Here is a 56,338-nt window from a genome sequence, read left to right as displayed (position 1 = left end):
CGCCGGGGATCGGGGAGGTGGAGGGGCATTACCAGCCGGTCGCGGCGCATGTGGGGACGTTGCGGAATCCCATCGAGCACCAGGACCTGGACCCGGTCACCGCCTGGTTCGAGCGGCACAACCGGTACTCGGACTGGGAGGCGTGGCTGGAGCACCACCCCCGGGTGAAGGAGCAGGTGCGCCAGGTCAAGTCACGTCAGGGGCAGTTGTTCCACAAGGCACCGTTCAAGCCGGTGGTGTCGTTCGCGTACATGTACCTCTACCGGCGGGGCTTCCTGGACGGCCGCGCCGGGTTCGACTTCGCGCTGGCGATGAGTTTCTACCGCTGGCAGATCGCGCTCAAGTCACGGGAGAAGCCCATACGTTGATCCGTCGAAGGCTCACCCTCGCCTCCGGCGGACCACGTCCTCGTAGGTCCGCCGGAGGGTGGCGGTGACGGCGTCGATGGTGAACTGGTCGTTGACCAGCTCCCAGGCGGCCTTGCCCGCCTGCTCGGCGGCCTCCGGTTCCAGCAGCTCCAGGATCGCCTCGGCGACCTTGCGGGCGTTGGCCGCGTCCTCGCCGACCCGGCTGTCGATGACCCGGCCCGCGCCGGCCGCCGCCACATCGGGGCCCTGCCCGCAGGTGCGGGTGATGACCACGGGGGTGCCCACCGACATCGCCTCCAGGACCGAGACCGGGAACGGCTCCTCGATCGCCGGCAGCACATACACATCGGCCTCGCGCCCGGCGGCGAGGACCTCCTCGTGCTCCAACGGGCCCACCTGGTCCAGGGAGTCCGTGACGCCCAGCTCCCGGGCGAGCGCGAGGGTGCCGGACAACGCACCGGTGTCCGGTCCGGCCAGGACGAAGCGGGCGTCCGGGTGGTGGGCGAGGACGTGCGGCATCGCGGCGACGAAGTCCTCGGGCCGCTTGCGCGCCTGGACCCGGGCGAGGTAGAGCACGGTGGGCGGCCGGCCGGGCTCACGGGCGGGCTTGCGCTCCTGCGGGCGCACCCCGTTGACCAGCCGTACGGTACGGGTGAGGGGGACGGGGGCGGCGACCGCGTTCACGTCGAGCCGCTCCATCTCGGTCAGGTGCAGGACGGCGTCCGCCTCGCGCAGAACCTTGCGCACCCCGAGGAGGTCGGTGAGCTGGGCGACCTTCTTCTCCGTGGGGTCGATCATGCCGTGGGTCTGGACGACCAGGGGCGTACGGGTGGCGAGTGCGAGCAGCGCCGCGGGCAGGGTCACCAGGTCCCGCATCAGATGGACGTGTACGAGGTCGGCGCCGCGCATCATGCGGTGTACGGTGCGCAGCAGTGCGGCGGAGGTGATTCCGCTGACCTCGAACATCGGCAGGACATGCCGGGCCTGGAAGAGGTGGACCGGAACACCCTCGACCTGGCTGGGCAGTTCGCCGTCCGGGAAGCCGTCGCCGAGGGCCATGATGCGGGCGTCGTCCCCGGCGGCCCGCTGGACCCTGGACAGGTTGAGCGCCACCCGGGTCGGGCCGCCGAAGGCATGGTCCGGGGTGTGCAACGTGACGACGTGCAGGATTTTCACCAGAGTTCCCCTCGACTGCGGCCAATAATTCACAGGGTAGTCATCGCGCCCTCTCAAGTGGGCTGATTCGTTAGAGTGTTCAGCGGTTCACTGATCGGGGGGCGCATGACGTCGGTGCACACGTCGGCGGAAGGGCGCACCGCCCGCGCGGCCGGGCCTCCGGAGCCGTCCGGGGCTCCGGGCGGCCCCCTGGAGCCATCCGAGCGCCCGATCGTCTGGTCGATGCTGTCGCGGGCCCTGTCCGTGCCGCTCATCCTGGGGCTGGTCTGCTTCCTGCCCGCGGTGATCGCCGCCCAGCCCGGCAGCGGGGTCCGGGACACGGCGTACTGGCTCCAGCTGGTCCTGACCTGTTACGCGGGGGCCCGGCTGGCGACGATGATCCTCTCCACCCGGCGGCGGCTGCTCCAGGGCGTCTTCTGGATGTTCGTGTACATCGCGATGGGCGTGGCCCCGTTCGCCCAGGTGGTGATCGGGCAGACGCCGACGCCGATGGTGGGGCCGCGCCAGGACCTGGTCACGGCCATCGCGATGGTCCTGGTGGGGTGTGCCGCCTACGACCTGGGGGCGCTGCTGGCCTCGCGGCGTCCACTGCGGCGCCGTACGGCCTCGCCGCGGAGCTGGGGACCGGCCCTGGCGCATCCCGTGCGGCTGCGGCTGCTGGTGGCGGTGGCGTTCGCGGCGAGCGCGTTCTACGGGCTGAAGCTGGGCGGGCCCGCGGTCTTCTTCTCCAGCCGTCAGGAGATCAGCGAGACCGTCGCGGCGAGCGGGGTAGCGGCGGAGGGGTCCAACGTCGGGTCGGCGTTCCTCAAGGGCTTCGGCCAGGTTCCGGCACTGCTGGCGCTGCTCCTCTACACCCGCCGCCTGGCGACCTCCTACCGGGCCCGGCGCACCCCGGCCACGGTGCTGGTGTGGGTGGCGCTGGCGGCGCTGAACCTGGTGGTGAACAACCCCATCTCCAACGCGCGTTACTGGTTCCTGACCGTGCTGATGGCGTTCGTCTTCACCGCGCTCCCGAGCAGTGCGGCGGTCTACCGCACGGTGCTGGCGACGGGGGTGGTGGGGGCCCTGGTGGTGTTCCCGTACGCGGACAAGTTCCGGTACGACGACGAGGGACAGCGGCCCGCGCAGTCGGCCTCGGTCTTCGAGCCGCTGGTGACCAAGGACTACGACCAGATGGTGATGTTCGCCAACGGCATCTCGTGGGTGGACACCCGGGGCCACACCTACGGCCGCCAACTGACGGGCTCCGCCCTGTTCTTCGTGCCGCGTGCGGTGTGGAGCGGGAAGCCGGAGGACACCGGGGTGCGGGTCGGGCAGTGGATGGGGCTGCGGATGACCAATCTCTCGGCCCCGCTGTGGACCGAGTTCTGGGTCGACGCGGGCGCGGTCGGCATGATCGGCGGCATGGCCCTGATCGGCTACGCGGCGGCCCGCACCGACCGCCGGTACGCGCTGGCCGTCACCCGGGCGGGGCCCGGCCCCGGGAGTGTGCTGGCCATCGCGGCGCCGCTGATCGCCGGTTACACCTTCATCCTGCTGCGCGGCCCGCTGCTCCAGGCGGCGGGGAAGCTGGCCATCGCGGCGCTCTGTCTGCTGCTGATCAGCACGTTCAGGGGGCAGCGGGCGAAGAGGCGTCGGCGGTGACGGTCTTGGCCGGAGCGGGGGTGCGGCGGCGCAGCCGGGCGACCCTGATCCAGGTGGCGGCGGCCTTGCAGAGCGAGCCGAGGAAGAGGCCCCAGGCGGCGCCGAGGACGCCCGCGACGACGTAACCGCCCGCGAGGAACGCCACGGTGGTGAGCGAGGAGACCACCTGGACGGCGAGCGTGGTGCGCGGGTCGAGCATCCGCAGGGCGAGCAGCCCGCAGGTGCCGACGGCCATCGCCGCGTACTGGCTGCCCGTCGCGGGCAGCAGGCCGGCGGCCACCGTCCAGGTGTCACCCAGGAGTTGGCGGCCCGCACTGTCGGGCAGCAGGGCGAGGAGGGTGGCCCAGAGTCCCGCGGTGGTGGCGAGGACGGCGGCCAGGGCGGCGGTGGCCCGGACCCGGCGGCGCTCGTCGGGGATGCGGCCGAGCAGCGGGGGGCCGAAGGAGGTGGCGGAGGTGAACAGCACGTTCAGCGGCCCGAACAGGGTGGTAGCCCCGCGCAACGCGCCGACCAGGAGCGGGTCGCCTACGGCACCGAGGCCGAGGACGGAGAGCTGGCTGGTCGCGTTGCCCACGCCGAACTCGACGGTGAAGCGCTGCCCGAGGTGGCCGCGCCGGAGCATCGCCCGCAGCACGAGCGGGGTCCCTGCCGTAGCGCGCTGGAGCAGAGCCGCGGAGAGCAGCAGCGCGGGCAGAGCGGAGAGGCCCCAGAGCGCGATCAGACGGGCCGGAGACACCCCGTACACCTGTGTCCCGAGCGCGCCGAGGACGCAGGCCAGCCGCACCAGGTCCGAGAGCAGGGCGAGATGGGGCCGCTGGAGGGTGGAGAAGGCGTACCGTACGGCGTCCTGGCCCAGCACCACCGGCAGGACCAGGCCGAGCATCGTCAGCGCCCGCGCGGTGTCCCCGGGGACGGGGAAGCAGACGGCGGCCAGGAGCGCGCCGAGCGTGGCGGCGGCGAGCACGGTGAAGGCGACGGCGGAGCGGCAGGCGCTCCGGGTCTCCTCCCCTCCCCCGCGCCGGAGGACCAGCGGCTGCCCGGTGTACGCGCCCGAGACGCCGAGCAGCACCGTGAAGACCAGGTAGACCGCGGAGAAGCGGGCGAAGTCGGCGACGGTGGAGAGCCGGGCGGCGGCGAGCAGCACCAGGATGTTGGTGAGCGCCGCCACGCCCTGGTCCGCGACCGAGCACAGGACGGCGTGGCGGGCTCTCACCGCCGCGACGCCGGGAGCGTCAGGGAGCGCAGGCCGAGGGTCTCGGTGGGATCTCCGGTGATCTCGGGCGCGTCCGGCTCGGCGGTGGGGGCGGGCCCGTCGCCGCCGCCGTTGCGGCGCCGGGCGGACTTCGTCCGGCGTTCCGGCCGGCCCAGCCGCCGCCGGCTCGGGTGGAGCAGGGCGCCGAGGACGGAGCCGCCGGAGGCGCCGATGATCTCGCGGATGCGTTCCAGGTCGCTGCGGTGCACCTCCCGGGGGTCGCAGACGACCATGACGCCCTCGACCCGGTCCACCAGGGCGACCGCGTCCGCGTAGGACAGGACGGGCGGGGCGAGGACGATGACGACGCTGCCGGGCCGGTCGGCCTCGGCGACGATCCGGCCGACCGGGGTGGAGGTCAGGGCACGGGGGACGTTGTCGACGGTGGTCCCGGGGATCAGGGCGAAGGCGCCGGAGCCGGGGACGTCCACGTTCGCGCGGCCTCCGGTGGGCCAGCTGCCGTCGCCCTCCTCGGCGGCCCAGCGCGGCGGGCGGACCTCGTGCGCGGCGGGGCCCAGGGCGCGGGCGAGGGAGGGGGTGCGCAGGTCGGCCTCGACGAGCAGGACGTCCCGGCCCATCTCGGCGAAGGCGGCGGCCAGGTTGGCGGCGGCCGCCGCCGCTTCGGCGTTGTCGCCGCGCGGGGCGGTGACCAGCAGGCGGCGGCTCCCGGCGAACGAGGGGTCGTAGGCGAGCCGGAAGGCGACGGCCCGGTACTCCTCGGCGAGCCGGGAGCCGCTGCGGCCGATGGCGAGCACGCTCCCGGCGGCTCCGCGCTCGCGGGGCAGGGTGCCGAGCAGGGGGGCGCCGAGCGAGCGGACCAGCTCGCGGGTGGAGCGTACGGCGGGGTCGAAGACGAGCCGCACCCAGGAGAACAGCAGGCCGAGGGCGAGGCCGACGACGCCGCCGAGGCCGAGCAGCAGGGGCAGGCCCGCGCCGGTGGGCTCGGTGGGGGCGACGGGCTTCTTGTTGAGGTAGCCGGGGGTGGTGTCCAGGGCCTTGAGCTCGGAGATCTTCCGGCTGAGCTCGGATATGGAGACGATGATGTTGGCCCGGGCGCTGGTGACGTCGTCCTCCGCTCCCAGGCCGATCTGCCGCTCCAGCAGGTCGCGCTTCTCCTCCAGCGGTTTCAGCTGGGCCCGGTAGCCGTCGGACATGTTCTTGATGCTCTCCTCGGTGCGCGCCTTGCGGTGGGCGAGATACGCCTCCGCGAGGGCTTCGGCGCGGTCCCGGGACCGCTGGGGGGTGGCGCCGGTGTAGGAGAAGCGCAGGGTGAGGGTGTTGGGCGGGTTGGTGACCTGGAGCCCGGCGAGCAGCTCACGGGCGGCGACGTCGTCGCCCGCCTTGCGGAGCGTGCCGGCGGCCAGGGTGCCGACGGTGTCGCTGACGGCGGTCTGGCGCTCGGAGCCGATGTTGATGCCCTTGTCGGCGGTGGCCCCGCCGGCGAACGGATCGGAGATGGCGGAGCGGACGAGCACCTCGCCGGTGGCGGTGTAGGTGTCGTCGCCGCTGAGCGCGAGGTAGCCGGCGCCGAGCAGCCCGATGACGACGCCGGCCGCCAGCAGCGCCCGGTAGCGCAGGAGCTGGCGGAACTGGTCGCGCAGGAGCGCCGGTTCGTCCTGGTCGTCCAGGACACGGTTCACAGGTGTCATCGGCGGGGGCTCCCTTGTCCGTCCTGCAGGGCCTCGGTGAGCAGGTCGTCGAAGCGGGCGAGGCCCGCCTCCCGGCTCAGGTGCTGGGCGACGTACCTCGGCCCGTTCGCCCCGAGGGCGTCGGCCGCGGCGGGGTCGGCGGCCAGCTTCCGTACGGTCTCCAGCAGGGCGGCCGGGTCCTCGGGGGCGACGAGCACCCCGGCCCCGGAGCGGCGCACCTCGTCGGCGGTGCCGCCCGTCTCGGCGACGGAGCCGAGGACCGGGCGGCCGGAGACGAAGTACGAGGTCAGCTTGGAGGGGACGCTCATGTCGAGGACGGAGGCCCGCTGGGTCACCGCGAGGACGTCGGCGGCGGCGAGGACGTCGGTGAACTCCCCGGCCTCCGCGGGCTCCAGGAATTCCACGTTGGGCAGCCCTTCGGCGCGGGAGCGCAGGGCGTCGCGCTGGTTGCCGTCGCCCATCAGGACGACCCGGACGTCCGGGGCGAGGCGCGCGGTGTCCACCAGGACGTCGAGGCCCTGCTTGAGGCCCATGTTGCCGGAGTGCAGCAGGACGGGTGTGGCCGCGTCCCAGCCGAGCCGGGCCCGGGTGGCGGCCCGGTCGGCGGTGGGGCCCTGCACATGGGTCCAGTTGGGGACGAGCCGGATGCGGCCGGGGTCGACGCCGAGGGCCCTGACGCCGGGGACGAAGCTCTCGTGGATGACGCCGACGAGGGCCGCGCCGCTCAGCGCGTACCGCTCGGCCGCCGCGGCGACGGCGGCCGCCCGGCCGCCGCCCCGGATGCCGCTCTGTGCGGCGGCCGCGCCCATCAGGTCCTGGACGACGGGAACGTACGGGACGCGGTGGCGGCGCGCGATGCGGGCGCCGATGACCCCGCCGGCGAGGCTGGGCATCTGCGAGATCACGGCGTCCGGCCGCCCCGGCGGCGGTGCGATCAGCCCGGTGGCGAGGATGGACGCCTCGAACGCGGCCCGGCGAAGGGCCGTCTGACGGGACGGTATGTAGTGCCTGCGCCGGTGCACGCCGACGCCGCCGCGTATCTCCACGGTCCGCCACCCGCTCCGGTAGCCCTCGTCCAGCTGCCAGGACGGGTAGTGCGGCATACCGGTGAGCGCCCGCACCCGGGCACCGGACGCGGCCCAGTGCTCGGCGAGTTGGGTGGCGTACGGGCCGATGCCCGTGACCTCCGGTGCGTAGTTCGTCGAGACCACCAGAAGGCGGCGGTTCAGAAACGGCTCGTGCCGTTCGGCATCGGACATCGGACGATCGCCTTCCCCCCACAACAGCCGCCGCTCCCTGCGGGAACAGCCCCTCGTCGAGCTTATCCGTTCACGGCTTGCACAAGTGTTCTTCACAGTAAGGTCGTTGGGACATCACCGGATCACGTCGACCGTGGGGGGAGAGATACGGATGATGCAGCACAGAGTGGGGTACGCGCCCGGGGTGTACGACCTGTTCCACGTGGGTCACCTCAACATCCTGCGGCATGCCCGCAGTCAGTGCGACTACCTGGTCGCGGGGGTCGTCTCGGACGAGATGGCAGCCCTCGCCAAGGGCCACACGCCGGTGATCCCGTTGCGCGAACGGCTGGAGATCGTCCGCAGTGTGCGGTTCGTCGACGCCGCGTTCGTGGAGACCGTGCCGGACAAGGTGGAGACCTGGCAGCAGGTCAGGTTCGACGTGATCTTCAAGGGCGACGACTGGCGGGGCACGGAGAAGGGGAAGAAGCTGGAGCGCGACTTCGCCGAGGTCGGCGTGGAGGTCGTCTACTTCCCGTACACCGTGCACACGTCCAGCACCCAGCTGCGCCGGGCGCTGGACGTGCTCGTCAGCCGGGACGGAGCGCTCTCAGCTCCCTGAACCACTTGGCGAGGAAGGCCGCCAGGAAGAGCGCGTGGACCGCCGCGAGCACGGCGTACCCGGCCCGGAAGGCTCCGGGTGCGCCGAGCAGCAGGAACACCAGGCAGAACACCCCGTAGTCGGCGGGCAGCAGGGCGATCGCCCGCACCCGGGAGACGGGCGCCGCCGGTGCGGCCGGCGCGGTCACCGCCCGCGCCGCGGCCGCCGCCTTGCCGAGATGTTCGCGCAGCAGTCCCGCACAGAAGGTCAGCACGGCGGCCAGCTGGAACCCCAGCGGCAGCAACAGCCAGCCTGCCGAAGGCAGTTCGCCGAAGCGGTGGAACGAGATCAGTACGGCGGTGTGGACGAGCAGCAGTTTGCCGCAGTCCACGACGTGGTCCAGCCACTCCCCGTCCGGACCGCCCCGGCCGGTGAGCCGGGCGAGCTGACCGTCGGCGGAGTCGAAGGCGAAGCCGACGGCGAGGGCCGCGTAGACCCCGAGGGCCAGCGTCCACGACGGTTCGACGAGCGCGACCGCCGCAACCGCGCAGTACGTGAACAGCGCGCTGATCAAGGTGACCTGATTGGGCGTCAGTCCGGCCCGGTACGCGCCCGCCGCGAGCACCCGCCCGGCCGGGCGGTTCACGTACCGCGAGTAGAGCGAGACGCCCTTGGCGCTCTTCTGTGCGCCGCGCAGTTCGCGCAGCACTGTGCCCGTGCTTCCCATACGCCCCCCAGCGTCCGGCATTGCCCGCATCATGGCATGCGGGCACCGGGGCCGTGGCGTGATTGGCGGGGACGGAACGCTTCCGTGGTCATGCCGCCGGGCGAGCCGGCTACTTCTCGTCGGTGAGCTGCTCGTCCAGTTCGTCGAAGAGCAGCTCACCGTGTTCGATCTGCCCGGTGCGGTAGGCGGAGCGGGCGACCAGGTGCGAGGCGACCGGCCCGGTGAGCATCTGGAAGAAGACGATGAGCGCCAGGGTGGCGATCTCCATGCCGCCGCGCAGCCTGAGGGCGACCCCGACCAGCACCAGGATGATGCCGAGTGTCTGGGGCTTGGTCGCGGCGTGGCTGCGGGAGAGGACATCGGGCAGCCGCAGCATGCCGATCACCCCGAGCAGGCATGTCGCGGCGCCGAGGAGGACCAGCACGGCGCCGGCCGTGTCGAGGATCTGGAGCCAGGCGTTCACCGCGGGCCCTCCTCGGTCTCGCCGGCGGCCGGGGCCGGGGAGGTGATGGTGCGGGGCCGGTCGCGTACGGCGATGAAGCGGGCGATGCCCACCGAGCCGGTGAAGCCGAGGAACGCGAGCACCAGCATGATCGGGAAGTAGAACGGATCCCGTGCGAAGGCGGACTTGGCGCCGAGGCCGACGATGATCAGTGCGGCGATCACATCCAGCGAGATGGCCCGGTCCAGCATGGAGGGGCCGCGCCAGATCCGTACCAGCAGCAGGAGCCCGGCCAGCAGGATCAGGGTGACGGCGGCGGTCAGCAGAAGGCGGTCGGCCTGGTCGAACGTGCTCACGGTGCGGGCCTCCCGGCGGCGAGTTGCGGCGGTGGGGGCGGTTCGGCGACGCGGGCGATCTCGTCGGGGGTACCGAAGGCCCGTACGGTCAGCTCCTCCAGTCGCCACACCTGACGCCGGGCGGCGTCCAGCTCCTCGGGCAGGTCGGCGTCCAGGACGTGCAGGAAGACGGTGGCGGTGGCCCGGCGCACCTCGATGATGGAGCCGCCGGGCACGTTGGAGAGGGCGACGGCGGTGGCGGCGAGCATGAGGTCGCTGCGGCAGCGCAGGGGTACGCCGATGACGGCGGCCCGGTGCGGCAGGCGGGCGAAGGTCTGCCGGGTGACCTTCACCGCGGAGATGTACATGTCGGAGAACAGGTATCCGGCCAGGCACACGATCCGCCAGGGGTGGAGCCGGAGCCCGAGGTCGACCCGGGGCAGCGGGAAGGCCAGGCAGACGGCGACGGCGACGACCACGCCGGTGATGACGTTGGCCAGGGTCAGGGTCGACCAGAGCAGCACCCAGATGAGGGTGAGCCAGGCGATCAGCGGCAGGTCCAGCACCCGCCCCCGGCGGCCGAACTCGAAGCTCAGCGGCGGCAGATCGGAGTCGCGGAACGACGACCGCGGGATGGGGCTCACCGGCCGAGCACCTCCTGGACGTAGGGCGTGCGCCGGATGAGTTCGGCGGCCGAGCGGTCGGTGTAGGCGGTGAGCGGGCCGGCGAACACCGTGAAGGAGAGGCCTAGCGCGATGGTCGCCGCGGTGGCCGCGGTCATGGGCCGGGGCAGCGTGCTGGTGGTGATGACGGCGCGTCCGTGCAGGGTCGCGGCGACGGCCTGGCCGGCCGGGCGGGGCGCGGGCTCGATGCCTTCGTCGCCGGTGCCGGGGATGCGGTCGGGGCCCGCGTCGGTGTCGTCGTCGCTGTCGTCCCCGGACTCCAGGACCGTGCCCGCGGCGGCCAGCCCCGGCGGGGCGGCCCGCCAGAACGCCAGGTTCCAGACCTTGGCGGTCACGTACAGCGTCAGGAGGCTGGTGACCGCCGATCCCGCGACCAGGACCCAGGCCCAGGCGCCGCCGTCGGCGACCCCGGCGCGCATCAGCCCGAGCTTCCCGATGAAGCCGGAGAGCGGGGGGATGCCGGCGAGGTTCATCGCGGGGACGAAGAAGAGGAGCGCGAGCACCGGGGCGGCCTTGGCCATCCCGCCCAGCCGGGTCAGCTCCGTGGTGCCGCCCCGGCGTTCGATGAGCCCGGCGACCAGGAACAGGGTGGTCTGGACGGTGATGTGGTGGACGACGTAGACGATGGCGCCGCCGTACGCCTCGCGGGTGGCGAGACCGATACCGAAGACCATGAAGCCGATGTGGCTGACCAGGGTGAAGGAGAGCAGCCGCTTGAGGTCGGTCTGGGCGACCGCGCCGAGGACGCCGATGACCATCGAGGCGAGTGCGGCGGCCATCAGGAGGTCGCCGATCCGGTTGCCGGGGAAGAGCAGGGTCTCGGTGCGCAGCATGCAGTAGACGCCGACCTTGGTGAGCAGTCCGGCGAAGACGGCGGTGACGGGGGCCGGGGCGGTCGGATAGGAGTCGGGGAGCCAGGCGGCGAGCGGGAAGACGGCGGCCTTGACCGCGAAGACGGTGATCAGCATGGCCTGGATCAGGGTCTGTACGCCGATGGGGAGTTCGGGCAGCCGCTGGGCGAGCTGGGCGAAGTTGGCGGTGCCGGTGGCCGCGTACGTCATGGCGATGGCGGTGAGGAAGAGCATCGAGGAGAACAGCGAGATGATCACGTACGTGGAGCCCGCCCGCATCCGGGGGCCGGTGCCGCCGAGGGTGAGCAGGACGAAGCTGGCCACCAGCATGATCTCGAAGCCGACGTAGAGGTTGACGAGGTCGCCGGCCAGGAAGGTGCAGGAGACCCCGGCGACGAGGATCAGGTAGGCGGGGTGGAAGACGGCGACCGGTGTCTCCTTGTCCCGGTCGGTCATGCCCTGCCCGAGGGAGTAGACGAGTACGCAGAGGGTGACGGCCGATGAGACGGTGAGCATCAGTCCACAGAGCCGGTCGGCGACCAGGGTGATGCCGAGCGGCGGGGCGAAGTCGCCGAGGTGGACGGAGAGCGGGCCCTGGCGGTCGGCGGCGATCATCAGGATGACCGACAGCGCCAGTACGGCGGTGAGGACGGCCACGCTGATGAAGCGCTGGAACCGTTGCAGGCGGGTGCCGAAGGTGAGGCTGAGTCCGGTGGCGCAGAGCGGCAGCAGCACCGGCAGCGGGACGAGCGCGTTCATCCGGTGGCTCCTCGGTCGTCGCGGGGGTAGCGGTCGTCCGCCTTGGCGTCGCCGGCGCGTTCGTAGTCCTCCGGGTCCGCGCCGATGACGTCGTTCCAGAGGTCGCCGGAGGCGTCCCGGCCGCGGGCCTGGCGGGCGCGGTCGGCGCGCAGCCGGTCGCGGAGTCTGCGGCGCTCCTCCCGGTAGCGTTCGCGCTCATCCGGGGTGGGCTCGGCCCCGGAGCGGAACTCCTCGCGCAACTGGGCCCGCTCCCCCAGCACTTCGGCGCGGAGCACGATGCGCCGGTCCTCCAGGTCGTCGTGCACCTCGTCGGTGCCGGTGATCTGGTGGCTGCGGTAGGCCATGGCGAGCAGGAACGCGGTGGTGCCGAGGGTGATGACGATGGCGGTGAGCGCGATGGCCTGCGGCAGCGGGTCGGTGACCCGGCGCAGGGAGACCCCGTACAGGAGCGGCGCCGCTCCGGCGGTCCCGGTGGCGGAGAGGATCAGCAGGTTGATGCCGTTGCTCGCGATGACGGCGCCGAGCAGGACGCGGGTCAGCGGCCGGGTCAGCATGAGGATGCCGCCGACGGCGCAGAGCACCACGGCGGTGGCGAGGAGCGAGGCGCTGACGATCACCGGGCTGCCCCTCCCGCCTCGGGGCCGCCGGGCGGGGTGAGGGCGCCCGCGGCCCGCTCGATCTGCCGGTCGATCTTGGCGCCGAGGGCCCGCACGATGTCGAGGACGACGCCGAGGACCAGCAGGTAGACGCCGAAGTCGAAGAGCAGGGGCGTGCTCATGTGGAAGTCGCCGAAGACCGGCAGGTGGCCGTAGTAGGTGAAGGCGTGGAGCACGGTGCCGTCGATCAGGCCGATGAGGCCGACGCCGGTGGAGAGGAACAGGCCGAGACCGGTGAAGAGGCCGGGTTGCAGGGGCGCGGCCTCGGCCAGTTCGAAGCGGCCGCCCGCCAGGTAGCGGGTGATGAGGGCGACCCCGGCGACGAGTCCGGCGACGAAGCCGCCCCCGGGCATGTTCTCCGCGCAGAACAGCAGATAGACCGAGAGGACCAGGATGGGGTGGAACAGCAGCCGGGCCACCACCTCGAAGACGATGGAGCGGTGCTCGGGGGCGAGGGTCGCGCCGGCCGCCAGCCAGCTGCGCTCGGGGGCCACGTCGTCTCCCTGGGGCAGCCGCGCGGAGTGGCGCGCCGAGAGCGACCAGGCGGTACGGCCCCGCAGCTCGTCCTGGGCCATGGAGCCGTCGCTGCGGCGGTGCAGGTAGATGAGGCTGGTGACCCCGATCGCGGCGGCGGCCAGCACGGCGGACTCCCCCATGGTGTCCCAGGCGCGCAGGTCGACGAGGAGCGTGGCGACCACGTCCTTGTACCCGTGGTCGGCGACCTCCTCGACCATCGCGGCCCCGGCGGGCTCCGCGGTGCGGGCGGCGGCGGCCACCCACACCGCGATCCCGATGGTGGCGGCCGCCGCGAGGGCGACCGGGACGCGGATGGCGCGCCGCCAGGTGGAGACGGTCTCCAGGAAGTGGACCGGCATCCGGCGCAGCACCAGCACGAAGACGATCATCGCCACGGTCTCGACGCAGAACTGGGTGAGGGCGAGGTCGGGCGCGCCCTGGACGACGAAGAGCAGGGCGGTCCCGTAGCCGGTCAGGCCGCCCAGGACGACGGCCTTCATCCTGCGCCGTACGGTCACGCAGAGGAGGGCCGCGGCGCAGGTCAGTGCGGCGACGGAGCCCTGGAGCGGGTTGTCCCAGAGGCGGGGGCGCAGCGCGCCGTCCCACGGCTGGTCGGTGAAGAGCACCGCGAGCTGTCCGGCGAGCATCACCAGCAGCGTGGTGGCCAGGTACACCGAGAGGGAACCGCGCTGGATGAAGCCGGTGACCTGGAGGGCGAGACGTTCCTGCCCGAGCAGCAGATGGCCGAAGACGCTGTCGGCGGTGGGCCAGGCGACGCGGCGGGAGAGCTTGATGACGGGGGTGCGGCCGAGGAAGAGGACGGTTCCGGCCACCCAGGTGAGCGCGGACAGGAGCAGGGCGGTGCCGAACCCGTGCCAGAGGGCGAGATGGTAGGGGTCGGCGGGCGCCGGATAGGTGTCGGCGTACGCGCCCAGCAGCCGGTCGGTCCAGCCGACGCCCGGGCCGAGGACCAGCCCGAGGACGGCGAGCAGGGCGGGCGGGGCGAGGAAGGCGGGGCTCACGCGGTGGACGGGGGTGTCGGGGACGCCCGGCTTGCGGGCGAAGGCGCCCCAGACGAACCGCAGGGTGTACGCGGTGGTCAGCGCCGACCCCGCGACGACGGCGGCCAGCGCCCACCGGTCGGCGGCTGAGCCGTGCAGCAGCGCTTCGAAGGCGGCCTCCTTGGCGGCGAAGCCGAGCAGCGGCGGCAGGGCGGCCATGGAGGCGGCGGCGAGGACGGCGACCCCGGCGACGTACGGCAGGGTGTGGCCGACCCCGGAGAGCTTGCGCAGGTCGCGGGTGCCGGTGGCGTGGTCGACGATGCCGGTGATGAGGAAGAGCGGCGCCTTGAACAGGGCGTGGGCGAGGGTCATGGCAGCCGCGGCGAGGGCCGCGTCCCGGTTGCCGGTCCCGGCGAGCAGGGTGAGGAAGCCGAGCTGGCTGACGGTCCCGTAGGCCAGGACGAGTTTGAGGTCGTTGAGGCGCAGCGCCCGCCAGCCGCCGAGCAGCATGGTCGCGCCGCCGAGGACCAGGATGACCGGCTTCCACACGGGTACGTCGGCGAAGGCCGGGGAGAGCCGGGCGACCAGGTACACCCCGGCCTTGACCATCGCCGCGGCGTGCAGATAGGCGCTGACCGGGGTCGGTGCGGCCATGGCGTTCGGCAGCCACATGGAGAACGGCCAGATCGCGGACTTCGACAGCGCCCCGCACAGCACGAGCACCAGGGCGGCGGAGACGGCGAGGGTCGCCTCGGGCGGATCGGCGACGATGGTGGAGATCCGGTACGTGCCCGCGGCCTGACCGATGATCAGGAAGCCGACCAGCATGGCGAGCCCGCCGAGCGTGGTGACGACAAGGGCCTGGAGCGCGGAGCGGCGGCTGTGGCGGTGTTCGCTGCCGTGCCCGATCAGCAGGTAGGAGAAGACGGTGGTCAGCTCCCAGAACACGTACAGCGCGATCAGGTCGTCGGAGAGGACCAGGGCGAGCATGGCGCCCGCGAAGGCGAGCAGGTTCCCGGCGAACCGGCCCAGCTGCGGGGTGTCGCCCGGGAAGTAGAAGGCGCAGTAGAGGAGGACGAGCGCGCCGACCCCGGCGGCGAGCAGCACCATCAGTTCGGCCAGGGCGTCCAGGCGCAGATCGAGGGAGACGTCGTAGTCCGGGATCCACTGCCAGGACCAGGTGACCGCGTCACCGGATGTGGCGGTGTTCCAGCGGGTGAACGCCCAGACGGTGGCGGCCGCCGGCGGGAGCGCGAGCACGAGGAAGGCCCGCCTGCCGAGCCGGTGCACCAGCGGGCCCGCGCAGGCCGCCAGCGCGAAGTGGCAGACGATGAGGGCGATCACAGGGGAGCGTCCGGTTCGGGCGGCGGAGCATCCGGGATAAGGAGCACTAAATACAGATATATCGCCCGGGACGATTCACCCGACCGGCGCGCCGGGCCCGCCGTGGGCGTCAGGGCAGCACGGCGATCCCGTCGATCTCGACCAACGCCTGGGCGTCCCAGAGCCGGGCCACCCCGATGACCGCCATCGCCGGGTAGTCGCGCCCCGCCAGCCGGCGCCAGATCCGGCCCAGTTCGGCGGCGTGGGAGCGGTAGTCGGCCACATCGGTGGCGTACACCGTGACGCGTGCCAGGTCGGCGGGGGCGCCGCCCGCCGCGTGCAGGGCGGTGAGCAGGTTGGTCAGGGCGGTGGCGAACTGTTCGGGCAGGGTGGCGCCGACCACCTTGCCGTCCGGGTCGAGGGCGGTCTGCCCGGCCAGGAAGACCAGATGGCCCCCGGTGGCGACGACGGCGTGCGAGAAGCCGGTCGGCGGGGAGAGTTCGGCCGGATTGATCCGGTGGGACGGGCTCATACGGGCGGCTCCTCGGGCTGGTGGGCGGTGGTGGTCGCGTACAGCTCCTTGGCGATGATGGTCCGCTGCACCTCGCTGGCGCCCTCGTAGATCCGGGGCGCGCGGACCTCTCGGTAGAGGTGTTCGAGCAGATGACCGCGGCGCAGGGCCCGGGCGCCGTGCAGCTGGACGGCGGTGTCGACGACGTACTGCGCGGTCTCGGTGGCGTACAGCTTGGCCATGGCGGCGCGGCGCGGTACGCCGCTCTCGCCCGCGTCGTACGCGGCGGCCGCCGCGTACACCAGGAGGCGGGCGGCCTCGGTGCGGGTGGCCATCTCGGCCACCTGGTGGGCGACGGCCTGGAGGGCGCTCAACGGGCCGCCGAACGCGGTGCGGTGAGCGGTGTGGCCGAGGGTGGCGTCCAGGGCGGCGCGGGCCATCCCGACGGCGAAGGCGCCGACGCTGGGGCGGAAGAGGTTGAGGGTGTTCATGGCGACCCCGAAACCCCGGTCGGGTGCGCCGAGGACATCGTCGGCGTCGACCGGTACGCCGTCGAACTCCAGGGTGCCGATGGGGTGCGGGGAGAGCATGTCGAGGGCACAGCCGGTGAGTCCGGGACGGTCGGAGGGGACCAGGAACGCGGTGATCCCGCGCGAGCCGGCGCCCGGGGTGGTGCGGGCGAAGACGGTGGCGAAGTCGGCCTCGGGGGCGTTGGAGATCCAGCACTTCTCGCCGGTGAGCCGCCAGCCGCCGGGGGTGGGCTCGGCGGCCAGGCTCAGGGCGCCGGCGTCGGAGCCCGCGCCCGGCTCGCTCAGGGCGAACGCCGCGACCGCCCGCCCCGCCCGGACCTCGGGAAGCCAGCGCTCGCGGTGCGCGGCGGTGCCGGCCTGGACGATCGGGGTGGCGCCGAGGCCCTGGAGGGCGAGCGCGGTCTCGGCCTCGGTGCAGCCCCGGGCCAGGGACTCCCGCAGCAGGCACAGGTCCAGCGCCCCGGAGCCGAACAGCCGGTCCAGCAGGCCCAGCTCGCCGAGGGCGGCCAGCAGCGGGCGGTTGACCCGCCCGGGCTCTCCCTTCTCCGCCAGCGGGCGCAGCCGCTGCTCGGCGAGGGTGCGCAGCTCCTCGCACCAGGCGGTCTGTTCCGGTTCGAGGGAGAATGCCGTCATGGCGGCGCCTCTCTTGTCGCGTCTCTGTCTTATCGCGGACCGTTGACTACCGTCACCCAAACGATACGCTCCAGAGGCGACAAGGGGGCGATCCTTCATGGAGCCGAATTCCTCGCCGAACACGCCCGCAGCCGCCGCCGACGCGTCCGTGCGCGTCCCCGGTGCGCACACCGACACGTTCACGCGTGACCACCTGCCGCCACCGGAGCAGTGGCCGAAGCTGCTCCTGGACGATCCCGGGCTGCGCTATCCCGACCGGCTGAACTGCGGGTACGAGCTGCTGGACCGCACGGTCGAGGAGCGGGGTCCCGACCGTCCCGCGCTGCGCTCCGGCGACGGGGGCGTCTGGAGCTACGGCGAGCTGCGGGAGACGGTGGACCGCATCGCCCATGTGCTCACCGAGGACCTGGCCGTGGTGCCGGGCAACCGGGTGCTGCTGCGCGGGCCCACCACACCCTGGCTGGCCGCCTGCTGGCTCGCCGTCATGAAGGCGGGCGCGGTCGCCGTGACCGTACTGGCGCAGGCGCGGGCGGACGAACTGGCCACCATCTGCTCGCTGGCCCGGGTGAGCCACGCACTGTGCGACGCCCGCACGGCGGAGGACCTGGCGGAGGCGACGCAGCCGGCGAAGGCGGCAGACCCGGCGGAGGCGAGGGGCCCGGCGAAGGCGGCAGACCCGGCGGAGGCGAGGGACCCGGCGAAGGCGGACGCCGGCGAGGTGCGGATCACCCTGTTCGGCGGGGACGGTCCCGCCGACCTCACCCGGCTGGCGGCCGCGCACTTCGGCTCCGGCCCCTACCGGGCGGTCGACACGGCCGCCGACGAGGTCGCGCTGATCGCGTTCACCTCGGGGACCACCGGACGCCCCAAGGGCTGTATGCACTTCCACCGGGACCTGCTCGCCGTCGCCGACACCTTCTCCCGCCAGGTGCTGCGGCCCCTGGCCGACGACGTGTTCGCCGGCAGCCCGCCGCTCGGCTTCACCTTCGGCCTCGGCGGACTGCTGGTCTTCCCGCTGCGGGCCGGGGCCTCGGCGCTGCTGCTGGAGCAGTCCGGGCCGCGGCACCTGCTGCCCGCGCTGGCCCGGCACCGGGTCTCGGTCCTCTTCACCGCGCCGACCGCGTACCGCACGATGCTCGGGCAGCTGGACGGCCACGACCTCTCTGCGCTGCGCCGCTGCGTGTCGGCCGGGGAGAACCTGCCCGCGGCGACCTGGCAGGCCTGGTTCGAGGCGACCGGGCTGCGCATCGTCAACGGCATCGGGGCCACCGAGCTGCTGCACATCTTCATCTCCGCCGCCGACGACGCCATCCGCCCCGGCACCATCGGCGTCCCCGTGCCGGGCTGGCAGGCCCGGGTGGTCGACGAGCACGGCGAGGAGCTGCCCGACGGCGAACCGGGGCTGCTCGCCGTACGCGGACCGGTCGGCTGCCGTTATCTCGCCGACCCCCGGCAGACGGAGTACGTCCGGCACGGCTGGAACATGACCGGCGACACGTTCGTCCGGGAACCCGACGGCTACTTCCGCTACGTGGCCCGCGCCGACGACATGATCATCTCGTCCGGCTACAACATCGCGGGCCCCGAGGTGGAGGACGCCCTGCTGCGCCACCCGGAGGTCGCGGAGGCGGCGGTGGTGGGCCGGGCGGACGAACTGCGCGGGGAGGCCGTGGTGGCGCACGTGGTGCTGACGGAGGGGTCGCAGCAGACCGCCGACTCCCTGCGCGCCCATATGAAGGCCACCCTGGCCCCGCACAAGTGCCCGCGCGTCTTCGTCTTCGAGCAGTCCCTGCCCCGCACCGCGACCGGCAAGCTCCAGCGGTTCCTGCTGCGGGACCGGCCGCTCTAGAGTGATCACGTGGTCGAGCTGCGCACCCCCCGTTCCCTGATCATCACGCTCTACGGCGCTTACGGCCGTCCGGTGGACGGCTCGCCCTTCGCGGTGTCGGAGCTGATCCGCCTGCTGCACGCCGTGGGCGTCGACGCCCCTTCCGTACGCTCCTGCGTCTCACGGCTGAAGCGGCGCGGGCTGCTGGTCGCCGCGCGGGCGGTGGACGGCTCGGCGGGGTACGCCCTGTCGCCGGACGCCCGCCAGCTGCTCGACGACGGCGACGGGCGCATCTACGGCCGCTCCGCCCACCGGCGGGCCGACGGCTGGGTCCTCGCGGTCTTCTCCGTCCCCGAGGCCGAGCGCAGCAAGCGCCACCTGCTGCGCTCCCGGCTGGCCCGCCTCGGCTTCGGCACGGCGGCCCCCGGGGTGTGGATGGCCCCGGCCGGCCTCTACGAGGAGACCCGGCACACCCTGGAACGTCTCGAACTCGCCCCGTACGTGGACCTGTTCCGCGGCGACCACCTGGGTTTCGCCGCGACCCGCGCGTCGGTGGCCCGCTGGTGGGACCTGGACGCGGTGGCCCGCCTGCACCTGGACTTCCTGGAACTGCACGAACCGGTGCTCCGGGAGTGGGAGGCGGCCCCGGAGACCTTGCAGGGCCCCCGCCCGCAGGACGCCTACCGGGACTACCTGCTGGCCCTGGACTCCTGGCGCCGGCTCCCGTACGCGGACCCGGGGCTGCCCGATGAGCTGCTGCCGGGGAACTGGCCGGGCGGCCGCTCGGCGGAGGTCTTCGGCAAGCTGCACGAGAGTCTGCGGGACGCCGGGGAGCGGTTCGTCCGGGGGTGAGCGCGCGGGGTCAGCCCTCCAGCCTGAGCCGGGGTTTCGGCGCGTCCGTGCGGCCCGTGGGCGGGGGGCGGCTGCCCGCGCCGTACGGGAGCGGCCAGGGTGCGCCGGGTCCCGTGTAGCCCTGTTCGGCCGCCGCGTGCAGCGTCCAGTGCGGGTCGTACAGGTGGGGGCGGGCCAGGGCGCAGAGGTCGGCGCGGCCGGCCAGGAGCAGGGAGTTGACGTCGTCCCAGGAGGAGATGGCGCCGACCGCGATGACCGGGACGCCCACGGTGTTGCGGATCAGGTCCGCGTACGGGGTCTGGTAGGAGCGGCCGAACTCCGGGCGCTCGTCGGGCACCACCTGGCCGGTGGAGACGTCGATCGCGTCGGCCCCGTGGGCGGCGAAGGCGCGGGCGATCGCGGCGGCGTCCTGCGCGTCGGTGCCGCCCTCGGACCAGTCGGTGGCGGAGATCCGGACGGTCATCGGGCGGTCGGCGGGCCAGACGTCGCGGACGGCGTCGAAGACGTCGAGGGGGAAGCGGAGCCGGTTCTCCAGCGGGCCGCCGTAGGCGTCGGTGCGGTGGTTGGTGAGCGGGGAGAGGAAGCCGGAGAGCAGGTAGCCGTGGGCGCAGTGGAGTTCGAGGAGGTCGAAGCCGGAGTCGGCGGCGCGCCGGGCGGCCTGGGTGAACTGGTCGCGGATCGCGCCCAGTCGGGCCGCATCGAGCTCCTGCGGGACCTGGCTGACGCCGGGCCGGTACGGGAGCGGGGAAGCGGCGGACAGCGGCCAGTTGCCGGTCTCCAGGGGTTGGTCGATGCCCTCCCACATCAGCCGGGTGGAGCCCTTGCGGCCGGAGTGGCCGAGCTGGACACCGATCGCCGCCCCGGGGGCCGAGGTGTGGACGAATTCGGTGATCCGGCGCCAGGCGGTGGCCTGTTCGTCGGTCCACAGGCCCGTGCAGCCGGGGGTGATGCGGCCCTCGGGGCTGACGCAGACCATCTCGGTCATGGTGAGGCCGGCCCCGCCGAGTGCGCGGGCGCCGAGGTGGACGAGGTGGAAGTCGCCGGGGAGCCCGTCGGTGGCGGTGTACATGTCCATGGGTGAGACGACGACCCGGTTGCGCAGTTCGAGGCCGCGCAGCCGCAACGGGGTGAACATCGGCGGGGTGCCGGGCGGGCAGCCGAACTCCTCCTCCACGGCGGCGGTGAAGGAGGCGTCGCGCAACCGCAGGTTGTCGTGGGTGACCCGGCGGCTGCGGGTGAGCAGGTTGAACGCGAAGCGGCGGGGCGGCTGGTCCACGTAGGCCGCCAGCTCCTCGAACCAGCGCAGACTGGCCGCGGCCGCCCGCTGGGTGGAGGCGACGACCGGACGGCGCTCGGCCTCGTACGCGGTCAACGCGGAGGAGAGGTCCGGCTGTTCCTCGATGGAGGCGGCCAGCGCTAGGGCGTCCTCGACGGCGAGCTTGGTGCCGGAGCCGATGGAGAAGTGCGCGGTGTGGGCCGCGTCCCCGATGAGGACCGTGTTCCCGTGCGACCAGCGGGAGTTGGTGACCGTACGGAAGGCGACCCAGCTGGACCTGTTGGCGCGCAGGGGCCTGCCGTCCAGGGCCTCGGTGAAGAACTTGGCGCAGCGGGCGGTGGATTCGGCCGGGTCGCAGGTGTCGAGTCCGGCGGCCCGCCATACCTCCTCGCGCATCTCCACGATGACGGTGGAGGCGTCGGCGGCGTACGGGTAGCCGTGCATCTGCATGACGCCGTAGGGGGTTTCGGCGATCTCGAAGCGAAAGGCGTCGAGCGGGAAGTCGGCGGCGAGCCAGATGTAGCGGTTGCGGTGCTCGACGACGGTCGGGCCGAAGGCGTCGGAGTGTGCCTCACGCGTCGCACTGTGCACCCCGTCGGCGGCGATGACCAGGTCGTGGCCGGCGGCGAGTTCGGCGGCGGACGGGGCGGCGGCGTGGCAGCGGAGGTCGACGCCGAGGGCGGCGCAGCGCTCGTGCAGGATCTCCAGCAGCCGGCGGCGACCGAGGGCGGCGAAGCCGTGGCCTCGGGAGGTGTGGACGCGGCCGCGGTGGACGATGTCGATGGTGTCCCAGCGGACGAACTCAGCTCTCAGCGCCCGGTAGACCTCCGGATCGGCGTGCTCGATGCCGCCGAGGGTCTCGTCGGAGAGGACGACACCGAAGCCGATGGTTTCGTCGGGGGCGTTGCGCTCGTACACGGTGATCGCACGGGCCGGGTCGAGCCGCTTGAGCAGGGCGGCGGCGTAGAGCCCGCCGGGGCCGCCGCCGATGACCGCGATGCGCCCGACGGGGGACCCGCCGCGTGCCACGGCTACCTCCCCCGCCACTTCGGCGGCCGCTTCTCGGTGAAGGCGGCGTGGAACTCCGCGTAGTCCTCGCCGTGCATCAGGAGCGCCTGGGTGTTGGCGTCCAGCTCGACGGAGGCGGCGAGCGGCATGTCCAGTTCGGCGGTGAGCAGCGCCTTGGTCTGGGCGAGGGCGAGCGCGGGGCCGTCGGCGAGGCGGCGGGCCAGCTCGGCGGCGCGGGCGTCGGCCTGCCCCTCCTCGGCCAGCTCGCTGATCAGCCCGATCCGCACCGCCTCCTGGGCGCGGACGGTATCGCCGAGCATCAGCAGCCGGGTCGCGTGGCCGAGGCCGACGACCCGGGGCAGGAGGTAGGCGGCACCCATGTCGCCCCCGGAGAGGCCGACCCGGGTGAAGAGGAAGGCGAACCGGGCGGAGGGGTCCGCGACCCGGAAGTCGGCGGCGAGGGCCAGTACCGCTCCGGCTCCGGCGGCGACCCCGTGGACGGCGGCGACGACCGGGAAGGGGCACTCGCGCAGGGCCCGTACCACCTGCCCGGTCATCCGGTTGAACTCCAGGATCGCCGCGGTGTCCATGGCGAGGGTGGCGCCGATGATCTCGTCGACGTCGCCGCCGGAGCAGAAGCCGCGCCCCTCGCCGGCCAGCACGAGGGCGCGCGCGGAGCGCTCCCGGGTCAGCTCGGCGAGCAGGTCGCGCAGATCGGCGTAGGCACCGAAGGTGAGGGCGTTGAGTTTCTCGGCACGGTCCAGTGTGACGGTGACCACACCGTCATCCCGGGAGACCCTCAGATGGCGCCACTCCTCCGCACGCGGGGCGGAGCTGGGAAACGAGCTCATGAAGGGGTTCCCTTCAGCATTCGGGCGGGTTGCCGGCCGTGCGCGGGTCGCGTTCCGCCACCGAATTTATCACTCGTACGTGACTGTCGTCACGGGATCGCAATACGGCGGCCATGAGACCGTTGTGGCGAAAGTCCTGTTTGCACCGGCCGACCGCCTCTATGGCCAGGGCCGTGCGGTTCGTAAGGTTGACCCCAGGAAGTCTCGATACGCGATGCCGATGAGCCGACAGGCCCCGACGACGAGTCGAGAGACCCCGACAGGTCGAGAGACCCCGAGAAGTCGAGAAGTCCCGCTACCAGGAAGACCCGCTCCCGAACGGAACCCCGCCGTGCCGCCCGATGTCCCTGTCCCCGCCTCCTGGCGTATCGCCCTGCCGCACTCCACGGCAGCCGTACCGATCGCCCGCGCTCTCGTCCGTACCGCCCTCTCGGACATCCACGCCCCGGCCGACAGCGACACCGCCGAGCTGCTCACCGCGGAGCTGGTGGCCAACGCGGTCGAGCACACGCTGGGCAGCGAGCCGATCGAGCTGGTCGTGGAGCTCCTGCCCACCGGCTGCCAGGTCGAGGTGCACGACCACGACCCCGCTCCGCCCGGCGACCTGTCCCGTCCCCGGCCCGGTTACGAGGTCGACCCCTGGCAGGAGCACGGCCGCGGCCTGCTGCTGATCCGGACCCTCAGCTCCGCCTGCGGTCACCGCACCACGGAGCACGGCAAGGCCGTCTGGTTCACGCTTCCGGCGATCCCGTCCCAGCCGGGTCCGTCACCGCAGAGCTGACCAGCCGAGACCGCTTGCGCCCGTAGCAGGCGTAGAGCAGCGAACCGGCGGCGAGGAAGACCGCGAACTGGACCCAGGTCGTCCAGCCGGTCCCGTACATCAGATAGAGGCAGAACGCGACACCGAGCAGCGGGCTCACCGGATAGAGCGGCACCCGGAAGGTCCGCTCCAGCTCGGGGTGGCGGCGGCGCAGCACCACGACGGCCACGTTGACCGCGACCATGGTGGCGAGCGTGCCGATGGTCGTCAGGTTGACGACGACGTCCAGCGAGGCGAAGGCCGCCGGGACGGCGAAGACGCAGGCCACGATCCAGGTGTTGGCGACCGGGGTGCGGGTCTTGGGCGAGACGCGCTCGAAGACGCGCGGGATCAGCCCGTCGCGGGACATCGACATCAGGATGCGGGTCTGCCCGTACATCACGGCGAGCACCACCGAGGCGATGGCCACGACCGCGCCGAAGGCGATGATGCCGCCGCCCACCGCGGAGTCGGTGACCTGGTTGACGACCAGCGAGAGGGCCGCGGGCTTGTCGGAGACGGCATCCGCGCCGAGCGCGCCGATGGCCGAGAGCGCCACCGCGCAGTAGAGCAGCGTGACGACGCCGATGCAGATCAGGATGGCGATCGGAATGTTCCGCCGGGGGTTCTTGACCTCTTCGCCCGCGGTGGTGATCGCGTCGAAACCGATGTACGAGAAGAACGCCAGCGAGGCGCCCGCCGTGATCCCGCCGAGCCCGTGGCCCGCGAACGGCACGAGGTTGTCGTCCTGGAACGCGGTGAACGCGATCGCGCAGAACGCCAGCAGGATACCGATCTTCAGGACCGCCATGGCGGCCGTCGCGCTCGCGCTCTCCCGGACGCCGCGCACCAGCAGGGTGGCGGCCATCGCGATCACGACGATCGCGGGGAGGTTGATCACACCGCCGTCGCCGGGTCCGGCGGAGACGGCGGCGGGCAGCTCCCAGCCGATCACGCTGTTCAGCAGCTCGTTGACGTACTGGCTCCAGCCCACCGCGACCGCGGAGACCGAGACGCCGTACTCCAGCATCAGGCACCAGCCGACGAGGAACGCCGTGCGCTCGCCGAGGGCGGCGTACGCGAAGGAGTACGAGCTCCCCGAGACCGGGATCGCGCTGCCCAGCTCCGCGAAGGAGAAGGCGGTGAAGATGCAGGTGATCGCGGCCAGCAGGAACGAGATGACGACGGCGGGGCCGGCCTCGGCGACGGTGTCGGAGAGGCCGACGAAGATGCCGGTGCCGACGATGGCGCCGACGCCGAAGCAGACGAGCTGGAAGAGGCCCATCGTCCGCTTGAGGCCGTGGCCCTCCAGGTCGCCGCCGGACTCGGCGATGAGCTGGTCGGGGCTCTTGCGGCGCAGACCGGGCCTGGAGGGGCCGGGACGCTTCGGGGTGCCGGGGTTCGGCAGGCCGGGGCTCATGCGGGACGTTCTCTTCTCTGGTGGTGCAGTGGGGGGGCGGTCCCGTGCGCGCGGCACAGGTAAGGGGCCCGAGCATGCGAGCTCGAACCCCACCAGAGGCGACATGGTAGCCACCTCCGCGCATGTTCCCCCCATCGGGTGTATGAGCATGCGAACCCCTGCCTCCGTCTGCGCACCCGGGGGCCTATCTGTTCCTACCGGCCCGCCAGCGTGGCCACCAGCACGGCCTTGATCGTGTGCATCCGGTTCTCGGCCTGGTCGAAGACCACGGAGTGTGCCGATTCGAAGACCTCGTCGGTGACCTCCAGCTCGGTGAGCCCGTGGGCGGCGTGGACGTCCCGGCCGACCTGGGTGCCGAGGTCGTGGAAGGCCGGCAGGCAGTGCAGGAACTTGACGTCCGGGTTGCCGGTGGCCCGCAGGACGTCCATCGTCACGGCGTACGACGCGAGCGCGGCGATGCGCTCGTCCCAGACCTCCTTGGGCTCCCCCATCGAGACCCACACGTCCGTGGCGACGAAGTCGGCGCCGCGTACGCCCTCGGTGACGTCCGCGGTGAGCGTGACCTTCGCGCCGCTGACCGCGGCGAGCTTCTCGGCCTGCTCCACGACGGAGGGGGCCGGCCAGTACATCTCGGGGGCGACGATGCGGATGTCCAGGCCGAGGAGGGCGCCGGTGATCAGATAGGAGTTGCCCATGTTGAAGCGGGCGTCGCCGAGGTAGGCGAAGGCCAGCCGCGTCACGGGCCGGTCGCTGTGCTCGGTCATGGTCAGCACGTCGGCGAGCATCTGGGTGGGGTGCCAGTCGTCGGTGAGCCCGTTGAACACGGGGACACCTCCGTAGGCGGCCAACTCCTCGACGACCTGCTGACTGTCGCCCCGGTACTCGATTCCGTCGAACATCCGGCCGAGCACCCGGGCGGTGTCCTTCACCGACTCCTTGTGGCCCATCTGGGAGCCGGTGGGGTCCAGGTAGGTGGTGAAGGCGCCCTGGTCGGCGGCGGCGACCTCGAACGCGCAGCGCGTCCGGGTCGAGGTCTTCTCGAAGATCAGCGCGATGTTCTTCCCGCGCAGCCGCTGGACCTCGGCCCCCGCCTTCTTGGCCGCCTTCAGCTCACCGGCCAGCGCGACCAGGCCGAGGAACTCCTCGGCGGTGAAGTCCAGCTCCTTGAGGAAGGGGCGGCCGGTGAGGTCGATGGCCATGATGACGGCTCCAGGTGGGACGGGGATCTGCGGACTGCCGGTGTTCGACAGTTACGCTGGAAGTCTATACGAGTCCCCGCATTCCTATACAGCACCCTCGGTCCGGAAAGTATCGGCATCTGTCTCGAAAGCGCTGGTACTACACAGGGTCCCGCACCACCGGACAGCTCATGCAGCGTGGTCCGCCCCGCCCCCGGCCCAGCTCGCTGCCCCGGATCTCGATGACCTCGATGCCCTGCTTGCGCAGATAGGTGTTGGTGGTGACGTTCCGCTCGTACGCGACCACGACGCCCGGCTCCACCGCCAGGACGTTGCAGCCGTCGTCCCACTGCTCGCGTTCCGCCGCGTGCACGTCCTGGGTGGCGGTGAGCACCCGGATCGCGTCGAGGCCGAGCGCGGCGGCGATGGCCCGGTGCATGTGCTCGGGCGGGTGGTCGGTGACCTTCAGCTCGCGGGGGCCGCTGCCCGGCTCGATCGTGTAGGAGCGGAGCATGCCGAGCCCGGCGTACTGGGTGAACGTGTCCCCGTCGACCATCGTCATCACCGTGTCCAGGTGCATGAACGCGCGGGCCTTGGGCATGTCCAGCGCCACGATCGTGCGGGCCGAGCCGGCGTCGAAGAGGCCGCGGGCCAGCATCTCCACCGCCTGCGGGGTGGTGCGCTCGCTCATCCCGATCAGGACCGCGCCCTTGCCGATGACCAGGACGTCACCGCCCTCGATCGTGGAGGGGTAGTCGTCCTGCCCCTCCGACCAGTGGTGGAAGACACCCGCCTGCGGCCCGGTGAAGAGCGGATGGTGACGGTAGATCGCCTCGAAGTGGACGGTCTCGCGCTGCCGGGCCGGCCAGCGCATCGCGTTGATGGAGACCCCGTCGTAGATCCAGGCGGAGGTGTCCCGGGTGAAGAGGTGGTTGGGCAGCGGGCCGAGCAGGAAGTCGTCCAGGTCCATCACATGGAAGCGGACGGAGGTCGGTTCGCTGTGCCGCTCCAGGAACTCGCGCTTGGTCATCCCGCCGACCAGCGCCTCCGCCAGCTCGTCGGATGGCAGCTCCTCGAAGGCGGCGCGCAGATGCTCGGTGGCGAGCGGTCCGTACTCCTTCTCGTCGAAGACCCGGTCGAGCACGAGCCGCCGCGCGACCGGGATGTCCAGGGACTCCTGGAGGAGGTCGCCGAAGAGGTGCACCTCCACGCCCCGGTCGCGCAGGACGTCGGCGAACCCGTCGTGCTCCTGCCGCGCCCGGCGCACCCACAGGACGTCGTCGAAGAGGAGCGCGTCCTTGTTGCGCGGGGTCAGCCGCTTCAGTTCCAGATCGGGGCGGTGCAGTATGACGCGGCGCAGCCGCCCGGCTTCGGAGTCGACATGGAATCCCATGTCCTCATCCTCACCGGGCGGAGCACCGTTCACCCCGCGAATCGCCCACGGGTTGCCCAGGGCGTCAGAGCCGGGGGTCCACCGGCTCCGACTCCAGGGCCAGGACGGCGAAGACCGCCTCGTGGACCCGCCACAGCGGCTCCCCGTCGGCCAGCCGGTCCAGCGCCTCCAGGCCCAGTGCGTACTCCCGCAGCGCGAGGGAGCGCTTGTGGCCGAGGAACCGGGAGCGCAGGCGTTCCAGGTTCTCCGGGCGGGTGTACTCGGGGCCGTAGATGACGCGCAGGTATTCCCGGCCGCGCACCTTGATGCCGGGCTGGACCAGGCGGCCCCTGGCATCCCGGACGAGGGCACCGAGCGGCTTGACGACCATGCCCTCGCCGCCGCGCCCGGTCATCTCCAGCCACCAGTCGGTGCCCGCACGGACGGACGCGTCGTCGGCGGGGTCCACGACGAGCCGGCGGGTGGTCTGGAGCAGCCCGGTCGGGTCGTGCTCGACGAGGCGGTCCAGCCAGGCCAGCTGCTCGTCGTGGGGGACGGCGGCGAGGGAGCGGCCCTGCACGGCGAGGATCTGGAACGGGGCCAGGCGCACCCCGTCCAGCCCTTCGGTGGACCAGCAGTAGCGCCGGTACGCCTCGGTGAACGCGGCCGCGTCCTCGGCCCGGCCGTGCTGCCGCCCGGCGAGCTCGCCGACGTCGACGCCACGGGCGGCGGCCGTCTCCAGGGCGGCGAGCGCGGACGGGAACACCGCGCCGGAGGCGGCGCCGACGGCGGCGTACTGCGAGCGCAGCAGTCCGCCGGCCTTGAGCGACCACGGCATCAGCTCGGCGTCCAGCAGCAGCCAGTCGGTGCCCCACTCCTCCCAGAGCCCGGCCGCGGTGACGGCCGTACGCAGCCGGCCGAGGATCACTTCGGTCAGGGCCCGGTCGTCGAGGAAGGGCCGCCCGGTGCGGGTGTGGAGGGCGCCGGTGGGGCCGTGCGTGCCGAAGCGGGCGGTCGCGGCGGCGGCGTCCTTGCAGACCAGCACGACGGCCCGGGAGCCCATGTGCTTCTCCTCGCACACGACCCGCTCGACCCCGTCGGCGCGGTACTGCGCGAACGCCTCGGCCGGGTGCTCCAGGAAACCGTCCTCCCGGGAAGTGGCGGTCGGGGCCATGGTGGGCGGGAGGTAGGCGAGGAGCTGCGGGTCGACGGCGAAGCGGCTCATGACTTCGAGGGCCGCCGCCGCGTTCTCCTCACGCACGGCGACGCGGCCCAGGTGCCGGGTCTCCACGACCCGGCGGCCCTGGACGTCGGCGAGGTCCAGCGGCCTGCCCTCCCGGCCCCCGGGCGCCTCGGTGGTCAGCGGCCTGGTGGGCTCGTACCAGACCTTCTCGGCCGGTACGTCGACGAGTTCGCGCTCCGGCCAGCGCAGCGCGGTCATCTTCCCGCCGAAGACCACGCCGGTGTCCAGGCAGATGGTGTTGTTGATCCAGGAGGTGGTGGGTACGGGGGTGTGGCCGTAGACGACGGCGGCGCGGCCCCGGTACTCCTCGGCCCACGGGTAGCGCACGGGCAGGCCGAACTCGTCGGTCTCGCCGGTGGTGTCCCCGTACAGCGCGTGCGAGCGGACCCGGCCCGAAGTGCGGCCGTGGTACTTCTCCGGCAGTCCGGCGTGGCAGACCACCAGGTTGCCGCCGTCCAGCACGTAGTGGCTGACCAGCCCGTCGATGAACTCCCGCACCTGACGGCGGAACTCGGGGTGCTCGGCGTCCTCGCGCTCCAGCTGCTCGATCGTCTCGGCGAGGCCGTGGGTCGGCTGGACCTTGCGGCCCGCGAGGTAACGGCCGAGCTTGTTCTCGTGGTTGCCGGGCACGCACAGGGCGTTGCCCGACGCGACCATGGACATGACGCGGCGCAGCACCCCCGGACTGTCCGGGCCCCGGTCGACGAGGTCGCCGACGAAGACCGCCGTACGCCCTTCGGGGTGGGCGCCGTCCAGGTAACCGAGCGTGCCGAGCAGGGTGTCCAGCTCGGAGCGGCAGCCGTGGACGTCGCCGATGATGTCGAACGGGCCGGTGAGGTGGCGCAGGTCGTTGTAGCGGCGCTCCAGGACCACACGTGCGCTCTCGGCCTCCTGTTCGGTGCGCAGGACGTGCACCTTGCGGAAGCCCTCGCGCTCCAGGCCGCGCAGCGAGCGGCGCAACTCGCGGCGGTGGCGCTGGATGACGTGGCGGGGCATGGACGCGCGGTCGGGGCGGGAGGCGTTGCGGGCGGCGCAGACCTCCTCGGGGAGGTCGAGCACGATGGCGATGGGCAGCACGTCGTGCTCCCGGGCCAGCCGGACGAGCTCCTTGCGGCTCTCGGACTGGACGCTGGTGGCGTCGATGACGGTGAGCCGTCCGGCGGCCAGGCGCTTGCCGGCGATGTGGTGGAGCACGTCGAAGGCGTCGCGGCTGGCGCTCTGGTCGTTCTCGTCGTCGGCGACCAGGCCCCGGCAGAAGTCCGAGGAGATGATCTCGGTGGGCTTGAAGTGCTTGCGGGCGAAGGTGGACTTGCCCGATCCGCTGGCACCGATGAGGACGACGAGGGAGAGGTCGGTCACCGGCAGCGTGCGAGAGGCGCCGCCGGTGCCGGTGGTGGTGTCGCCGGTGCCGGTGGTGGCGCTGTCGGTGGCGGGGGTGGCGCCGCCGGTGCCGGTGGTGTTGTCGGTGTCGTGGTGGTTCGTCATGCGGCTTCCGGCTCCTTCTTCTTCTCGGTCCTCTTACCGGTCGCGGGGCCGGTCGCGGTGTCGGTCAGGGTGAAGACGGCCAGCTGGGTGGGCGGGCCGACCTCGGGGTCGTCCGGGCCGACGGGCAGGTGCGTGACGGTGTACCCGTGGCGCTCGGCGACCTTCCCCGCCCAGTCCCGGAATTCGGCCCTGGTCCACTCGAAGCGGTGGTCCCCGTGGCGCACGTGCCCGGCCGGGAGGGACTCCCAGCGGACGTTGTACTCCACGTTCGGCGTGGTCACGAGCACCGTGCCCGGGCGCGCCGAGCCGAAGACCGCGTACTCCAGCGCGGGCAGCCGGTCCAGGTCCAGGTGCTCGATGACCTCACTGAGCACGGCGGCGTCGTACCCCTTGAGCCGCTTGTCCGTGTAGGTGAGGGAGCCCTGCCGGAGAGCGACCCGGCCCGCCTGCCGCTCCCCCATCCGCTCCAGCTTCAGCCGGCGCGAGGCGATGGTGAGGGCGCGCATCGACACGTCTAGGCCGACGATCTCGGTGAAGCGCACGTCCTTGAGGAGCGCCTGCACCAACTGGCCCTGGCCGCAGCCCAGGTCGAGCACCCGGTGCGCACCGGCCCCGCGCAGCGCCTCGAGGATCGCGGTGCGCCGGTGTTCGGCGAGCGGGACCGGCTTCTCCTCGGTGTCGGTCCTCTCGTCCACCGCGTTGTCGACGCTGTCGACGTCGAGGTCGTCCGACTCCGCGAGCCGGACCAGCTCCAGGGCCTGGTCGGCCAGGCGGGTGAGCACCCAGCGGTGGGAGAGGTAGCGCCGGGTGATGAGGGGGCGCTCGGGGTGGTCGGCCAGCCAGCCCTCACCGGCCCGCAGCAGCTTGTCCACCTCGTCGGGCGCGACCCAGTAGTGCTTGGCGTCGTCGAGCACCGGCAGCAGGACGTAGAGCTGGCGCAGGGCGTCGGCGAGCCGCAACTCCCCCTCCAACACCAGGCGTACGTAGCGCGAGTCGCCCCACTCGGGGAACTGCTCGTCCAGCGCGACCGCCGCCACCTCCACCCGCTCCCAGCCGAGCGGCGTGAACAGCTTGCGCACCAGCTCCGCACCGCCCCGGGCGGGCAGCGCGGGCACCTCGATCCGCAGCGGCAGCGGGGCCTTCGCCCGCTCGGGCAGGGCCCGGCAGACACCGCCCAGCGCGGACTTGAACACCGTGGCGAGGGCGACCGAGAGCAGTGAGGAGGCCGCGTAGGGGCGGTCGTTGACGTACTGCGCGAGCGCCGCGTCGGGCGCACCTGCCCGGCCCCTGCCCTTGCCGCGCCGCACCAGCGCCACCGGATCCACCTCCAGCAGGAGTGCGGCCGTGCAGCGCTCGGCGGACGCCTCGGGATAGAAGACGTGCGCGGAGCCGTGCGAGGTGGAGTACGTCTGCGCCCGGTCGGGATGCTTGTGCAGCAGGAAACCGAGGTCGGTGGCGGGACGTTCAGGGATGCCGGTCGTACTGATGGTCAGGAACACCTGTCCGAGTATGGTCCTCGCCTCCCGTCCCCCACCAGGCATTTTCAGCGCTCCGGCAACACCGTGAGCGCTTCGACCTGGGCTCCGGCCCGCCCGTCCGCGGCTCAGCGCTCCAGCAGCCCCGCCAGCTCCTTGATCCGGCCCGGCCCCACCCGGCAGCAGCCCCCGACGAGCCGTGCCCCGGCCCCCGTCCAGGCCCGCACCCGCGCCGGGTCGAACGTGCTCCGCCCGGTCCACCCCCGCGCTGCGGCGTCCCAGCCCTCCCCGCTGTTCGGGTAGACCACGGCCGGCTTGCCCGTCACCGCCACCGCCGCCCGCACCGCGTCCTCCGCCTCGGCCGGGTCGCAGCAGTTGACCCCGACGGCCACCACCCGCTCCCGCCCGGCGGCCACCGCGAACGCCTCCTCCAGCGGCTGACCGGCCCGGGTCCGGCCGCCCGCCACGCTGTACGAGAGCCAGATCGGCAGCCCGGTCTCCTCGGCGACCCGCACCAACGCCTCCGCCTCGTCCAGGTCCGGGACGGTCTCCAACGCCAGCACGTCGGGACCGGCCTCGGCGAGTGCCGCCACCCGGGGGCGGTGGAAGCGCTCCAGCTCCCGGACGGTGAGCCCGTACCTCCCCCGGTACTCGCTGCCGTCCGCGAGCATCGCCCCGTACGGCCCGACCGAGGCGGCGACCCAGACCTCCCGCCGGGGATCGGCCCGGCGGGCCGCGCCGCAGGCGCGCCGGGCCAGCTCCACGCTGTGGGCGAGCAGCGCCCCGGTCCGCTCGGGACCCAGGCTGTGGCGCCCGAACCCTTCGAACGTGGCCTGGTAGCTGGCGGTGATCAGCACCTGCGCTCCGGCGCGCAGATAGGCCAGGTGGGCGGCCTCGATCTGTTCCGGGGCGTCGGCCAGCAGCCGGGCCGACCAGAGCGCGTCGGACAGGTCGCACCCCTGTGCCTCCAGCTGGTTGGAGAGGCCGCCGTCCAGCAGGACGGGCCCTTCTCCCAGCGCTTCGGCGAGCGTACGGCCGGAGTTCACAGCCATTTCCTCGTCGTCCGTCCCGGTGGAATACGGGTCAGGTCAGCTGGGACTGGATCTGCGAGGAGATCAGCTCCAGGTGGTCCAGGTCGTCCAGGTCGAGGACCTGGAGGTAGATCCGGGACGAGCCGATCGACTCGTACCGGCCGATCTTGTCGACCACCTCGGCGGGCGAGCCGGCCAGCCCGTTCGCCTTCAGCTCCGCCACGTCCCGGCCGATGGCCGCCGCCCGCCGGGCCACCTCGGTGTCGTCCTTGCCGGTGCAGACGACCAGGGCGTTGGAGTACACCAGGTCGTCCGGCTCGCGCCCGAACGCCTTCGCCGCCGCCCGGACCCGGCCGAACTGCTGCTCGCTGTCCTCCAGCGAGGCGAAGGGGATGTTGAACTCGTCCGCGTACTGCGCGGCGAGACGGGGGGTGCGGGTCGCGCCGTGGCCGCCGATCAGGACGGGCACCTTGGCCTGGGCCGGCTTCGGCAGCGCGGGCGAGTCGGTGAGCTGGTAATAGGTGCCGTCGTAGCTGAAGGTCTTGCCGACCTCCGTCGCCCACAGGCCGGTGACGATCGCCAGCTGCTCCTCCAGCCGGCCGAACTTCTCCTTCGGGAACGGGATGCCGTATGCCTTGTGCTCCTCCTCGAACCAGCCCGCGCCCAGGCCCAGTTCGACCCGGCCGCCGGACATCTGGTCGACCTGCGCCACCTGGATGGCCAGCACGCCGGGCAACCGGAAGGTGCCTGCCGTCATCAGCGTGCCGAGCCGGATCCGCCGGGTCTCGCGCGCCAGGCCGGCCAGGGTGATCCAGGCGTCGGTCGGTCCGGGCAGTCCGTCGCCCGAGCCCATGCGGAGGTAGTGGTCGGAGCGGTAGAAGGCGTCGAAGCCGAGGTCCTCGGTGGCCTTGGCGACGGTGAGCAGGGTGTCGTAGTCGGCCCCTTGCTGGGGCTCGGTGAAGATGCGAAGATCCATGCCTCCATCCTGCCCCTTCACCGGCTCCTCTTCCTCAGGACCCCGCCGCCGAGGGGGCGGGACCGCGTATCCCGCCCCAGGGGCCGTCGCGCTCCTTCTCCCGCTCACCCAGCCGTCTCAGCAGACCGTGCACACGGTCCAGCGATTCGTCGGCGGCGTCGATCGCCTCGATGCACTGCCAGTAGAGACCGTCCTCCCCCGTGTCGCAGGCCACCGAGACGAGCGCGATCCCGGCCTCGCCGAGGAGCAGCGCCAGGCCGGTGAGGGCTGCCCGCACATCGGCGATCCCGGAGAGCTGCGCCGCCCGCGCGCCCCGGGAGAGGACCGCCGGATGGTCGGGCGCCGAGCACCCGCCGCCGATCTCGCCCAACGCCCGCGCCTCGCCCCGTAACTCCCTCGGGCCGAACAGTGCCAGCCGGCTGCCGACGCTCCGGGCGAGGGCCTGTGCCTGCCAGGCCTCGGCCATCACCTCCAGCGCGCCCCAGCTCTCCGCCAGGGCCCGCCGCCCCGTCTCGATGAGTCGCTCCGCTTCCATGCGTTTCCCCCGTCATCCCGAAAATCCGCTCACCTCTTTCATTACCCACAGTGAGGTAGATGGCACCGTAAGGCCAGAGGAAATCGGAAATCTGTGGACACAAAATCGATTGTGGATAAGTTGATCACTCCGAAGAGTGACGATCCTGGGGTTCCGGGGGGTTCGGGACGGGGAAGCGCTTCTCGTTCCGGTCCAGCTTGGCGGCCAGCGCCCGCAGCGGGTCGATGCCCAGCACCTCGCAGAACTGGAGGAGGTAGGCGAGCACATCGGCGACCTCGTCGGTCACGCGATGGGCCGCTCCGGGCTCGTCCATGATCCGGGCGGACTGTTCGGGCGTCAGCCACTGGAAGATCTCGACCAGTTCGGAGGCCTCGACACTGAGGGCGGCCACCAGGTTCTTCGGGGTGTGGTACTGCCCCCAGTCCCGGGCCGCCGCGAACGCGGCCAGCCGGCGCTGGAGTTCTGCCACATCGAGTTCTGTCACGGCCCCAGGTCTACCACCGCCGCCCCGGACGCCCGCGAGGGGCGTCCGGCGGCGATGCCGACGAGAAGGGCGGGCGACGGAGCTCTACGACTGGGCCAGGCCCGCCGGGGTGACCCCCTCGACCTCCATGCCCTCCGGAGAGAGCAGGAAGACGTTCCGGTCGACGCGGTGCATGCCGCTGCCGAGCCCGAATACCACGCCGCTGCTGAAGTCGAGAATCCGCTTGGCCACGTCGGTTTCGGCGGCCGTCAGGTCGAGCAGCACCGGGACCTGGGCGACCAGGTACTCCGCGACCTCGCGGGCGTCCGCGAAGACCTGCACCCGCAGCACGACCAGACGCCGCTGCTCGGCCGCCCGCTCGTCCGGGACCGTGCGGTGGTCGATGCGGGACGGCCACTCGTCGCGGCCGCGCAGCGGTACGACCTGGGCGAGCCCCTCCCACTGTTCGTCGGTGGCGTCATATCTGTCGTACCTGTCGTACCTGCTCACAGGGCCACCCCGTCGTCAAGCCGGTCGGGTTGGCGCCGGCTGCGCTCACTGTTCATCGGGCAATCCTCTCGCCCCTCACCCGTTCGGCGTACCAGCGACACGGCGAAGGTCCGGATCGAGTCGCTCTCACACCGTGATGACCTGGACCCCCGCCTCACCGAACCGGTCCTTCGCCTCCGCCGTGACCTGCGAGTCGGTGACGAGCACATCGACCATCCCGAGGTCGCAGACCCGGGCGAAGGCCCGTTTGCCGATCTTCGAGGAGTCGGCCGCCACCACCACCCGCTGCGCCCGCTCGGCGAGGAGCCGGTTGACGCTGGCCTCGCCCTCGTGGTGGACGTAGGCGCCGCGTTCGAGGTCGATGGCGTTCACGCCGAGGACGGCGACGTCGAGCGTGATCTCGTTCATCACACCGACGGCCAGCGGCCCGGTCAGTTCGTACGACTGCGGCCGGGCGACACCGCCCGTGACCACCATCTTGATCTGCGGCCGGATGGCCAGCTCGCCGGCGATGTTGAGCGCGTTGGTGACGACGGTGAGGGTCGGCTGCCCGCCCGCGACCGTGGTCTCGCCGACGATGTCGGGACGGACCGCCAGTGCGCGGGCCACCTCGGTCACCGTCGTACCGCCGGTCAGGCCGACCACCTCGCCGACGGCGACGAGTCCGCAGACCGCGCGGCCGATGGCCTGCTTCTCCGGGGCGTGGCGGCCGGTCTTGTAGCGGAGCGCCAGCTCGTAGGAGACCCCGTGCGCGACCGCTCCGCCCCGGGTGCGGGTGAGCAGGTGCTGTTCGGCGAGCTGGTCCAGGTCGCGGCGGATGGTCGCGGCCGAGACGGCGAGCGCCGCCGCCGCCTCCTCGACCTCCACCCTGCCGTGCTTGCCGACCAGTTCCAGCAGCGCGTCCCACCGGGCGTCCCTGGCCACGTGCGTCTCCTTCACCGTCCGGCGCCGGGCTCCGCGCTACCCGGGAACGCGGTCGCCGGTGGCCGGACCGCCGCAAGCGTCGCACAGGAGCCCGGCGACCGACCCCGCACCCCGCGCACCTTGCTTGTTCCTGTTCGATAACCGCATGTAGCGTGCAGGATTCTACATCGAGGCTCCATCCGCCCCTCGTCCCGTGGAGTGCAGACGTGTCGTACGCCGAGACCGAGACCGCCGGCCGGCCCGCCTGCTGGCCGCGCCGCCGCACTGGCCGACGCCTACCGGGCCGTCCTGCCCGCCGCAGGTGAGCGCGTCGCCGTCGTCGGCTGCGGCACCTCCTTCTCCATGGCGCGGGCCTACGCCGCGCTCCGGGAGCGCTCCGGCCAGGGCGAGTCGGACGCCTTCGCCGCGTCCGAGTTCCCCCACGGCCGCGCCTACGACCGGGTCGTCGCGCTGACCCGCTCGGGGAACCACGACCGAGGTGCTGGAGCTGCTGGAGCGGGTGCGTCCCACCTCGCGCACGGTGGCGCTCACCGCCGATCCGCACACCCCGGTCCTGGAGGCGGCCGACGATCTCGTCGTCCTCGACTTCGCCGACGAGCGGTCCGTCGTGCAGACCCGGTTCGCCACGACCGCTCTCACGCTGCTCCGGTCCCACCTCGGCCTGCACACCGAGGAGGCGGTACGGGACGCGGAGAGAGCCCTCGCCGAGCCGCTGCCGGAGGGACTGTCGGAGCGCACCCAGTTCTCCTTCCTCGGCCGGGGCTGGACGGTCGGCCTGGCCCACGAGGCGGCGCTGAAGATGAAGGAGGCCTCACTGGCCTGGACGGAAGTCGTATCCGGCGATGGAGTACCGCCACGGGCCCATCAGCATCTCCACGTCCGGGACGGCGACGTGGATGTTCGGCGCCGCACCCGAGGGCCTGGCGGAGCAGGTACGCGCCACGGGCGCCCAGTGGGTGGCGGCGGGCTGGACCCGCTGGCCGACCTCGTACGCGTACAACGGCTGGCGATCGCCCGTGCCGCGGCGAACGGGCTGGACCCGGACGCCCCCCGTCACCTGACCCGGTCGGTCATCCTGGACGAGGCCTGAGGGAGGATACGGGGTAGGAGGTGGCCGACACCCTCCACGCAACCGACACGCCCACGCATCCCACCCCCCTGCACGCGCCCGACACCCCCACGCCGGAGAGCCTTCATGCACCTCGCACTGTCAGCCGCCGCCGAGGAGCCGAAGGGGGGCATCGCGGGATGGGCCACCGGGCTGGTCGAGACGTTGGGCGGGCCGGGTGCCGGTCTCGCCATCGCCTTGGAGAACCTGTTCCCGCCGCTGCCGAGCGAGGTCATCCTGCCGCTGACCGGGTTCGCCGCGTCGCAGGGCGTGCTCAGCCTGGCCTCCGCCCTGTTCTGGACGACGCTCGGTTCGGTCGTGGGGGCGGCGGCGCTGTACGGGCTCGGGGCCCTGTTCGGCCGGGAGCGGATGCACGCCCTGTGGGCCAAGCTGCCGCTGGTCAAGGCCTCGGACCTGGAGCGTACGGAGAAGTGGTTCGCGCGGCACGGCACCAAGGCCGTGCTGCTGGGCCGCATGGTGCCGGTCTTCCGGAGCCTGATCTCCGTGCCCGCAGGGGTGGAGCGCATGCCGCTGCCGGTGTTCATCGTGCTGACGACGGTGGGCAGCCTGATCTGGAACACCGTGCTGGTGATGGCCGGCTACTGGCTGGGCGACAGCTGGGACGTGGTCGGGACGTATGTGGGACTCGTGTCCAAGGTCGTGCTCGGGCTGGCCGTGGTGGCGGTGGTCTGGTTCGTGGTGGCGCGCGTCCGGAGCCGCAGGGACTCCGAGCCCAGCGAGTGACCGGCGACGGCCCGCACGGAACCCCCCTCCGGCGCCGCGGCGCCCGGCGCCCACAGCGCCACGCACCCCGGCACCCCGACCGGCGCCACGCACCCCGGCACCCCGACCGACGCTCCCGGGCGCCGTTGCGCCGGGAGTGCCGCTCGGAGGCGTCCGGGGCGCGACAGTCCGCTCAGAACGTCTCGCAGGAGGCGTCCGGGGCGCGGCCGCCCGCTCAGGACTCCTCGAAGTAGGCGTCCAGGACGGCGTCCAGCTCGGCCGGCCACTCCTTGAGCTGGGCCCGGCTCGCCGCCTCGACCTCGGCGTTGAACCAGCGCCGGGACGACAGGTGCACGGTCACGGTGAACCTGCGGCCGAAGCGGGCCGGGTGCATCTCCACCGCGCCGATCTCGGCCCAGTCGAACTCGGCCTCCTGGTCGTCCAGCGTGAACCTGACGCCCGCGCGGGCCACCCGGATCGAGCCCCGGCGGTCGCTGACCTCGAAGACCGGGCCGTCCTGGGCCTCCGCCGCTTCAGCGTCGGCTGCTGCCTCGGGAGCCGCCACGGCCGTCTCCTCGGGCGCTCCGTCGAGCTCCGGGTCCCGCTGGGGGTCGGCCTCCGGTTCCGGTTCGGTCCTGCCTGTCGTGACGGGTGCCGCCAGACCGGGGAGGGGGATGAACGCCGGGTCGGTGCCTGCGGCGAACTCGGGCTTCTTGTTCGAATCTATGCTCTGCTCCACGGCGGGCAGTATGGTCGACGAACCTGTACGTGACCAGTCGTCACCGTCTCCGGTGCCTCAGAGCACCCCCCGGCGCCACTCCCGTACCAGCAGGTGACCGAGGTAGGCGCCGCCGATCGCCATGGTGTAGATCCCGACCGGCAGGTCCTCGAAGAGCGGCAGCCGCTGGGCACACAGGTCGGCGGCCACCAGCAGCAGCCCCCCGGTGAGGGCGGAGAGCAGCAGGTGGGGACCGGATCCGCGGGTCAGGCGCCTGGCGATCTGGGGGGCCGTGAGGGCGATGAAGGCGATGGGCCCCGAGACGCTGACGGCGGCCGCCGAGAGGGCGATGGCGATGACCACGGCGAGGGTCTTGGCCTTCTTCGGCTCGGAGCCGAGTCCCTCGGAGATGTCGTCGCCCATCTCGCCGATGTCGAGCCGCCGGGAGATCAGCGCGGTCAGCGGGGCGACGGCGAGCAGGACCAGCCAGATGGTGGTGGCGTCGGTCCAGGAGCGGGCGGTCAGGCTGCCGTTGACGTACGCGGTGAGAACAGAGGCCTTGTCGCGTTCCAGGGCGTAGACGACGTACTGGGTGACGGCCGCGCCCATGGCGGCGACCCCGATACCCGCGATGACGAGCCGGGCGGGGTTGCGGAAGCCGGTGCCGGTGGAGACGTACACGAGGGCCATCGCGGCGACCGCGCCGATCAGCGCGCCGACGGCGACCGGGACCGTGCCGGGGAACATCAGCGCGCAGATCGCCGCGCCCGCCCCGGCTCCGGCGGAGAGGCCGATGACGTCGGGGCTGCCGAGCGGGTTGCGGGTGACGGACTGGAACAGCGCGCCGGAGAAGCCGAGCGCCGCGCCGACCCCGATGGCGACGGTGAGGCGGGGCCCGCGCAGCCGGTTGAAGACGAAGCGGTCCTTGCCCTCGGCGTCCCCGACGAGGGCGGCGGGCAGGTCGGTGAGGTCGGTGCCGAGGCGCCCCCAGGTCAGCGTGGCCACGGCGGCGGTGAGAAGGAGGACGAGGAGCCCGGCGGCCGCGAACACGGAGGCGCGGCGCATCGGTATCGCCACGGTGCGGCCCAGGACCAGGTAGCCGCGGGGGGCCTTGACGGTCCTGCGGGCGGCGGCGGTCCGTCCGGTGACGGTCATGTCGTGCCCCGCATCCTGCGTACGGCGATGAGCAGCGCGGGTGCGCCGATGAACGCGGTGACGACGCCGACCATGAGTTCCGTGGGGCGCATGACGACCCGGCCCACCACGTCGGCCAGGAGCAGCAGCGTGGGGCCCATCAGCGCGGAGAAGAGGATCTGGACCCGGAAGTCGACGCCGGCCAGGGCCCGTACGACGTGCGGTACGGCGAGGCCGACGAAGGCGATCGGGCCGACGGCGGCGGTCGCGGCGGCGCTGAGCAGGGTGGCGGCGAGCAGCCCGGCGCCCCGGGTGCGCGCGGGGTTGGAGCCGAGGGCGACGGCGGTCGCGTCGCCGAGGGCCAGCGCGTTGAGGCCGGGGGCCAGGGCCAGGGCGAGGAGGAAGCCCACGGCGACGAAGGGCAGGACGGACCAGAACACGTCGAAGTCCCGGCCGCCGAGCGCTCCGACGACCCAGTAGCGGTAGCTGTCGAACACCTGCGGCTTGCTGAGCGCCACCGCCTGGATGAACGCCATCGTGACGGCGGTGAGCACGGCCCCGGCGAGCACCAGGCGCACCACGCTCGTCCCCGTACCGGCGGAGCCGATGACATGGACGAGCACTCCGGCGATCAGCGCTCCGGGCAGCGCCCACCACATGGTGTCGGTGGCTCCGGAGGCGCCGAGCCAGGCGGTCGCGGCGACGATGCTCGCGGAGGCGCCGGCGTTGATGCCGAGGAGGCCCGGTTCGGCCAGCGGGTTGCGGGAGACGCCCTGCATGAGGGTTCCGGCGACCGCGAGGCAGAGTCCGGCGAGGACGCCGAGAACGGTTCTGGGGTAGCGGCTCTCGATGATCGCGGTGACGTTCTCGTCGGCGCTGCCGCCGAGCACGCCGAGGACGTCGCCGAACGAGGTGGAGCGGCTGCCGAACATGACGCTCGCGCAGAGCGCGACCGCCAGTGCGGCGACCGCCGCGAGCAGGAGGAACGCCGACCGAGCGGCGCCGGTACGGGAGGTACCGGCGCCGCTCGGCGGTGCGGCCGTGGTGGTTGCCATGGGAGTGAAGTGTGCTTGGTGGCCCTGGTCCCTCGGATACCCGGCCGGGGTTACTCGCCGGCCTTCTTCACGGCCTCGTCGATGATCGGCAGGTAGCGCTCGATCGTCCACGGCACGGTCAGCGGGTTGATGATCGAGGAGGCGGTGACGAAGGAGTTGTCGTCGCTCGCGACGACGGCGCCCTTCTTGATCGCGGGGATCGCGCCGTACAGCTTCTGGCCTTCGATCTCCTTGCGGTTCTTCGCGTCCGTGTAGAACGTGAAGACCAGGTCGCTGTCCTTCAGCTTCTCGGCGTTCTCCAGGCCGATGAGGGCCGAGTCGGTGCCCGGGGTCTCCTTGAAGCCGTTGACGACCGGGTCGACCTTCAGGCCGAGCGAGGAGACCATCTTGACGCGCTGCTCCTCGGGCTTGAAGACGCCGAGGGTGCCGGGGCCGGAGTTGTAGATGTAGGAGAAGGTGACGTCCTTGTAGTTCGGCCGGGTGGCCGCGGCGTCGGCGAGCTGCTTCTCGATCTTCGTCTTGAGGCCGTCGGTGTCCTTGCTCCGGCCCAGCGCCTTGCCGATGATGTCGATCTGCTGGTCCCAGTCGGTGCTCCACGCCTGGTCCGGGTAGGCGACCGTGGGCGCGATGTCCTTGAGGACGTCGTACTGCTTCTGCGTGATGCCCGACCAGGGGGCGAGGATGACGTCCGGCTCCAGCTCGGTGATGGCCTCGAAGTCGATCTCCTCGCCGCCCGCGAACTGCTTGGGCAGTTTGTCGCCGGACTTCTTCACGGCTTCGTTGATCCACGGGAGGTAGCCGGACTTATCGCTGCCCCACGGGTAGCTCTCGATGCCGACCGGGGTCTGGCCGAGGGCTATCGCGGTCTCGGCGGAACCCTGGCCGAGGGTGACGATGCGTTCGGGCTTCTCGTCGATCTTCGCGGTGCCGAGCGAGCTCTTGATCGAGACGGGGAAGGCGCCGCCGCTCTTCCCCGCGTCCTTCGCCGAGTCCTTGCCGCTGTCACCGTCCGAGGAGCAGCCGGCCAGGACGACGGCGAGGGCGACGGCGGTGGCCGAAGCGGCAAGGGTGTGACGACGCACGCGGGTGAAGCCGAGCATGGGTGTTCCTCATGGTTGACGAGCGAGAGAGTTAGGTAACCCTAACTTACACGCGCACAATGCTTCGACGAGGCACTCCCCGCGGCGCTGCCCTGCCCACCTCGGGTGCCGTCAAGTCGGGTGCCGTCAAGGAGGCGAACTCCCGGAGCTGTACGGCGGCGGGGGCGTCGGCGGCCCGCGGCACCGCCTTGCCCGGAACGGCCGTCGGCGGCCCGCGGCACCGCCGTGCCCGGAACGGCCGGACCGTCGCCGCGGTCACCGTCACGGCCGGCGACCTCACCCTGCTCTGGGGCGGCCCCCGCTCCTCGCCCGGGAGATCACCGGGGTCACCGCGACCGATCTGGAGGACCCGGGGCGGCTCCTCCAGCGGGGCGAGATCGTGCTCAGCGGCCTGGTGTGATGGAGCGCGGCGGACGGGGAAGCGACGGCGGACCGGTTCGTCGCGGCCCTGCGCCGTGCCGGCGCGGCCGCGCTGCTGGCCGGCGAGGAGACGCGCGGGACGGTGCCGGAGGTGCTGGTCGGCGCGTGCCGCCGCGGATGGTGCACGAGACAGCGGAGGTGTTCGCCCAGTACCGGCAGCGGGTGCTGGGCCGCGAGGCCGCGGTGCGCGGACCCGCCACGGAGCTGCTGGCCCTCATCGACGCGCCGGGTTCCGGTTTCGCCCCGCTCCCGGCAGCACTGCGCGCCTGCGGTCTCCCGGACCAGGGCCCGTACACGGTGGTCACGGTCTCCCTAGGCGCGGAGGAGGGTGGGGCGGAGAGGGGCGCCGGGGCGCTGGAGGAGGTGCTGCGCCATCTGACGGGCCACCGGTTCGCGGCGACCCGTCCGGCGAGGGGCGGGGCGGCGGCGGTGATCGCCGCGGATTCCGCTTCCCCTGAAGCCGTGGCCTCCGCCCTCAAGGACCTCTGGCCCGCGCTGCACGCCTGCGACGAGGCCGCCCTCCCGTACGGCGGCGTCAGCGCCCTGGCCGCCGGCCCGCAGGAGCTCAACGGCGCTCTGGTGCAAGCCCGTTACGCGCTGACGGCGGCGGGGAGGACGGGCGGCACGGAGGGGGCCGCGAAGCTCGTGGCGATCGAGGACCTCACCACCCTGGGCGCTCTCCTCGCGGGCGTACCCGATGATGTGCGGACGGCCTTCGGCCGGCACGCGCTGGGACCGCTCGCCGACGACACGCCCCCCCACCGAATGCTCCTGGAGACCCTCGACACCTTCCTGGCGCACAACGGCTCCTGGGCGCGGACGGCCGAGGCCATGCGTCTGCACGTCAACACCGTGCACTACCGCATCGGGCGCGTGGAGCTGCTCACCGGCCGCGACCTGGGCCGCCTCGAGCACAAGCTGGGCCTCAAGACGGCGCTGCTCTGCCGCTGACGTCGGCGGGACCCGGGGGGTCAGCGTCCCCGGAGGGTGAGCGCGCTGCGCCGCTCCGGCTGCGGGCGGCTGGCCCAGAGGGTCCGTACGTGCTCCAGGTGGTGGCGCATCAACGCCTCCGCCGCCGCACCGTCCTGCGCGATCATCAGGTCGAGCAGCCGGACGTGCTCCTCGGCGGAGTCGACGAGCACGCCGGCCTCGTCGAGCTCGGTGAGACCGTACAGCCGGGACCGTTTGCGAAGGTCGCCGACGACCGAGACGAGATGGCGGTTGCCGCCGAGGGCGAGCAGGTCGAGGTGGAAGCGGCGGTCGGCGTCGAGATAGCCGATGAGGTCGTGCCCGCGAGCCGCCGCCACGATGGCCTCGGCGCCCGGGCGGAGGGCTTCGAGCTGCTCCCGGGTGGCGGTCCGTACCACCTTGCCGACGGTGGGCACCTCGATGAGCGTACGGATCTCCGTGTACTCGTCCAGGTCCTGTTCGGTCATCTCCGTCACCCGGAAGCCCTTGTTCCGTACGGCCTCCACCAGACCCTCACGGGCGAGGTCGAGCATCGCCTCGCGCACCGGCGTGGGCGAGACGCCGAACTCGGCGGCCAGGGCGGGGGCGGAGTAGACGCCACCGGGCTTGATCTCTCCCGCGATGAGCGCGGCGCGCAGGGCGTGGGCCACCTGGTCGCGCAGGTTCTCGGTGGGGGATACGAGTTTGCGCGACTGCAAGGTGACCACGGCGTCCTCCGGACTTCGGGCTTCTTCGGTACGGAACTCCGGCCCCACGAGAGGACACCGGTGCAATGTCACGTTACCCGAAGGGAGTTCACCTCCGGAGGGGGCCGGCTCCGACGGCTGTCACAGCAGAAAGCCGTCCGGGAAGGGGTCGCTGGGGTCGTGGTGGAACTGCGAGGTCCCGGTGATCCAGGCGCGCCCGGTGATGGTCGGGACGACCGCCGGCTCCCCCGCCACCCGGCACTCCTCGACGAGCCGGCCGGTGAACGACGTACCGAGGAAGGACTCGTTCACGAAGTCGCGGTGCAGGGGCAGTTCGCCCCGGGTGTGGAGTTGGGCCATCCGCGCCGAGGTACCGGTGCCGCAGGGCGAGCGGTCGAACCAGCCCGGGTGGATGGCCATGGCGTGACGGGAGTGCGCGGCGGTCGAGCCGGGGGCCAGGAGCTGGACGTGGTGGCACCCGGTGATCGACGTGTCCTCAGGGTGGACGGGCGGTTCCGTGGCGTTGACGGCGGCCATCAGGTCCAGCCCGGCCCGCAGGATGTCGTCCTTGCGCGCGCGGTCGAAGGGCAGGCCGAGGCGGTCCAGAGGGAGGATCGCGTAGAAGTTGCCGCCGTAGGCGAGGTCGTAGGTGACCGTGCCGTACCCGGGGATCTCGACCCGGCGGTCGAGGGCGACGGTGTAGGAGGGCACGTTGCGCAGGGTCACGGCGGTGGCCGCGCCGTCCTCCACCCGCACGTCGGCGACGACCAGCCCGGCGGGGGTGTCCAGCCGGACCGTGGTCACGGGTTCGGTGACGGTCACCATGCCGGTCTCCACGAGCACGGTGGCGACGCCGATGGTGCCGTGGCCGCACATCGGCAGCAGCCCGGACACCTCGATGAACAGCACACCCCAGTCGGCGTCGGGCCTGGTGGGCGGCTGGAGGATCGCCCCGCTCATCGCGGCGTGGCCGCGCGGTTCGTACATCAGCCAGGTGCGGAGGTGGTCGAGGTGCTCCTGGAAGTAGGCGCGCCTCTCCCCCATGGTGGCTCCGGGTACGGTCCCGATGCCGCCGGTGACGACGCGGGTCGGCATGCCCTCGGTGTGGGAGTCCACGGTGTGGATGGTGCGGCGGCTGCGCACGATGCTGCTCCTTTCGTGGGGCGTCTGCGCCTTGGCGGACACTTCTGTCTCAGAAGTTCCAGTTGTTCTGTCTGCCTCAGTTGTCTCAGCCGTCTCAGTCGTCTCAGTCGAGGCCGTCGGCGAGCAGCTTCTCGGTCAACGCCCGTACGGTCACTTCGTCCTGCGGGGCGAGCGGGGTGCGTGGAGGCCGACAGGGGCCGCCGCTTCCCTCGGCCACCACGTCCTGGGCCACCTTGATGGCCTGGACGAACTCGGTCCTGGAGTCCCAGCGCAGCAGCGGGTGCAGACGCCGGTACAGGGGTACGGCGGTGTCCAGGTCACCGGCGACCGCCGCGCGGTAGAGGGCGGTACAGGAGCCGGGGAGCGCGTTGGGGAATCCGGCGATCCAGCCGACGGCCCCCGCCACGGCCAGCTCCAGCAGCACGTCGTCGGCCCCGATCAGCAGGTCGAGTCCGGGGGCGCGCTCGGCGATCTCCCAGGCCCGGCGCACATCGCCGGTGAACTCCTTCACGGCGACGATGTCCCCCGCCTCGTGCAGCTGCGCCAGCAGGCCGGGGGTGAGGTCGACCCGGGTGTCGTAGGGGTTGTTGTACGCCACCACGGGCAGCCCGGCGCGGGCGACCTCGGCGTAGTGGGCGCGTACGGCAGCCTCGTCGGCCCGGTAGACGTTGGGCGGCAGCAGCAGTACGGAGCCGGCGCCGGCCTGCGCGGCCTCCTCGACCCAGCGGCGGGCCTCCGTACTGCCGTAGGCGGAGACGCCCGGCATCACCCGGGCCCCGTCGCCCGCCGCTTCGACGGCGGTCTCGACCACCCGGCGGCGCTCCTCGTCGGTGAGGGTCTGGTACTCGCCGAGTGACCCGTTGGGTACGACGCCGTCGCATCCCGCGTCGATGAGCGAGCGGACGTGGTCGGCGAAGGCGTCGTGATCGACGGAGAGGTCCGCGCGGAACGGCAGGGTGGTGGCGACCATGACGCCGTGCCAGGGGCGGGGGCGGGAGAGGGTGCGGGGCATGGGCGAGCTCCTTGGGCCGGGACCGGGCGGGTGACGGTGGGCGGTGTTGGGGGGTGGGTTTTGGGGGGCGATGTTCGGGGGGCGGTGTTGAGGGACGGTTTTGGAGGGCGATGTTCGGGGGGTGGTGTTGAGGGACGGTCTTTTTGGGGGCGATGTTCGGGGGCGGGGGTCAGGCGGCTGGAGGGCCAGGGGTGGTGGCAGGGTCCAGGTCGTCGGGACCGGCGGCCGGGGCGGACTGCGCGAGGTCCTTGAGCGACACCGGGCAGGAGAGGGGGCGGCGGGCGGGGACGAGAGGGGCGGAGCCGTCGCCACCAGCCGCGAGGCAGGCGACGGCCGTCTCGCACATCCGGCCCTGGCACCACCCCATCCCGGCCCGGGTGAGCAGCTTGGCGCTCCGCATGTCGTGGGCGCCCAACTCGTGTGCCTGCCAGAGGACATGAGCGGTTACCTCCTCACAGCGGCAGACGTCGGTGTCCTGGGTGAGCCACTGCGGCCAGTGGACGCCGGGGCGGTGGACCGCCGCCATGAGGTCGGCGAAGCGGCGTTGCCGGGCGGTGGTCCCGCGCAGCCGGGCGGTGGTCCCGCGCAGCCGGGCGGTGGTCCCGCGCAGCCGGGCGGTGGTCCCGCGCAGCCGGGCGGTGCGTCCGCCTGCCTGGAGGCGGTCCGCCACGCTCAGGGCTGCCGACCGGCCCTCCAGGAGGGCGAGTCCGACCCCTCCGATGCCGGTCGACTCACCTGCCGCCCACAGCCCCGGCACATCGGTGCGCTGCTGGTCGTCGACCGCGACGGCGGGCGTCCCGTCCGGTGCGGTGCGCAGCGCGCAGCCGAGTGCGACGGCGAGTTCGAGCTGGGGGACGAGGCCGTGGCCGACGGCGAGCGCGTCGCAGGCGACGCGTACCTCGGTCCCGGCCACCGGCCGCCAGTCCCGGTCGAGGGTGGCGAGGGTGACCGCCTCGACCCGGTCCCTGCCGTGCGCCCGGACCACCGCGCTACGGGTGCGCGGCCGGATCCGGTACCGCAGGAGATCCGCCGCGAGCCGGGCCCCCTCCACCGCCTTGGCCGGGTTGCGGGCGAGCACGCCGAGGCGGTCGGCATAGCCGATGTACGAAGCTGCCTCAACCAGCACCGGGATGTCGGCGCCCGCCTCCGCGAGGGAGACGGCGACCGCTAGCAGGAGCGGTCCGCTGCCGGCCACGACGATGCGCCGACCGGGCAGGGCGCGGGAGTCCTTGAGGATCGCCTGGGCCCCACCGGCGGCGACCACACCGGGCAGGGTCCACCCGGGGAAGGGCAGCTGGCGTTCGTAGGCACCGGTCGCCAGGAGGAGACAACGGGCCCTTGTGACCCGTACGCCGCCGGCCGGTGCGCCAGCGGCCGGTGTGCCGCCGGCGGTCGCGGCGGCGATCGGTGTTCCGTCGACCGGTGTCCCGTCGACCGATACGTCGTCGACCGGTGCGCCGCTGACCGGTCCGCCGTCGACCGGTCCGCCGTCGACCGGTCCGCCGTCGACCGGGACGTGACGGAGCGTCCAGAGCCTATGGTCGGCCGGACCGTCCTCTTCGACCATCCAGACGTGGCGTCGCGGAAGGTGGGTGATCCTGCCTCCTCGCGCGTGTGCCGCCAGGCGGGCGGACCACGCGGCGAAGGCGCCCCGCTGGTGGTGGACGGGCCTGCTCCGCGGGGCGAGCCCCGGGGCCGCCTGGCGGAAGTACTGGCCGCCCGGGCGTTCCGACGCGTCGATCAGCACGACGCGCAGGCCGCTGTCGGCCGCGGTGACGGCGGCGGCCAGGCCCGCGGGTCCGGCGCCGATGACCGCGAGGCCGTAACCGCCGTGTGCCGGGGCCGCCCCGGCCGTACGGCCGGACGCCGGCCGTACGCTCCCCCGAACGTTGTCAGATACCCAGCTCGTCACGCCCGTGTCCCTCCTGCGAGGTGACCACATCGCCCTCCGACACCCGTACAAGACAGGCGCGTTGACTGGGCGTGCCATTGATGACGACCAGGCAGTCGAAGCAGACGCCCATCCCGCAGAACGCCCCTCGCGGTCGTCCGCCGACGCGTGTGGTGCGCCAGGCGAGGATGCCGTGGTCCCAGAGGGCACCCGCGATGCTCTGACCCCGGCGGGCGGCGAGGGTGCGGCCGTCGAAAGCAAAGCGGACGGGTCCGGTTCCGACTTCGACCTCGCCCTCGGCCTCGGCTTCGACCTCGGTCTCGGCTTCGGCGAGTGGTTCGGCTCGGTGTCGCATGGGCGCTCTTCCCCTTCTCGTACAGGAACCGGGTGTGGGAACGCACGGCGCCGACACGTCAGTTGCCACGCCGTGGCTGGGCCGCGGCGGGTTCGACCAGTCGGCCCGGGTCGAAGGGTCCGACGTCAACCGCCGCCCTCTCACCGGTCAGTTGCTGGGTGATGGTCAGCCCGGTAGCGGGGGCGAGGCCGATGCCGGCGCCCTCGTGGCCGCAGGCGTGGAAGAGTCCGGACACGTACGGGTCGGGGCCGATGGCCGGCAGATGGTCGGGCAGGTACGGGCGGAAGCCGCAGTAGATCCGCAAGACGCGCACCTGTGCCAGCACCGGGAAGAGCCCGGTCGCGGCGCCGGCCAGCCGCTGGACGGCCTCCGCCGAGATACGGCGGTCGAACCCGACCCGTTCCCGGCTCGCGCCGATGAGGACGGGCCCGGCGGGGGTGCCTTCGACGACGGGTGAGGTCTGCAACTCGGCTTCCCCGCTCGCCACATCGGCGACGTACCCCGCCGCGTACACCTTGTGCCGGATCAGCGAGGGCAGGGGTTCGGTGACGAGGACGAAGCCCCGTCGCGGCTGGACGGGGAGATGCGAGCCCGCCAGCTCGGCGATGCGGCCCGCCCAGGTGCCCGCCGCGTTCACGACCGCGCCGGTCAGCAGCCGGCGGCGTGCGGTGCGCACCCCGCTCACCCGGCCGTCCGGCGTGGTCGTGACGGCCGTGACCTCCTCCCCCAGGATGAGCCGTGCGCCCGCGCGCCCGGCACTCTCCAGCAGACGGGCGGCGGCGCGGGCCGGTTGCACCTGGGCGTCCTCGGGGTAGTGGAACCCGCCGGCGAGGCCGGGCGCGAGGTGGGGCTCCCGGGCGCGGAGGCCGCGGGTGTCCACCTCCTCCACGGCGACCCCGCACCGCGCCTGCGCGGTGGCGAACTCCCGTAACCGGCGTAACTGTTCATCGTCCTCGGCGACGACGAGTCCCCCCTTGAGCTCGAACTCGATGTCGTGGGGCAGCGCGTGCGCAAGCTCGCCCCACAGGCTGAGCGACATCCGGGCCAACTCCAGCTCAGGGCCCGGCTCTTTGTCCGAGACGAGGAGGTTGCCCTCACCCGAGCCGCTCGTGCCGCCGGCGACCGGCCCGCGGTCGACCACGGCCACGGACAGACCGGCCTGAGCTGCGTAGTAGGCGCACGCGGCACCGACGACTCCGGCGCCGATCACGACGAGATCCACGAACTCTCCCTTGAGCACGGCAGTAACATGTCACATGACGCAGAGCCTGCCAAGACCCGCTCCCGCCGGGCCGGGAGCGGGTCGCCGTCGTCAGGAGCGGCGGGCCCCCGGCATCAGTACTCCGCGGAGACCACGAGTCCCGATACCGCCTGTTCAGCGGCGATGGAGATGTAGTTCCAGCCCGGAGTGGGGTTGTCCACGGTCACCGTCTCGGCGTTGCCGGGCCTGGCGGACCGGTGGGTGAAGTCGGTCTTCGACGGCCAGGAACCGGCCCGGTGGTACAGGTCGGCGTTGCCCGTTCCGCCGTGGGTGCTGATGCGCAACTTCGGTGTTCCTGCCGGGACATACAGAGTGAGGTAGGCGTAGTCGCCGACCCGGGCCGAGACGCCGGAGCGTGCACAGTCGCGGTCGAGCCGGGTCGTCTCGGGGAGGGTGCACTCGGGCAGGTCCGGCGGGTCGGTCTGGTCGGGCGGGTCCGTGACCGCACCGCAGTCTCCTGCGGCGCAGGCGGTGAGCCAGGCGTTCCAGCCGGCGTCGTAGCGGGTGCCGATGGTGGACTTCAGGTGGGTGCGGGCCGCGTTCCAGTTCCCGGCGCGGTAATGGCCGAGGACGGTGTCGAGGTCGGCGCGGTGGGACTGGAGCAGATAGCGGACCGCGAGATAGCCCCATCGGTAGATCCGGGTGCTGTCGGCGTTGTCGTAGGTGGTGTCGAACAACGTGCTCAGCGGGTATGTGCGCTTGCCCGCCTCGGCGATGGCCGCGTCGTAGGTCAGTTGGCGGTACGCGTAGGAGACGTACTCCGCGAATCCCTCGACCCACCAGACGGTCGGGGTGGTCATCCCGTCGGCGAAGTCACCGGCCATGGTGAAGCGGCCGTCGAGGTAGTGGGTGTACTCGTGGTTGAGGTTCCAGATCTGGAAGTCCGGTCGCAGCCACTCGGCCTCGTACGCGATGAAGCGCGGCTGGTTGTCCGCGGCGGACGGGTCGCCCTCCAGGTACATGCCGCCGTTGTTCGTGTCGATGCCGAACATGGCTTCCGCGTATGTCCCGTAGTCATCGCTGGAGTTGTAGACGACGACCTCCAGGCGGGTGTTGCGGTCGCCGGCCACCGGTCCGCTGTCGCGGGCGACGTCGTGGAAGAAGGCGTCCTGTCCCGCCAGGCTGGTGCAGGTGGAAGCGAGTTGGGCGGCGGTCATCTCCTGGGCACGGATGCGCAGGCCGGCGCCGCAGTCGTGCCGGACGGGCAAGGCGGCCTCGTCCAGCCGTTCGGCGAGGTCGCACGTCCCGAAGTAGGAGCAGTTGGCGGCGTCGTAGTAGTTGGCCGACTCGGCCAGGCCCACCCACAGGGCTGCCGTCGCCCCGGTGATGGAGGTCCGGCCGAGAAGCCCTTTGACCTGCGGGCGGACCGTGGGGCGCAGCGCGTCGTACGGCAGGAAGCGGGCCAGTTCACGGCCCGCGTTGGTGACGAGGAACGCGTGGTCGGTACCGAGCAGGGCGAGGTTGCGGGAGGCGAAGGAGTGGACCGTGTCGGCGGTGGACCGGTCCGCCGTCACCGCGGCGACGAACACCGGAAGCTGGTGCCCCCGGAAGAGCACGGTGAACGTGCTGTTCACGGCGGCCCGCATGTGCCAGAACGCGTTGTGCGACGGGTCGTAGCCGGAGAGCAGGCGCTTGACGACAGACAGATAGCGGGCGTTCTCCTGGGAGCTGTCGATGAGCGTGACCGCTTCGGAGAGCGTCTCGCCGTTGGCATCGGTGACATCACGGGAGCGTGGGGAGGCGAAGAAGGCGTCGAGCCCGGACCGAATCGCGGTGGTGAGCGCCGGTCCGTACGCGCCGACGGCCGCTTCGTTGTACCACTGCACGTAGTACCCGGCCCGCAGGTACAGCACCAACTGGGTCACACCGGTGGACCCGTTGCCGGGGTAGGTGGCCGAGGCGTCGCGCAGCGCGTACGCCACCGTCACCATCTGCGCCTCACGGAACGCCAGGCGCGCGTTCTCGCCGGTGAGGCCGAACAGGGTGTTGACGCACGCGGTGGTGGACGCCTTGATCTGCTGGACGAGGCCGCTGCCGGTACGCGAGGTGAAGTCCGCCGGATCACAGGCGGCGACAGCGGCGGCCGGTCCTTCGGCGGGCTCGTCGTAGTCCCGCTTGAGCGCCGCGTCGGACGCCGGGGCCGGGCCGCGCTCGTCGACGGGTAGCGCCGAGGCGCGTACGTGGTCGGGCTCGGGCGCGCCGTCCGGCAGGAGGGACGCGGCGGGCGGGGCCTCCGCGCCGCCGCTGTCCGCCGGGGTCGTGGCGGCGGCCGGGGGTCGCGGGGCGGACGCGTACGACGGGGCGGACGCGTACGACGGGGCGGCGAACGAGGCCGTACCCAGGCACAGGCAGAGCGCCGACGCGGCTAAGGCCGCGGCACGTCTGCGCATCGATGCTGGTCTCACCAGCTGCCTCCTCTTAAGGCTCACCCGATGCGGGTGTGGGGGATGAGGTGGGGTGGGGATGGCGGAGCCGCACCCAGCGGTTCCCTGCGATCGCCACGGACACGATCGCCACGGACAGCTATCGGCATGGACAGCGATCGGCATGGGGAGATTGGCATGGACACGCTGAGTACTGTACGACAGTACAATTTCACACAGCACTGGCTTTGAGAAGGTGCCGTACGCGAACTTCCGCCGAGGACATGGCGATGACCCCCGCTGAACGTGTCAGCGAGGGCCATCTCGTAGCGGCGTCCGATCAGGCGCTCAGGTCGCCGCCCTTCACGGCGGTGACGAACGACGACCAGCCGTCCGCGGCGAACGTGAGCGCGGACCCGGTCGGCCCCATTCCGCCCGATCCGCACCGTGCTGGGCGCATCTCAGCCGCAGGACTCACGCGTGGACTGTCCGCGCTGGCGGGCCGGGGAGCCGGGGGTCTCGCCCGGAGGGGCGCTTCCCTGGTCGAGCAGCCGTCGCTGGGAGAGGAGGTAGCCCAGCTCGGCCCGGCTGCGGCTGCCGAGCGCTTCGGAGACCTTGCGGATGTGGGTGGAGACGGTGCGAGCGCTCATGCCCAGCCGGGACGCGATCGATTCGTCCGTGTGGCCGGTCACGACCATGCGGAGCACGGTCCGGCGGACGGAGCTGGTGAGCAGGTCGGGGCGGTGCCGTTCGATGCTGATGGCGACGGGCTCCGCACGCTCCCACGCATGATCGAACATCTTGGCGAGGAACTCGATCACCCCCGGGTCCCGGAGGGCCAGCGCGGTGGTCCTGCGCTCGGCGGTCCCCGGGATGAAGGCGATCGTGTGGTCGCAGATGATGACGCGCTCGAAGACCTCGTCCACGGTACGGACCTGGCCGCCTTCGGCGAGGACCTGTTCGATGTAGGCGAGGGTGGGCGCGTGCGACCGCACGCTGTGCTGGTAGAGGGTGCGCTGCCGTACGCCCTTGCGCAGGAGCGCGAGATCGCGGGGCAATGCCTCGGCGAGCAGCGCGGACGGCCGGCCGCCGCCGGGTTGCGCGGTCAGCAGCTCGTCCGTGCAGGACCCGACGGCCTTCCGCAGCGCCTCCCCGATCACCTCCTCCCCGCTCAGCGACTCGATGGGCAGCTCGGCCCGGCGCTGGACCTCTCGGTAGACGGCCTCCGCCGCGAGAAAGGATGAATGCAGGACTTCCAGGGTTTTCCGGCGCTCTTCGATGTCACGCTCGATATGACGCGCGAGCAGCGATTCGGCGATTCCGGGGGGAACAGGCACGTACCTGTCCCGCCCGCCGGGCAGCGGCCTCAGCAGCCCGGACCTGAGGAGACATCCGGGCACATCACCGGATACCGCCCCCGCCTCCAATGCCTCTCGGTAGCGCCGCAGCCCCTCTTCGCACAGGCGCACCTCGGTAAGTGGCGTTATGTCAGGTTCTGGCGCCATCTGCTCATCCTTCGTGTTGCCGCAATGCGTGGTCAGGACGACAGGCAGGCTCGCATCGACGCCGGAATATGCGAAAGGATGGCCATGACGCAAATAATGCGCCCGAACAAAAGAGGGAGCGTCATCCCACCCGAGCTGATTCACAGGAACTCGCCCGGAAAATTTCACAAACGGGAAACGCTCGCAGTGAAACATGGAAACAATCACATCGATAAGGTGATGGTATGTATAGGACCGCCAACGCTGCGCACACTTGCTTTTCACGGCCCACCCGCCACGCACGCCGGACACGAAAAGACTCGGCCTGGGGGTGATGCACAAAACCCACAAAGGGCGATATTCCCTATCCGGCCTTTTTCTCCGCGAAGTTCATAGAGAAACGTCTCACATGCTGAGACATGCGACGCCGCGGGCACGCTCGGCGCGGGGATTCGGGACGCCGCCTCAGTCCTGTGCGAGATCGGCCGGGGTGGACCTGGCGAGGTCGCCCAGGGTGGCCAGGGCCCGGGAGAGGGTCCCCGCGGACGGCGAGGCGAGACCGAGGCGGATCGCGTGCGGACCGCGGTGGCGGCCGGCGGAGAACGCGGCGGCCGGGGTCACCGCGATCCCGTGCCGTGCCGCGGCGGCGACGAAGGTATCGGCGCGCCACGGACGAGGCAGCTCCCACCAGCGGTAGTACGAACCCGGGGCGCTGCGGGTCACGAAGTCCCCGAGGTGGCGCTCCGCGATCTCCTGCCGCTCAACGGCCTGTCGCTGCTTGGCCCGTACGAGGTGTTCCACGGCTCCGTCCGTCTGCCACTGCGCCATCGCCTCCAGAGGGAAACCCATGGGCGTCCATCCTCCCGAGCGCAGTGCGGCCGCCACCCCGGCCGACACGGCGGCGGGGGCGACAGCGAAGCCGAGGGACAGCCCCGGGGACAGTCGCTTGGACAGGCTGTCGACGAGAACCGTCCGCTCGGGCGCACGCGAGGCGAGCGGCGGCAGATCGTCCCGGAGGAAGGCCCAGACGGCGTCCTCGATCGCATGGATCCCGCACGTCAGCAGCGTTTCGGCCAGGCGGTCCAGCCGGTCCGCGGGCATGGTCAGCGACAGCGGGTTGTGCAGGACGGGCTGTACGTAGACGGCGTGCAGCGGCCCGGCCCGGTGCGCCTCCTCCACCGCTTCCGGAATGACCCCGGCCTCGTCCATCGCCAGCGGCACGAGGGTGACGCCGAGGCGGGTGGCGATCGCCTTGAGCACCGGGTACGTCAGCTCCTCGACGCCCAGCCGGGCGCCCGGGCGGGTCACCGCGGCGACGACCGCCGAGATCGCCTGGCGACCGCTCCCGGCGAACAGGACGCGCGCCGGATCGGGGCGCCAGCCGCCCCGTGCGAGCAGGTGGGCCGCCGCGTCGCGCGCGGCGGGCGTACCGGCCGCGCCGACCGGTCGCAGGACCTGCTCCAGGCGCTCGGGGAGCAGCAGCCTGCCGAGTCCGGCGGCGAGCAGCTCGGCCTGCTCGGGCACCACCGGGTAGTTCAGCTCCAGGTCGACCCGGCTGTCGGCGGGCTCGGACAGGGCGGGTGCGGCGGCCGCCGCACCGGGAGCGTCGCGGACGAAGGTGCCCCGGCCCACATGGCCGACGGTGAAACCCCGGCGCGCGAGCTCTTGATAGACGCGGGTGGCCGTGGAATTGGCGATGCCGTACTGCCGGGCGAATTCCCTTTGGGCGGGGAGCCGTTCACCCGCCTTGAGCCGGCCCACCCGGATCTCCTCCGCCACCGTATCGGCGACACTCCGGTAGTCCTTCACGGACCTCACCTCCCGTACTCACCACGCATCGACTTGCTCCTCGACAGCGAAGCACAGCATTGCACCGAGTTCAATATTTCGTATTGAACCGAGGAAAGATTTGACCTTACACTCGAATTGCTCCGATGCCTGGCCGCGCAGAAGACCGGAAATGCACGGAGCGCGCGGGCAACGGAACTGACCACGGAACAGACAACGGAGCAGAGGCGGCGCACAGCAATGGTTGAGCTGACCGGAGTACTGGGGGTGGCGATGGTGGCCCTGGGGATGGTGCTCACCCCCGGCCCGAACATGATCTACCTCGTCTCCCGGAGCATCACCCAGGGTCGCCGCGCCGGAGTCGTCTCCCTCGGCGGCGTGGCGGTGGGGTTCCTGGTCTACCTGCTGGCGACGAACCTCGGCCTCTCGGTGGTCTTCATCGCGGTGCCCGAGCTGTACATCGCGGTGAAACTGGCCGGCGCGGCGTACCTGGCCTACCTCGCCTGGACCGCACTGAAGCCCGGGGGCGTCTCGGTCTTCGCTCCCCAGGACATGCCGCACGACTCCCCGCGCAAGCTGTTCACGATGGGGCTGATGACGAACCTCCTCAACCCGAAGATCGCCATCATGTACCTCTCGCTCATCCCGCAGTTCATCAACCTGGATTCGGGACATGTGCTCTTCCAGGGCTTCGTGCTCGGCTCCGTCCAGATCGCGGTGGCCCTCACGATCAACCTGAGCATCGTCCTGGCCGCCGGATCCATCGCGGTCTTCCTCGCCCGCCGCCCCGCCTGGCTGAAGGTCCAGCGCTACATGATGGGGACGGCGCTCGCCCTCCTGGCCGTCTCGGTCACCCTGGACACCTCGATGCCCGCCCGTTCGAGCTGATCCCGCAGGGTCATCGCGGTGAGGTGCTCGGCGTGTTCCTGGAGGGAGCGGACGCCGACGTCGCCGCTGTTGAGGGCGTCGATGCCCTGGACGGCTGCGGCGAGTGCCTGGACGGTGGT

The 56,338-nt window shown here is 72.3% G+C and carries 50 protein-coding genes and 1 pseudogene (1 of these 51 cut by a window edge); 10 read left to right on the top strand and 41 right to left on the bottom strand.

The features are described from left to right. Nucleotides 1-368: the 3' end of a glycosyltransferase family 2 protein gene (locus ACIQAK_RS31350; RefSeq protein WP_366392382.1), read on the top strand. 472 nt of this gene lie to the left of the window's left edge; 368 of the gene's 840 nt are visible here — the last part of the coding sequence; its start codon lies off the left edge, out of view; it ends in the stop codon at nt 366-368. 12 nt (nt 369-380) lie between these two features. Here the strand turns inward: ACIQAK_RS31350 and ACIQAK_RS31345 are convergent, their stop codons facing one another. Continuing rightward, nucleotides 381-1,544 (bottom strand): glycosyltransferase, encoded by a 1,164-nt coding sequence (locus tag ACIQAK_RS31345; protein WP_366392381.1) that lies wholly within the window; start codon nt 1,542-1,544, stop codon nt 381-383. Between the two features lie 105 nt (nt 1,545-1,649). On the opposite strand from ACIQAK_RS31345, the gene ACIQAK_RS31340 reads away from it, so the two are divergent. Beyond that, nucleotides 1,650-3,188: a hypothetical protein gene (locus ACIQAK_RS31340; RefSeq protein ID WP_366392380.1), complete on the top strand. Its 1,539-nt coding sequence runs from the start codon at nt 1,650-1,652 to the stop codon at nt 3,186-3,188. Here ACIQAK_RS31340 and ACIQAK_RS31335 read toward each other — a convergent pair. Genes ACIQAK_RS31335 through ACIQAK_RS31325 form a run of 3 tightly spaced genes read right to left on the bottom strand, consistent with a single transcriptional unit; the run spans nt 3,154 to nt 7,348 of the window. Then, complete coding sequence (locus ACIQAK_RS31335) at nt 3,154-4,401, bottom strand: hypothetical protein (RefSeq protein WP_366392379.1); 1,248 nt, start codon at nt 4,399-4,401, stop codon at nt 3,154-3,156. The two genes, ACIQAK_RS31340 and ACIQAK_RS31335, sit on opposite strands and share 35 nt — an antisense overlap. After that, nucleotides 4,398-6,089, bottom strand: a complete 1,692-nt coding sequence (locus ACIQAK_RS31330) for a lipopolysaccharide biosynthesis protein (RefSeq protein WP_366392378.1) — start codon at nt 6,087-6,089, stop codon at nt 4,398-4,400. The genes ACIQAK_RS31335 and ACIQAK_RS31330 overlap by 4 nt, the downstream gene beginning before the upstream one ends. Then, nucleotides 6,086-7,348 (bottom strand): glycosyltransferase, encoded by a 1,263-nt coding sequence (locus ACIQAK_RS31325; protein WP_366392377.1) that lies wholly within the window; start codon nt 7,346-7,348, stop codon nt 6,086-6,088. The genes ACIQAK_RS31330 and ACIQAK_RS31325 overlap by 4 nt, the downstream gene beginning before the upstream one ends. Nucleotides 7,349-7,499: 151 nt before the next feature. On the opposite strand from ACIQAK_RS31325, the gene ACIQAK_RS31320 reads away from it, so the two are divergent. Continuing rightward, nucleotides 7,500-7,949, top strand: a complete 450-nt coding sequence (locus tag ACIQAK_RS31320; RefSeq protein WP_366392376.1) for an adenylyltransferase/cytidyltransferase family protein — start codon at nt 7,500-7,502, stop codon at nt 7,947-7,949. Here ACIQAK_RS31320 and ACIQAK_RS31315 read toward each other — a convergent pair. The 9 genes from ACIQAK_RS31315 to ACIQAK_RS31275 form a co-directional block, all read right to left on the bottom strand. Continuing rightward, the gene (locus ACIQAK_RS31315) at nt 7,918-8,655 is read right to left on the bottom strand and encodes a CDP-alcohol phosphatidyltransferase family protein (RefSeq protein WP_366392375.1); all 738 of its coding nucleotides are present in this window, start codon (nt 8,653-8,655) and stop codon (nt 7,918-7,920) included. The genes ACIQAK_RS31320 and ACIQAK_RS31315 overlap by 32 nt on opposite strands. A gap of 109 nt (nt 8,656-8,764) precedes the next feature. Further along, nucleotides 8,765-9,118 (bottom strand): monovalent cation/H(+) antiporter subunit G, encoded by a 354-nt coding sequence (gene mnhG, locus ACIQAK_RS31310; RefSeq protein WP_366392374.1) that lies wholly within the window; start codon nt 9,116-9,118, stop codon nt 8,765-8,767. Then, complete coding sequence (locus tag ACIQAK_RS31305) at nt 9,115-9,453, bottom strand: MrpF/PhaF family protein (protein WP_366392373.1); 339 nt, start codon at nt 9,451-9,453, stop codon at nt 9,115-9,117. Before ACIQAK_RS31305 ends, mnhG begins: the two co-directional genes overlap by 4 nt. After that, nucleotides 9,450-10,076 (bottom strand): Na+/H+ antiporter subunit E, encoded by a 627-nt coding sequence (locus ACIQAK_RS31300; protein ID WP_366392372.1) that lies wholly within the window; start codon nt 10,074-10,076, stop codon nt 9,450-9,452. The genes ACIQAK_RS31305 and ACIQAK_RS31300 overlap by 4 nt, the downstream gene beginning before the upstream one ends. Further along, nucleotides 10,073-11,725, bottom strand: coding sequence for a Na+/H+ antiporter subunit D (locus tag ACIQAK_RS31295; RefSeq protein ID WP_366392371.1), 1,653 nt, complete (start codon nt 11,723-11,725; stop codon nt 10,073-10,075). Before ACIQAK_RS31295 ends, ACIQAK_RS31300 begins: the two co-directional genes overlap by 4 nt. Continuing rightward, the gene (locus ACIQAK_RS31290) at nt 11,722-12,342 is read right to left on the bottom strand and encodes a Na(+)/H(+) antiporter subunit C (RefSeq protein ID WP_366392370.1); all 621 of its coding nucleotides are present in this window, start codon (nt 12,340-12,342) and stop codon (nt 11,722-11,724) included. Before ACIQAK_RS31290 ends, ACIQAK_RS31295 begins: the two co-directional genes overlap by 4 nt. Continuing rightward, a complete protein-coding gene (locus tag ACIQAK_RS31285) occupies nt 12,339-15,242 on the bottom strand; it encodes a Na+/H+ antiporter subunit A (protein ID WP_366392369.1) in 2,904 nt (967 codons plus the stop codon). The genes ACIQAK_RS31290 and ACIQAK_RS31285 overlap by 4 nt, the downstream gene beginning before the upstream one ends. 109 nt (nt 15,243-15,351) lie before the next feature. After that, a complete protein-coding gene (locus ACIQAK_RS31280) occupies nt 15,352-15,753 on the bottom strand; it encodes a RidA family protein (protein ID WP_366392368.1) in 402 nt (133 codons plus the stop codon). Next, a complete protein-coding gene (locus ACIQAK_RS31275; RefSeq protein ID WP_366392367.1) occupies nt 15,750-16,895 on the bottom strand; it encodes an acyl-CoA dehydrogenase in 1,146 nt (381 codons plus the stop codon). The genes ACIQAK_RS31280 and ACIQAK_RS31275 overlap by 4 nt, the downstream gene beginning before the upstream one ends. Nucleotides 16,896-16,992: 97 nt before the next feature. Here ACIQAK_RS31275 and ACIQAK_RS31270 point away from each other — a divergent pair, with 97 nt between their 5' ends. Continuing rightward, nucleotides 16,993-18,744, top strand: coding sequence for an AMP-binding protein (locus tag ACIQAK_RS31270; protein WP_366392366.1), 1,752 nt, complete (start codon nt 16,993-16,995; stop codon nt 18,742-18,744). 9 nt (nt 18,745-18,753) lie between these two features. After that, nucleotides 18,754-19,575 carry a PaaX family transcriptional regulator C-terminal domain-containing protein gene (locus ACIQAK_RS31265; RefSeq protein WP_366392365.1) on the top strand — a complete coding sequence of 274 codons (822 nt, stop codon included), beginning with the start codon at nt 18,754-18,756 and terminating at the stop codon, nt 19,573-19,575. Between the two features lie 10 nt (nt 19,576-19,585). Here the strand turns inward: ACIQAK_RS31265 and ACIQAK_RS31260 are convergent, their stop codons facing one another. Together ACIQAK_RS31260 and ACIQAK_RS31255 are read right to left on the bottom strand one after the other, a co-directional pair. Then, nucleotides 19,586-21,898: a bifunctional salicylyl-CoA 5-hydroxylase/oxidoreductase gene (locus ACIQAK_RS31260; protein ID WP_401849524.1), complete on the bottom strand. Its 2,313-nt coding sequence runs from the start codon at nt 21,896-21,898 to the stop codon at nt 19,586-19,588. Beyond that, entirely contained in the window at nt 21,883-22,710 is an 828-nt protein-coding gene (locus ACIQAK_RS31255) for an enoyl-CoA hydratase family protein (RefSeq protein ID WP_366392363.1), read from the bottom strand. Before ACIQAK_RS31255 ends, ACIQAK_RS31260 begins: the two co-directional genes overlap by 16 nt. A gap of 331 nt (nt 22,711-23,041) precedes the next feature. Here ACIQAK_RS31255 and ACIQAK_RS31250 point away from each other — a divergent pair, with 331 nt between their 5' ends. Further along, nucleotides 23,042-23,491 (top strand): ATP-binding protein, encoded by a 450-nt coding sequence (locus tag ACIQAK_RS31250; protein ID WP_366392362.1) that lies wholly within the window; start codon nt 23,042-23,044, stop codon nt 23,489-23,491. Here the strand turns inward: ACIQAK_RS31250 and ACIQAK_RS31245 are convergent. The 11 genes from ACIQAK_RS31245 to ACIQAK_RS31195 all read right to left on the bottom strand — a co-directional run bounded on the left by ACIQAK_RS31245 (nt 23,442) and on the right by ACIQAK_RS31195 (nt 36,121). Further along, the gene (locus ACIQAK_RS31245; RefSeq protein ID WP_366392361.1) at nt 23,442-24,929 is read right to left on the bottom strand and encodes an amino acid permease; all 1,488 of its coding nucleotides are present in this window, start codon (nt 24,927-24,929) and stop codon (nt 23,442-23,444) included. The genes ACIQAK_RS31250 and ACIQAK_RS31245 overlap by 50 nt on opposite strands. A 194-nt stretch (nt 24,930-25,123) precedes the next feature. Next, complete coding sequence (gene argF / locus ACIQAK_RS31240) at nt 25,124-26,128, bottom strand: ornithine carbamoyltransferase (protein ID WP_366392360.1); 1,005 nt, start codon at nt 26,126-26,128, stop codon at nt 25,124-25,126. A gap of 139 nt (nt 26,129-26,267) precedes the next feature. Next, a complete protein-coding gene (locus ACIQAK_RS31235; RefSeq protein ID WP_366392359.1) occupies nt 26,268-27,500 on the bottom strand; it encodes an arginine deiminase in 1,233 nt (410 codons plus the stop codon). A gap of 64 nt (nt 27,501-27,564) precedes the next feature. Further along, nucleotides 27,565-30,207 (bottom strand): polynucleotide kinase-phosphatase, encoded by a 2,643-nt coding sequence (locus tag ACIQAK_RS31230; protein WP_366392358.1) that lies wholly within the window; start codon nt 30,205-30,207, stop codon nt 27,565-27,567. Then, a complete protein-coding gene (locus tag ACIQAK_RS31225) occupies nt 30,204-31,706 on the bottom strand; it encodes a 3' terminal RNA ribose 2'-O-methyltransferase Hen1 (RefSeq protein WP_366392357.1) in 1,503 nt (500 codons plus the stop codon). The genes ACIQAK_RS31230 and ACIQAK_RS31225 overlap by 4 nt, the downstream gene beginning before the upstream one ends. Nucleotides 31,707-31,810: 104 nt before the next feature. Then, on the bottom strand, nt 31,811-32,734 hold the full coding sequence (gene mmuM, locus ACIQAK_RS31220) for a homocysteine S-methyltransferase (RefSeq protein ID WP_366392356.1): 924 nt from the start codon (nt 32,732-32,734) through the stop codon (nt 31,811-31,813). 31 nt (nt 32,735-32,765) lie between these two features. Continuing rightward, entirely contained in the window at nt 32,766-33,689 is a 924-nt protein-coding gene (locus ACIQAK_RS31215; protein WP_366392355.1) for an LLM class F420-dependent oxidoreductase, read from the bottom strand. 34 nt (nt 33,690-33,723) lie between these two features. Further along, a complete protein-coding gene (locus ACIQAK_RS31210) occupies nt 33,724-34,224 on the bottom strand; it encodes a DUF6099 family protein (RefSeq protein WP_366392354.1) in 501 nt (166 codons plus the stop codon). A 124-nt stretch (nt 34,225-34,348) separates the two neighbouring features. After that, the gene (locus ACIQAK_RS31205) at nt 34,349-34,708 is read right to left on the bottom strand and encodes a nucleotide pyrophosphohydrolase (RefSeq protein WP_366392353.1); all 360 of its coding nucleotides are present in this window, start codon (nt 34,706-34,708) and stop codon (nt 34,349-34,351) included. Nucleotides 34,709-34,792: 84 nt separating this feature from the next. Next, nucleotides 34,793-35,197: a cell division protein SepF gene (locus ACIQAK_RS31200; RefSeq protein ID WP_366392352.1), complete on the bottom strand. Its 405-nt coding sequence runs from the start codon at nt 35,195-35,197 to the stop codon at nt 34,793-34,795. A gap of 126 nt (nt 35,198-35,323) precedes the next feature. Further along, nucleotides 35,324-36,121: a DeoR/GlpR family DNA-binding transcription regulator gene (locus ACIQAK_RS31195; protein WP_366392351.1), complete on the bottom strand. Its 798-nt coding sequence runs from the start codon at nt 36,119-36,121 to the stop codon at nt 35,324-35,326. Nucleotides 36,122-36,327: 206 nt separating this feature from the next. On the opposite strand from ACIQAK_RS31195, the pseudogene ACIQAK_RS31190 reads away from it, so the two are divergent. Together ACIQAK_RS31190 and ACIQAK_RS31185 are read left to right on the top strand one after the other, a co-directional pair. Beyond that, nucleotides 36,328-37,211 (top strand): annotated as a pseudogene (locus ACIQAK_RS31190) (SIS domain-containing protein). 105 nt (nt 37,212-37,316) lie between these two features. Next, nucleotides 37,317-37,973 (top strand): DedA family protein, encoded by a 657-nt coding sequence (locus ACIQAK_RS31185; RefSeq protein ID WP_366392350.1) that lies wholly within the window; start codon nt 37,317-37,319, stop codon nt 37,971-37,973. 214 nt (nt 37,974-38,187) lie between these two features. On the opposite strand, the gene ACIQAK_RS31180 is transcribed toward ACIQAK_RS31185, so the two are convergent. From ACIQAK_RS31180 to ACIQAK_RS31165, 4 genes are read right to left on the bottom strand one after another with little or no spacing between them, the layout of a single operon-like run. Next, a complete protein-coding gene (locus tag ACIQAK_RS31180; RefSeq protein WP_366392349.1) occupies nt 38,188-38,691 on the bottom strand; it encodes a hypothetical protein in 504 nt (167 codons plus the stop codon). A 57-nt stretch (nt 38,692-38,748) separates the two neighbouring features. After that, nucleotides 38,749-39,825, bottom strand: a complete 1,077-nt coding sequence (locus ACIQAK_RS31175) for an iron chelate uptake ABC transporter family permease subunit (RefSeq protein ID WP_366392348.1) — start codon at nt 39,823-39,825, stop codon at nt 38,749-38,751. Beyond that, a complete protein-coding gene (locus tag ACIQAK_RS31170; RefSeq protein ID WP_366392347.1) occupies nt 39,822-40,859 on the bottom strand; it encodes an iron ABC transporter permease in 1,038 nt (345 codons plus the stop codon). Before ACIQAK_RS31170 ends, ACIQAK_RS31175 begins: the two co-directional genes overlap by 4 nt. Before the next feature lie 50 nt (nt 40,860-40,909). Beyond that, complete coding sequence (locus tag ACIQAK_RS31165) at nt 40,910-41,959, bottom strand: iron-siderophore ABC transporter substrate-binding protein (RefSeq protein WP_366392346.1); 1,050 nt, start codon at nt 41,957-41,959, stop codon at nt 40,910-40,912. 525 nt (nt 41,960-42,484) lie between these two features. Between ACIQAK_RS31165 and ACIQAK_RS31160 the strand changes: the two genes are divergently transcribed. Then, complete coding sequence (locus tag ACIQAK_RS31160; RefSeq protein ID WP_366392345.1) at nt 42,485-43,330, top strand: helix-turn-helix domain-containing protein; 846 nt, start codon at nt 42,485-42,487, stop codon at nt 43,328-43,330. Nucleotides 43,331-43,350: 20 nt separating this feature from the next. On the opposite strand, the gene ACIQAK_RS31155 is transcribed toward ACIQAK_RS31160, so the two are convergent. From ACIQAK_RS31155 to ACIQAK_RS31110, 10 genes are all read right to left on the bottom strand, one after another. Next, nucleotides 43,351-44,055: a GntR family transcriptional regulator gene (locus ACIQAK_RS31155; protein ID WP_366392344.1), complete on the bottom strand. Its 705-nt coding sequence runs from the start codon at nt 44,053-44,055 to the stop codon at nt 43,351-43,353. A gap of 120 nt (nt 44,056-44,175) precedes the next feature. Beyond that, entirely contained in the window at nt 44,176-45,177 is a 1,002-nt protein-coding gene (locus ACIQAK_RS31150; RefSeq protein ID WP_366392343.1) for a proline racemase family protein, read from the bottom strand. A gap of 103 nt (nt 45,178-45,280) precedes the next feature. Next, nucleotides 45,281-46,189 (bottom strand): dihydrodipicolinate synthase family protein, encoded by a 909-nt coding sequence (locus tag ACIQAK_RS31145; RefSeq protein WP_366392342.1) that lies wholly within the window; start codon nt 46,187-46,189, stop codon nt 45,281-45,283. 169 nt (nt 46,190-46,358) lie between these two features. Further along, the gene (locus ACIQAK_RS31140) at nt 46,359-48,101 is read right to left on the bottom strand and encodes an NAD(P)/FAD-dependent oxidoreductase (RefSeq protein ID WP_366392341.1); all 1,743 of its coding nucleotides are present in this window, start codon (nt 48,099-48,101) and stop codon (nt 46,359-46,361) included. After that, entirely contained in the window at nt 48,082-48,435 is a 354-nt protein-coding gene (locus ACIQAK_RS31135) for a (2Fe-2S)-binding protein (RefSeq protein ID WP_366392340.1), read from the bottom strand. Before ACIQAK_RS31135 ends, ACIQAK_RS31140 begins: the two co-directional genes overlap by 20 nt. A 58-nt stretch (nt 48,436-48,493) precedes the next feature. Further along, nucleotides 48,494-49,675, bottom strand: a complete 1,182-nt coding sequence (locus ACIQAK_RS31130; RefSeq protein WP_366392339.1) for an FAD-dependent oxidoreductase — start codon at nt 49,673-49,675, stop codon at nt 48,494-48,496. A gap of 95 nt (nt 49,676-49,770) precedes the next feature. Continuing rightward, entirely contained in the window at nt 49,771-52,086 is a 2,316-nt protein-coding gene (locus tag ACIQAK_RS31125) for a M9 family metallopeptidase (RefSeq protein ID WP_366392398.1), read from the bottom strand. Nucleotides 52,087-52,399: 313 nt separating this feature from the next. Next, nucleotides 52,400-52,489 (bottom strand): DUF397 domain-containing protein, encoded by a 90-nt coding sequence (locus ACIQAK_RS31120; RefSeq protein WP_366392338.1) that lies wholly within the window; start codon nt 52,487-52,489, stop codon nt 52,400-52,402. A gap of 31 nt (nt 52,490-52,520) precedes the next feature. Continuing rightward, the gene (locus ACIQAK_RS31115; protein WP_366392337.1) at nt 52,521-53,396 is read right to left on the bottom strand and encodes a LuxR C-terminal-related transcriptional regulator; all 876 of its coding nucleotides are present in this window, start codon (nt 53,394-53,396) and stop codon (nt 52,521-52,523) included. Nucleotides 53,397-54,008: 612 nt separating this feature from the next. Continuing rightward, the gene (locus ACIQAK_RS31110; protein ID WP_366392336.1) at nt 54,009-55,352 is read right to left on the bottom strand and encodes a PLP-dependent aminotransferase family protein; all 1,344 of its coding nucleotides are present in this window, start codon (nt 55,350-55,352) and stop codon (nt 54,009-54,011) included. 219 nt (nt 55,353-55,571) lie between these two features. On the opposite strand from ACIQAK_RS31110, the gene ACIQAK_RS31105 reads away from it, so the two are divergent. Next, nucleotides 55,572-56,219 carry a LysE family translocator gene (locus tag ACIQAK_RS31105; RefSeq protein ID WP_366392335.1) on the top strand — a complete coding sequence of 216 codons (648 nt, stop codon included), beginning with the start codon at nt 55,572-55,574 and terminating at the stop codon, nt 56,217-56,219. On the opposite strand, the gene ACIQAK_RS31100 is transcribed toward ACIQAK_RS31105, so the two are convergent. Further along, nucleotides 56,141-56,338: hypothetical protein (locus tag ACIQAK_RS31100; protein ID WP_366392334.1), on the bottom strand; the 198-nt coding region annotated here is incomplete at its 5' end. The genes ACIQAK_RS31105 and ACIQAK_RS31100 overlap by 79 nt on opposite strands.

The sequence above is a fragment of the Streptomyces sp. NPDC088706 genome (assembly GCF_044752765.1).
In the GTDB taxonomy this organism is placed as follows: Bacteria; Actinomycetota; Actinomycetes; order Streptomycetales; family Streptomycetaceae; genus Streptomyces.
The sequence above is the reverse complement of the archived record's forward strand: the minus strand, read 5'-3'. Positions and strand labels throughout refer to the sequence as shown.

Coding starts and splice junctions, on each gene's coding strand:
- ACIQAK_RS31340 (WP_366392380.1), top strand. CDS start 1,650: ATGACGTCGGTGCACACGTCGGCGGAAGGGCGCACCGCCCGCGCGGCC.
- ACIQAK_RS31330 (WP_366392378.1), bottom strand. CDS start 6,089: ATGACACCTGTGAACCGTGTCCTGGACGACCAGGACGAACCGGCGCTC.
- ACIQAK_RS31325 (WP_366392377.1), bottom strand. CDS start 7,348: ATGTCCGATGCCGAACGGCACGAGCCGTTTCTGAACCGCCGCCTTCTG.
- ACIQAK_RS31320 (WP_366392376.1), top strand. CDS start 7,500: ATGATGCAGCACAGAGTGGGGTACGCGCCCGGGGTGTACGACCTGTTC.
- ACIQAK_RS31315 (WP_366392375.1), bottom strand. CDS start 8,655: ATGGGAAGCACGGGCACAGTGCTGCGCGAACTGCGCGGCGCACAGAAG.
- ACIQAK_RS31295 (WP_366392371.1), bottom strand. CDS start 11,725: ATGAACGCGCTCGTCCCGCTGCCGGTGCTGCTGCCGCTCTGCGCCACC.
- ACIQAK_RS31280 (WP_366392368.1), bottom strand. CDS start 15,753: ATGAGCCCGTCCCACCGGATCAATCCGGCCGAACTCTCCCCGCCGACC.
- ACIQAK_RS31275 (WP_366392367.1), bottom strand. CDS start 16,895: ATGACGGCATTCTCCCTCGAACCGGAACAGACCGCCTGGTGCGAGGAG.
- ACIQAK_RS31270 (WP_366392366.1), top strand. CDS start 16,993: ATGGAGCCGAATTCCTCGCCGAACACGCCCGCAGCCGCCGCCGACGCG.
- ACIQAK_RS31255 (WP_366392363.1), bottom strand. CDS start 22,710: ATGAGCTCGTTTCCCAGCTCCGCCCCGCGTGCGGAGGAGTGGCGCCAT.
- ACIQAK_RS31245 (WP_366392361.1), bottom strand. CDS start 24,929: ATGAGCCCCGGCCTGCCGAACCCCGGCACCCCGAAGCGTCCCGGCCCC.
- argF (WP_366392360.1), bottom strand. CDS start 26,128: ATGGCCATCGACCTCACCGGCCGCCCCTTCCTCAAGGAGCTGGACTTC.
- ACIQAK_RS31235 (WP_366392359.1), bottom strand. CDS start 27,500: ATGGGATTCCATGTCGACTCCGAAGCCGGGCGGCTGCGCCGCGTCATA.
- ACIQAK_RS31230 (WP_366392358.1), bottom strand. CDS start 30,207: ATGACGAACCACCACGACACCGACAACACCACCGGCACCGGCGGCGCC.
- mmuM (WP_366392356.1), bottom strand. CDS start 32,734: ATGGCTGTGAACTCCGGCCGTACGCTCGCCGAAGCGCTGGGAGAAGGG.
- ACIQAK_RS31215 (WP_366392355.1), bottom strand. CDS start 33,689: ATGGATCTTCGCATCTTCACCGAGCCCCAGCAAGGGGCCGACTACGAC.
- ACIQAK_RS31210 (WP_366392354.1), bottom strand. CDS start 34,224: ATGGAAGCGGAGCGACTCATCGAGACGGGGCGGCGGGCCCTGGCGGAG.
- ACIQAK_RS31185 (WP_366392350.1), top strand. CDS start 37,317: ATGCACCTCGCACTGTCAGCCGCCGCCGAGGAGCCGAAGGGGGGCATC.
- ACIQAK_RS31175 (WP_366392348.1), bottom strand. CDS start 39,825: ATGACCGTCACCGGACGGACCGCCGCCGCCCGCAGGACCGTCAAGGCC.
- ACIQAK_RS31170 (WP_366392347.1), bottom strand. CDS start 40,859: ATGGCAACCACCACGGCCGCACCGCCGAGCGGCGCCGGTACCTCCCGT.
- ACIQAK_RS31165 (WP_366392346.1), bottom strand. CDS start 41,959: ATGCTCGGCTTCACCCGCGTGCGTCGTCACACCCTTGCCGCTTCGGCC.
- ACIQAK_RS31145 (WP_366392342.1), bottom strand. CDS start 46,189: ATGCCCCGCACCCTCTCCCGCCCCCGCCCCTGGCACGGCGTCATGGTC.
- ACIQAK_RS31135 (WP_366392340.1), bottom strand. CDS start 48,435: ATGCGACACCGAGCCGAACCACTCGCCGAAGCCGAGACCGAGGTCGAA.
- ACIQAK_RS31125 (WP_366392398.1), bottom strand. CDS start 52,086: ATGCGCAGACGTGCCGCGGCCTTAGCCGCGTCGGCGCTCTGCCTGTGC.
- ACIQAK_RS31120 (WP_366392338.1), bottom strand. CDS start 52,489: ATGGGGCCGACCGGGTCCGCGCTCACGTTCGCCGCGGACGGCTGGTCG.
- ACIQAK_RS31105 (WP_366392335.1), top strand. CDS start 55,572: ATGGTTGAGCTGACCGGAGTACTGGGGGTGGCGATGGTGGCCCTGGGG.